Here is a 46,996-nt window from a genome sequence, read left to right on the forward strand (position 1 = left end):
TCGGAAGTGAAACGCAGCTGCGCCGATGGTAGTGTGGCCTAAGCCATGCGAGAGTAGGTCATCGCCAGGGTTTACACCCCAAAAACCCCGCTGCTCACGCAGTGGGGTTTTTTCTTTGTGCGTTACCTGCGGCGGTGATGCATCGCTCCCCTATGGTGGACATGACCGTACGCCGCTGATCCACATTCGAACGCGGCACCCCCGGATCGCGGCCCAGGTGCTGCACGCGGTGATGGACGGTGCAACCTGTGGTCGGCACCTGCCGTACGCCGGTCCACATCGGGATGCAGTACCGGATCCCAGCCCATGCGCTCAGATCCCAGGTCGACACCGGCCGCTGGTGGGGCGACGGCGCGCAGCGGCGGGCGCAACGTGCGGTGGTGCACGGTGCGACCCGTGGTCGGCACCTACCGGACGCCGGTCCACATCGGGACGCAGTACCCCCGATCGCGGCCCATGCGCTCAGATCCCAGGTCGCCACCGGCCGCTGGTGGGGCGACGGCGTGCAGCGGCGGGCGCTGCGTGCGGTGACGGACCGTGCCCACCGGCGGTCGGCACCTGCTGGACATCAAGGGGGCGCTCAACGCTCGCCCTCGCCCCAAAAAAAACGGCGCCCGTGGCGCCGTTTCCTTGTCTCATCGCAGTGCGCGGTTCACGCCGCGCTGCGCATTCCCTGCGGTGCGGTGTCGGTCTGCGCCTGGTGGCGGAACACGGCAACCGCGTCGGTCAGTTCCCGGGCCTGGCTCTCCAGCAGACGCGCTGCAGCGCTGGCTTCTTCGACGAGCGCGGCGTTCTGCTGGGTGGCGTCGTCCATCTGGGCGACGGTCTGGTTGACCTGGTCGATGCCGGCGGCCTGTTCCTGCGATGCCGAGGAGATTTCGACCATGATGCCGCTCACTCCGCCCACGCTGCTGACGATTTCCTGCATGGTCCGGCCGGCGTCCTGCACGAGGCGGGCGCCGTCGGCAACATGGGTGGCGGCGTCCTCGATCAGGTGCTTGATCTCCTTGGCCGCATCGGCCGAGCGTTGCGCGAGGATGCGCACTTCGCTGGCCACCACCGCGAAGCCGCGGCCCTGCTCGCCGGCGCGGGCGGCTTCAACGCCGGCATTGAGGGCGAGGATGTTGGTCTGGAAGGCGATCCCGTCGATCACGCGGGTGATGTCGGCGATGCGGGTGGACGCGCCCTGGATGGTGTCCATCGTGGTGACCACGCGGCCGACCACGTCGCTGCCACGGCTGGCGACGTCGTGTGCCCCCTGTGCCAACGCGCTGGCCTGGCGGGCGTGCTCGGCATTCTGGCGCACGGTCGAGGTCAGCTCCTCCATCGACGCGGCGGTCTCCTCCAGATGCGCGGCCTGTCGCTCGGTACGCTCGGAGAGATCGCTGTTGCCGCTGGCGATCTCGCTGGCGGCCATCGAGATTGACGCAGTGCACTGCTTGATCCGCTCGACCATTGCGGTGAGCTGGGCGGCGGTCGCGTTGGCATCGCGCTGCATGGCGGCGAACGAACCGTCGAACTCGCCCTGCATGCGCTGGTCCAGGTCGCCTTCGGCAAGCGCGGAGAGCACACGACGGATCTCGCCGACGGTGCCGCCCACGCTGTCGAGCAGGTGGTTGATGCCACCGGTCAGACTGTCGAGGAAGCTGACGCCGCTGTTGCTGGCGGGCAGGCGCTGATCGAGGTCGCCCCTGGTGGCGGCGGCCACGATGCCGGCCACGGCGTTCTCCAGCAGGAGCTCCTGGGTGCGGTCGTGCCATTCCACGGCAAAGCCGAGACGCTGGCCACGTGCGTCGAATACCGGGGTGACAACCTGGGCGAAGTGCACCGGTCCGATCCGCACACGCCCGTGATGGGCCTTGCTGAGGGTGTTGAGGATGCCGCGGATGCGATCGGGGTCAACGTGGAAGCGATGAATGCTGCTGCCGATCAGATGATCGGCGTCGAAATCGGGGAAGGCCTCGCGCAGGCTGCTCTGCTGGTTGCGCAGCAGGGTGACCACGGACTGGTTGACGTAGCGGATCACGTGGTCGTTGTCGGCGATCATCATCGCGGTACGTGACACATCCAGCGCCTGGCGGATCTGCGCGTTCTCGCGGTGTGCGGCATCGTCGCGTGCGCGGTGCCGGGCAAGGTCGTCAGCGGCCCCGGCGGCGCGCCGTGCATCCAGGGCAGCCGCACGGGTCTGTCGGCGCTGGCGCAGCGCCATCGCGCACACCAGGGCCGCGCCGACGGCCGCGGCCAGCGACGGCGCGGGCTGACGGTGCCAGAACGCCATCGCCAGGGCGGTTGCCAGCAGCGCGGCGGCGGCCAGCAGCGCCGCGGTGTCGATGGTGAGGGGAAGCCTGCGCGCACGATCCGGCGGGCGGGAAGGGGTGTTGGGAAGGGCAGACATGACGACTCCGGAATCAGCAGGAAGCAGGGGGCCGCGACGGCGCGTGCGGACAGGCAGACGCCGCGTCGCACACTGCAGGGGCAGGGGACACGGCAATGAAAGCGGGACGATGGGGGACGCAGGGCGCACTCGCGGCGGCGGCGGTGGCGATCACCCCCGTCATGGCCCGGTCCTGTGGGCGATGGCACGGCCAGTACGGCATGGCGATGAGGGTCCTGGAAACCGTGGGTGATGCGCGGCTTCGCGGTGGCGGAGCATGCGACGGCACAGGTGGACTCCTCCCACCTGCCCCTACGGTATCGGTCGATCGCCGGGAAAATTGAGTGCGACACGGTGTCGCAGTACGCCGCCGCATGTGCGCGGCAGCACGTGTCGGGGGTCAGGCGGCCAGGAAGCCGCGGACCACCTCACCGATCTGTCGCGGATGCTCCATGTGCAGGTGGTGGGTACCGGGGAATACCGCGAGGCGGCCATCGCGCAGCAGTGCAATGCGTTGGCTGCGCAGGGGCTCGGGGTAGTAGGACTGCGCCGGCGTGGCGTAGATCACCTGGGTGGGGCATTCAATGGCGGCCAACAGATCGTCGATCTGGGCTTCGCTCAGGCGCATCGCCGTGGGCAGCATCAGGCGGGGATCGCTGCACCAGCTGTAGCCGCCGTCCACGGCCTTGACGCCGCGTTCCACCAGCAGCCGCGCGCAGGGCTCGCTGAGCTGGTTGGTCATCATCCGGGCACGGATGGGCGTACTCAGGTCAGGGAACACGCGCAGGTTCCTGCCCGGCAGGGCGCGGGCGGCACGCACATGGTCGCGCAGGCGCTGCGCGGTCTCATTCTCCGGCCCACGCAGACCGCCGAGCGCTTCGATCGCGACCAGGCGTTCGATCCGCTCGGGCGCGGCGGCCGCGGTGAGGCTGGCGATGCCGGCACCCATCGAATGGCCGATCAGGGAGAAGCGGTCCCAGCCGAGCGCGTCGGCAACATCCAGCACATGGCAGATCGCGCCGGGCGTGTTGTATTGCGTGCCGGGAGGCTGGTGCGCGCTGTGGCCGTGTCCGGGCAGATCGATCGCCACCAGGTCCAGGCCGGGCAGCTCGGCGGCCAGCGGGACGAAGCTGGCCGCGTTGTCGAGCCAGCCATGCAGCGCCAGCACGCGGGCGCCGTGCGGCGCGGACGCGCGCAGGCCCGCCACCGCGCTGCCGGCGACGTCGATCGAGAACGGCTGCAGGCTCATGCCAGTGCGGCGATGCTCAGCCGCGACAACGCCAGGGCGTGCTCGGGCGCATCGTTGAGGCAGGGGATGTAGCGCATGGTGGCGCCGCGCGCCGCAACGGTTTCGGTGAACCCCAGGGCCACTTCCTCCAGTGTTTCCAGGCAATCGGTCGCAAAGCCGGGGCACACCACGTCGATGCGGCGCGTGCCCCGTTCAGCCATCGCCCACAGCGTGGGTTCGGCGTACGGCTGCAGCCACTTCTCGCGGCCGAAGCGCGACTGGTAGGTCAATTGCCAGTCATCGGCACCCAGCTCCAGCGCCTGCGCGATCGCCTGCGCACTGGCTTCGCAGCGCTGCGGGTACGGATCGCCCGCGTCGGCCAGACGCTGCGGGATGCCGTGGAAGGAGAACACCAGCTTCTCGCCGCGGCCGTGCTGCGCCCACCACTGGCGGATGCTGGCGGCGACGGCGGCGACCCAGTCCGGATCGACGGCGTAGTCGCGCACCAGGGTGACGGTCACGCCCGGGTGCCGCGGCTGCCAGTCGCGCACCTGGTCCTCGATCGAGGCGGTGGTGGTGGTCGAATATTGCGGATACAGCGGCAGCACCACGATCCGACGCATGCCCTCGGCGGCCAGCCGGTCCAGCTCGGCCGTCAGCGCCGGTGCGCCATAACGCATCGCGTAGCGCACCCGCAGGTTGGGCATCAATGCCTGCATGGCCTCGGCCAGGCGCCGGGTATGGACCATCAGCGGCGAGCCGTCAGGCAACCAGACCTGGGCGTACTTGGCCGCCGAGCGGCCGCTGCGCAACGGCAGGATGAGCCCGTACAGCAAGGGCTTCCACAGCAACGGCGGGATCGCGACCACGCGCGGATCGCTGAGGAATTCGGCCAGGTAACGACGGACCGCCGGAGCGGTGGGCGTTTCGGGGGTGCCTAGGTTGACCGCCAGCACGGCGGTGTCGGGTGCGTCGAGCATGGGGGCTATTCTCGCAGGTCTACGCGATTGTCGGGGTCGATAGACACTATTGTGCCCATCGAGGGCGTGTATTCTCGACCGGGACGCTCATTGCTGATTCATGGCAAACCTTCTACTTTCAGTTACTTGCTCTATCTTCCTCTGTCCCGACTTCTGGAGCCCACCATGCGCCGCCTGAGCCTAGTACTGCTGATCTCCGCCAGCCTGTTGTCGACCCAGGCACTGGCCGGTCCACAGGAGGACCAGCGTGCGCGCAACGCGGTGCGCGTCCTCAACGAAATCCAGGACATTCCCGAGCAGGGTATTCCCGACAAGCTGCTGGATGAAGGCCGCGCGGTCGTGGTCATTCCCGACACGATCAAGGCCGGTCTGGTCATCGGTGGTCGCCGTGGCCACGGTCTGATGTCGGTGAAGATGCCCGATGGCAGCTGGTCCAACCCGGTGTTCGTCAAGCTCACCGGCGGCAGCATCGGCTTCCAGGCCGGCGTGCAGTCCTCGGACGTGGTGCTGGTGTTCCGCAACGACCGCAGCCTGGACAATCTCGTCAACGGCAAGTTCACCCTGGGCGCCGATGCCGGTGTCGCGGCCGGTCCGGTCGGGCGCAACGCGGCCGCCGCCACCGATGGCCAGCTGAAGGCCGAGATCTGGTCCTGGTCGCGTGCGCGTGGCCTGTTCGCCGGCGTGGCGCTGGATGGCGCCGTGCTGCAGATCGACGATGCCGCCAACCTGGACGCCTACGGCAGCAACACCACCCCGCGCATGGTCTTTGAAGGCCGCGTGGGTGAGCCGCCGTCGATCGACGTGGTGGCCTTCCGTGACCGTCTGGAAGAAGCCACCTATTCAGCCCGCGAGAAGCGCGGCACGGCCGGTGCCGCGCCTGCCCCGGCGCCGCGTTCCGCTGCCCCGGCCGTGGCTGAACGGGCCGCGCCCGCGCCTGCTGCCGGTGCCACCACGGCGCCGCTGCAGGCCGTGCCGGCGCAACCCGCGCCCCAGCAGGGCTTCCAGCCGATCGGCGAAGGCGAAGTCCGGACTGAATCGCTGGACGGCAACTGACTTTCGTCACGCGCGCCGGCTTACCACCGGTGCGCTATGCTCAACCGTCTGATCACTACGTAACGCGAGCAGCTCATGGGCAGTTTCAGCATCTGGCATTGGTTGGTCGTGCTGGTCATCGTTCTGCTGGTGTTCGGCACCAAGAAACTGACCAGCGGCGCCAAGGACCTTGGCAGCGCCGTCAAGGAATTCAAGAAGGGCATGCACGACGACGACAAGCCGGCCGCGCAGCTCGGCGATGCGTCGCGCTCGCAGCAGGACGCGGCCAAGTCGTCGCAGGCCGAGCACGACCGCGACCCGCGCTGATCCCGGGCGGTCGGTGTGTTCGATATCGGTTTCAGTGAACTGCTGGTCATCGCGGTAGTGGCCCTGGTCGTGCTCGGTCCCGAACGCCTGCCCAAGGCCGCGCGCTTTGCCGGGCTGTGGGTGCGGCGTGCGCGCAACCAGTGGGACTCGGTCAAGCAGGAGCTGGAGCGCGAACTGCACGCCGAAGAGATCAAGCGGCAGTTCCACGATGTGCAGGCCTCGGTGCAGGACACCGAAGCGCAACTGCGCGCCAGCGGCGAGGCGGTCCGGCGCGAAGCCGAGCAGCTGCGTGGCCATGCCCGGCAGCAGGGGCAGGCCGTTGCCGATGAGGCCGCCGCACCGTTGATGACCGGGCCGGTACCGGGTTCGCCGGCCAGCATGGCCCAGCACGCGACAGGGCAGGACGTGGACGCCGTTGATCCGGCCGTGGTGACGCACGCGACCCACGATGCGGCCTCGCCCCCGGGCATTGATGGCAGCGCGCCGCGCGCGGACGCGCCTTCGCCGCCGGAGGCACCGCGATGAGCGAGACGAGCTCTCCTGAAAGTTCGCTGGTCGACCACCTGATCGAACTGCGCGCGCGCTTGGTCCGTGCCCTGCTCGGGCTGGGCGTGGTGCTGCTGGGGCTGATGCCCTTCAGCCAGAAGATCTACACGTGGCTGGCCGAACCGCTGATCTCCAAGTTGCCGCTCGGGCAATCGATGATCGCGACCAACCCGGCCGGCGCGTTTTTCGCGCCGCTGAAGCTGACCTTCTTCGTGGCGGTGTTCGTGGCGGTGCCGTGGCTGCTGTACCAGTTGTGGGCCTTCGTGGCGCCGGGCCTGTATGCGCGCGAGAAGCGGCTGGCCGTGCCGTTGCTGGTGTCGTCGGTGCTGCTGTTCTATCTCGGCTGTGCGTTCGCCTATTTCCTGGTGTTGCCGGCGGTCTTCCACTTCCTGACCACCTTCCGGCCGGAGGTCATCGCGATTACCCCGGACGCCAATGCGTACCTGGACTTCGTGCTGGCGATCTTCTTTGCGTTCGGCAGCAGTTTCGAACTGCCGGTGGCGATGGTGATCCTGACGCTGCTGGGCTGGATCAGCCCGCAGCAGTTCAAGGAAGGCCGCGGGTACGCGGTGGTGGGTATCTTCGTGCTGGCCGCGGTGCTGACGCCCCCGGACGTGGTGTCGCAGTTGATGCTGGCCATCCCGATGTGCCTGCTCTATGAGCTGGGCATCCATGCCGCGCGCTGGCTGGTGCCGCGCCCGGCGCCGGGCGCATCGCCGCAGTAGCGACGGCAAGGTTCCTCCCCCACTGCGTGGTGCGCACGCCAGCGCGGCGGTGCCGGGTGACAGGCCCGACAAAAAAACCCCGGCGCAGGCCGGGGTTTTCTGTATCAGGCGGCGAACATGTTGTTCGGGCCCGGCATCGGCGGCGGCTCCGTGCCCTGGCCGAACATCTGCTTCCACGCGGTGTAGATGGCCCCGGCGAACACCGGCATGACCACGCCCATCAGCAGCAGCTGGGCCACGAACAGCGCCAGGAAGGTGCCGCCGATGAGCTGGGCGATCAGCGCCACCAGCATCACCGCGAAGTAGATGGCGAACACGGCCACGAACGAGAGCAGGAAGAACACCAGCATCGCCGGCACGTTGTGCAGGCAGGCGCGCAGGCTCAAGCGCAGCGCCTGCAGGCCGTTGCGGTGTTCGAACATGACCTGCGGCGGCAGCGTGAACAGGGCCAGTGCCATCGCCAGGAAGGTGGCGACCACCAGGGCCAGCCACAACAGGATGCGGCCGGCCGGCAGGCTGGCGGCCAGCGCCTCGATCTGGGCGGGGTCCGGCTGCGCGCCGGACTGGCTGATCGTGTTGAGCTGCTCCATCACCTCGCTGAGGTGCTGCAGGCCGCTGCTGCCGATCAGCATCAGCAGCAATGCGCCGAGGAACAGGCCGGCCACCAGCTGCGGCAGCAGCGAGGCCAGCAGGTTCAGCGCACGGCCTTCGTACAGGCCCTGCAGCAGGTGCGCCGGCTGCGCGCTGCGGCCAAGGTCGACCTCGCGAACGGCCCACACCAGGCCGCCGAAGAACAGCGGGCCGGCCAGCGCCATGAGCAGCTGTGCCAGCGTGCTCAGCGCCGGGCTGACCACCGCCAGCGACATCACCAGCAGGGCGACCACCGCCCAGATCACGCCGAGCAGGCCAAGGGCCAGCGGCGCTCTGCGCAGCAGGGAGAAACCGGACAGCAGCCATTCCGCGCCGGCAGAGGCCGGCAGCTTGCGAATCTCGCTCATACCATTCCGAAAACTGGGGGGAGGGGCGCGGGCGCCCGGTGAATCCCGATTATCCCTGTTTTCCGCGCGCGTGACCTGAAGCCCGCGCAGGCATGATGCCGGGACGCGAGCAGCTCAGGCCAGGCGTGCCTGGCGGACGAAGCGGCGCAGCAGCTGGCGGGCCAGCGGCGCGGCGCTGACCGCGCGGGCGACGCTGCGCGCGCAGCCGCCGTGCTGGCGGATGCACTCGGCACGGGCGCGCACGTAGCCGCGCATGTGGTGGGTGGCGAACTCCGGATGGAACTGCACGCCCCACGCCTGCCGGCCCCAGCGGAAGGCATGGCAGTTGTCCTGCGCCGACCGGGCCAGCACCGCTGCGCCGTCGGGAACGCGCAGTACCGTCTGCAGATGGGTGGCGTGGGCCGGGAAGCGGGTGGGCAGGCCGGCGAACAGCGGATCGCTGTCGGCGGTGGGGTCCAGCGCCAGCTCGATCGTGCCCGACTCGCGCCCGGCCGGGTTGTAGGCCACCTCGCCGCCCAGCGCATGGGCCAGCAGCTGGTGGCCGTAGCAGATGCCGAACACCGGGCGCCCGGCGTGGACGGCGGTGCGCAGCCAGTCGGCGCTGCGTTCGCTCCAGTCGGCATGGTCGGTGACGTACGCGGCCGACCCGGTGACGATCACCCCGGCGAACTGCTGGTGCGCCGGCAGCGCCTCGCCATGCTCGACGTCCACGACCACGGTCTCGTCGGCGTCCAGCCCGGCGGCGACGCGGATCCAGTGCGGAAAGCGCCCGTAGCGTCGCAGCGAGGCGACGGGCTGGCCGGTTTCAATGATCAGGAAGGGGGCTGGATTCATCCGGGGGTGGCAGTACGGACAGGACTTCCTCGATTGTAGTCAGCCCTGCCGCCACCTTTTCAAGCCCCGCGCGGCGCAGGGTTCGCACGCCTTCAGCACGCGCGGCGCGGTTGAAAGCGGCCATATCCATGTCCGCGCGGATCATCCTGCGCAGCCGCGAACCCAATGGCAGCAGCTCATACAGGCCGACGCGGCCGAGGTAACCGGTGCGGCGGCACTCGATGCAACCTACCGGTGCATATGGCGTGGGGGTCTGAGGTAATGCTTCATCGGCATCAGCCAGCACGGCCCATTGCTCGGCGCCGAGGACGTGCGGCACCTTGCAGCTGGGGCACAGCGTGCGCACCAGGCGCTGGGCGAGGATGCCGTTGACGGTGGAGGCCAGCAGGTAGTGCGGCACGCCCAGATCGAGCAGGCGCGTGATGGCCGAGGCGGCGTCGTTGGTGTGCAGCGTGGACAGCACCAGGTGGCCGGTGAGCGAGGCCTGGACGGCCATCTGCGCGGTCTCCAGATCGCGGATCTCGCCGATCATGATGATGTCCGGGTCCTGCCGCAGCAGGGTGCGCACGCCGCTGGCGAAGTCCAGGTCGATGTTGGTCTGCACCTGCATCTGGTTGAACTCGGGAGCGATCATCTCGATCGGGTCTTCCACCGTGCAGACGTTGACGTCCGGCGTGGCCAGCCGCTTGAGCGTGGAGTACAGGGTGGTGGTCTTGCCCGAGCCGGTGGGGCCGGTGACCAGCACGATCCCGTGCGGGCGCTCGACCAGGGCGGTCCAGCCGGCGGCCTCCTGCGGGCTGAAGCCGAGCTGGTCGATGCTCTTGAAGGCCGCATCGGGATCGAAGATGCGCATCACACACTTCTCGCCGAACGCGGTGGGCATGGTCGACAGGCGCATTTCCACTTCGCGTCCGCCTGGCGACCGCGTCTTGATGCGCCCGTCCTGGGGGCGGCGGCGCTCGGCCAGGTCCATGCGACCGAGGACCTTGATACGGCTGACCACGGCGGTCATCACCGCCGGCGGCACCTCGAACACCTTGTGCAGCACGCCATCGATGCGGAAGCGCATGCGCCCCATGTCGCGGCGCGGTTCCAGGTGGATGTCCGAGGCGCGCTGTTCGTAGGCGTACTGCAGCAGCCAGTCGACGATGTGCACGATGTGCTGGTCGTCGGCATTGACGTCGCCGGCACGGCCCAGCTCCACCAACTGCTCGAAGCTGGGCAGGGTGCCGCTGGACTCGCCGCGGACATCGCCGCGCGCGCCGCGCACCGAGCGGGTCACGCCGTAGAACTCCATCGTGTAGCGGTGCAGGTCCAGCGGGTTGACCATCGCCAGCTCGATCCGGCGCCGGGTGAGGTGCTGGAGGTCGCGCAGCCATTCCTGCGCCAGTGGCTCACTGGTGGCCACCAGCACCCGTTCGGTGTCCACCGCCAGCGGCAGGAAGCGGTGCCGGCGTGCGTAGGCATGGGAGACCAGGGCGGTCACCGAGGACACATCGACCCGGGTCGGATCGACCCGCAGGTAGCGCGTGCCGGTGCGCGTGGCCAGCCATTCGGTGAGGCGCTCCAGGCCCAGCTCGCCGCCGCCGGCCGCGGCCAGCTTGAGATTGGCCAGCAGCACCAGCGGATGGACTTCACTGGCATTGCGTGCCCCCTGGGCGGAGAAGCGGATGCGCTCCAGATCGCTGTCGGCCACCAGGCCGTCGGCGACCAGTGCCGCGGCAACCTGGTCGAAGCCAAGCCGGCCCGGCAGCAGCGGGGCGGTGGCGTCCGGGCCGGGGACGAATGAAACCGGTGGGCGCTGATCCACTGCCGAGGTCCTTATGGCGTGCGGTGCACGCGGTGATGGGGTGGCCGGTATCCCCCGGACCGGTCCATGAACGCGCCAACGCGGTCTGTGCCGCCGGCCGGACGTGCCGGCCGGTCCGGCCCGATGGCGTGCCGGGGCGGTGTCCGCGTGGTCGTCGCTATACTAGCGCACCCCTCCTGCAGGCAAGAATCCGCCGCATGTCCGCGACTTCCAACGTTCCGATCACTTTCCAGGGCCTGATCCAGACCCTCAACCAGTATTGGGCGCAGCAGGGCTGCGTGCTGATCCAGCCGCTGGACCTGGAGGTCGGTGCCGGCACCTTCCACCCGGCCACGTTCCTGCGCTCGATCGGTCCGGAAAGCTGGAATGCCGCGTACGTGCAGCCTTCGCGCCGTCCCACCGACGGCCGCTACGGCGAGAACCCCAACCGCCTGCAGCGCTACTACCAGTACCAGGTGGCGATGAAGCCGAGCCCGGACAACATCCAGCAGCTGTACCTTGATTCGCTCAAGGCGCTGGGCATCGATCCGCTGGTGCACGACCTGCGGTTTGTCGAGGACAACTGGGAATCGCCGACCCTCGGTGCCTGGGGCCTGGGCTGGGAAGTCTGGCTCAACGGCATGGAAGTCACCCAGTTCACCTACTTCCAGCAGGCCGGTGGCCTGGAGTGCAAGCCGGTGCTCGGCGAGATCACCTACGGCCTCGAGCGCCTGTGCATGTACCTGCAGAACTGCGACAACGTCTACGACCTGGTGTGGACCTACGGCCCGGATGGCACGCCGGTGACCTACGGTGATGTGTACCTGCAGAACGAGATCGAGCAGAGCACCTACAACTTCGAGTACGCCGACGTGGAGGAGATGTTCCATCGCTTCGACGCCTGCGAGAAGGAAGCGCAGACGCTGGTCGAGGTTGGCCTGCCGCTGCCGGCCTATGAGCAGGTGTGCAAGGCCAGCCATGCCTTCAACCTGCTGGATGCACGCCGTGCGATCAGCGTGACCGAGCGCCAGCGCTACATCCTGCGCGTGCGCGCGCTGGCCCAGGCCGTGGCCAGGCTGTACGAGGCCAAGCGCCTCGAAGCCGTGGCTGCCAAGGAGGTGCAGGCATGAGCACGATGCTGCCGCTGCTGATCGAACTGGGTACCGAAGAGCTGCCGGTCAAGGCGCTGCCGGGTCTGGCCCAGGCTTTCTTCGAGGGTGTTGTGGACGGCCTGACCAGGCGCGGCGTCGCCGTCGAGCGTGGCGATGCCAAGCCGCTGTCGACCCCGCGCCGCCTGGCGGTGCTGCTGCCCGGCGTGGCCGTGGAGCAGCCCGAACAGCACAGTGAAGTGCTTGGCCCGTATCTGAACATCGCGCTGGATGCCGACGGCCAGCCGACCAAGGCACTGCAGGGCTTCGCCGCCAAGGCCGGGATCGACTGGACCGCGCTGGAGCGCACCAGCGATGCCAAGGGCGAGCGCTTCGTGCACCGCTCCACCACCCCGGGCGCGCGCACCGCCACGCTGTTGCCGGAGATTCTGCGCGAGGCGATCGCGGCGATGCCGATTCCCAAGCCGATGCGCTGGGGCAGCCACGCCTACGGCTTCGCCCGCCCGGTGCATTGGCTGGTGCTGCTGCACGGCGGCGACATCGTCGAGGCCGAGGTGCTCGGCCTGAAGGCCGACCGCATGAGCCGCGGCCACCGTTTCATGCACGACAAGACCGTGTGGCTGACGTCGCCGGACGACTACGTCGGCTCGCTGCAGGCGGCCTTCGTGCTGGTCGACCCCGACGCGCGCCGTACCCGCATCGTCGAGGCGGTCAATGCCGCCGCGACGCAGGCCGGTGGCCAGGCGCGGATCACAGACGACAACCTGGAGCAGGTGGTCAACCTGGTCGAATGGCCGGCGGCGGTGCTGTGCAGTTTCGAGCGCGAATTCCTGGCGGTGCCGCAGGAAGCGCTGATCGAAACGATGGAGATCAATCAGAAGTTCTTCCCGGTGCTCGATGCCGGCGGCAGGCTGACCGAGAAATTCATCGGCATCGCCAATATCGAGTCCAGGGACGTGGCCGAAGTGGCCAAGGGCTACGAGCGGGTGATCCGCCCGCGCTTCTCCGATGCCAAGTTCTTCTTCGATGAAGACCTCAAGCAGGGCCTGACGTCGATGGGCGAGGGCCTGAAGACGGTGACCTACCAGGCCAGGCTGGGCTCGGTGGCCGACAAGGTGCTGCGCGTGGTCGCGCTGGCCGAGGCGATCGCGCCGCAGGTGGGCGTGGATCCGGTGCTGGCCAAACGCGCTGCGGTGCTGGCCAAGAACGACCTGCAGTCGCGCATGGTCAACGAATTCCCCGAGCTGCAGGGCATCGCCGGCCGCCACTATGCGCTGGCCGGCGGTGAGTCGCCGGAGGTGGCGCTGGCCATCGACGAGGCCTACCAGCCGCGCTTCGGTGGCGACGATATCGCGCTGTCGCCGCTGGGCAAGGTGCTGGCGATTGCCGAGCGTGCCGACACCCTGGCGGGTGGTTTCGCCGCCGGCCTGAAGCCGACCGGCAACAAGGATCCGTTCGCCCTGCGCCGCAACGCGCTGGGGCTGGCGCGGACGGTGATCGAGAGCGGGTTCGACCTGGATCTGAACGCTTTGCTGCAGCGTGCACTGGACGGTGTCAATCACTCGATCAGCGTCGGCACCGCGCTCAGGACGGCGCGTGCAAACCAGACGGCCGAGCAGGAAGGCATCCGCACCGTGGGCGCCAGCAAGCCGTCTGAAGAGGTTGACGCGCGGCAGTTGGTGTCGGACCTGCACCTGTTCATCCTCGACCGCCTGAAGGGCTACTACGCCGACAAGGGCGTGCCGGCCACGCACTTCAACGCGGTGGCCGACCTGAAGCCGGCCTCGCTGTACGACTTCGACCGCCGCATCGATGCCATCGGCACGTTCGCCGCGCTGCCGGAAGCCGAGGCGCTGGCCGCCGCCAACAAGCGCATCCGCAACATCCTGCGCAAGGCCGAGGGCGACATCCCGGGCATGGTCGACCGCGCGCTGCTGGCCGAACCGGCCGAGAGCGCACTGGCCGAAGCGGTGGAAGCGGCCATCGAGGAAACCAACGCCAGCCTGCACCAGAAGGACTATGTCAGCGTGCTCAACCGCCTGGCCCGCCTGCGTCCGCAGGTGGATGCGTTCTTCGATGCGGTGATGGTCAACGCCGAGGACCCCGCGCTGCGTGCCAACCGCCTGGCCCTGCTCAAGCGTCTGGGCGATCGCCTGGGCAGCGTGGCGGCGATCGAGCACCTGTCCAGCTGAGGCCACGGGGCATTGCGCCCCGCAGCCATCCCGAAGGCGCGACGGCTCCTGCTGTTCGCGCCTTCGTCGTGTGTGGCGGACGGGCGCGTGCGGTCGCGGACGCTTCTGTCCGAGGACGTGCAGGTATCGATCCTGCGGTGCATGACAAAGGCGACTTTCTGCGTGACTTTAACGGGTCCTTCACCGTCGTTCTGAAACACCCCCGCCGATTTCGCATGCCCGCGATGGCCCGTTATGCTGTCCGCATGCAGCCAACGAAAATCGCTCTGCCACTGATGTTCCTGACGCTGGCCACCGCCTCGGTGGCACACGCGCGCGGGACCATCCAGAAAGTGGACATCAAGGGACTGGACAAGGGCGACGACGCCGAGATGATCGAGAACATCGAGGTCTCGCTGTCCCTGTACGACACCATCGGCAAGGTCCAGGGCGAGTCGCGCCTGGAGTACCTGCTGTCCCAGGCCGAGCGCCAGACCCGCGAAGCGCTGGAGCCGTTCGGCTACTACAACCCGGTGATCAAGGTCGATAGCCCGCGCGAGGGCGAAACCCTGCGGGTGGTGATCCACGTGGACAAGGGGCCGCCGACCCTGGTGCGGCGCGAGCACATCGACATCACCGGACCGGCGCAGTACGACCAGTACCTGCAGGAAGACCTGGAGAAGTTCAAGCCACGCAAGGGCCAGCGTTTCGAGCACACCACCTACGAGGCCAGCAAGATCGTCGTGACCCGCCGCCTGGCCGAGCGCGGCTACTTCGATGCGGACTACACCCAGCGCCAGGTGCAGATCACCCGCGCCGAGAACGCGGCCGACATCGACCTGACCTGGGACAGCGGCCGCCGCTACAACATGGGCGACATCCGGTTCCACCAGGACTACTTCGTCGACAAGCTGTTCGATCCGCTGGTGTACTGGGACAAGGGCAGCTACTTCCATGAAGGCAAACTGGACCGGCTGCGCGAGTCGCTGACCAAGCTGGACTACTTCAGCGTGATCGACATCCAGCCGCGCCCGGACCAGGCCGACGGGAACGGGGATGTGCCGGTGGACGTCAACCTGACCCGGGCCAAGCGCACCATCTACACCGCCGGCCTGAGCTACGGCAGTGAGAGCGGTGCCGGTGTGCGCGGTGGCGTCGAGCGGCGTTTCCTCAACAACCGCGGCCACAAGATGAACACCCAGCTGGACTATGCGCAGAAGCGCAAGAGCCTGCTGACCAGCTACCGCATTCCCGCGTTCAACTGGCTTGACGGCTGGTATGCCTTCACCGCCAGCGCCTACGACGAGCAGACCGATTACATCGACCTGCGCAACTTCAAGCTGAGCGCCGGACGCAGCGGTGAAATCAACGAACACTGGACTGCGATCGCCTCGGTCAACGCGCTGCGCGAGCGCTGGCGGTACGCGTCGGGTACCGAGTTCACCGATGCGGTCTACAACACCTCCACCCTGGTGTATCCGCAGCTGGTGGCCGACTACGTCAATGTGGACGATGAACTGTTCCCGCGCCGGGGCATCAGCGGCAGCGCGACCCTGCGCGGCGGCATCGAGGGCGCCGGCTCGGACACCAGTTTCGTGCAGGCCAATGTCCGGCTGCGCTGGTACGTGCCGCTCGGTGACAGCGACCGCCTGATCCTGCGCGGCGAAGGTGGCACCACCTGGACCAGTGACCTGGTGGCCATGCCGCCGAGCCTGCGCTTCTTTGCCGGTGGCGACCGCAGCATCCGCGGCTACGCCTTCCGTGAAGTGGGCCCGCGCACGCCGGCCCCGGACAAGTACGCGCTGGGCGCGAAGAACCTGGTGATCGGCTCGGCCGAGTACGAGCATTACTTCAAAGGTGGGCCGTGGGGGGCGGCCGTGTTCGTCGACACCGGCAGCGCGTTCGACAACACCATCGATCTGCATACCGGCGTGGGCTTCGGCGTGCGCTGGAAATCACCGGTGGGGCCGGTGCGCGTGGACATCGCGCACGGCCTGAACAACCCCGATTCGCAGTTCCAGCTGTATCTGAACATCGGAGCGGACCTGTGAGCACGCCGACGCCTTCCGCGCCCACCACGCCACCGCCGCGGGTGCGTTTCTACCGCAAGCGCCGGTTCTGGGCCTGGTCCGGGTTCACCGTACTGGGTCTGGTGCTGCTGGCCCTGCTGCTGCTGTATTGGCTGCTGCAGACCGTGGCCGGCCGCGACGTGCTGCTGGCCCAGGTGAAGGCGCGGCTGCCGGTGGGGGCCTCGCTGACCTGGAGCAGGGTCGAAGGCCCGGTCGCCGGACCGCTGGTGCTGCACGATCTGGTGTTCCGCTACGACGACATCCATTTCACCGCCGAGCGCGCCTACCTGGACCCGGACATCCGGCCGCTGCTGGGGCGCAAACTCCAGCTGGACGCGCTGCAGATCAAGAACGCCACGCTGAACCTGGCCAAGAGCGACGAGCCGTTCGAGCTGCCGTCGTGGCCGGGCTCGCTGCCGCAGATCGAGATGCCGCTGGCGATGCAGGCCGACACGATCATCATCGACGGGTTCCGCATCACCCAGGCGCAGCAGCCGCTGATCGATATCGCCAAGGTGCGCGGCGGAATCGAAATCGCCAACGGTGAGTTCCGCGCCACCCAACTGAAGGTGGACAGCGACATGGGCGATTTCCGTGTCGATGGCCATTACCTGCCGCGCAGCGACTACGACACCGACATCACCATCGGCGCGCTGATGCCGGCGCCGCGCGGGCGTACGCCGGCGCGTCTGGGGCTGGTGGCGCGGGGCGACCTGGGGCATATGGAAGTGGCCATCGCCGGCAACGCGCCGGCACCGCTGCAGGCCAGCCTGGTGTTCGATGGCCGCACCGACCCGGTGTGGAAGGCCAGCGCACGCAGCCGCGAGCTGGACCTGGCGCTGCTGGTGCCGGGCATGGACGCCAGCGCCAGCACACCGATGGCGCTGGACGTGCAGGCCGACGGCAAGGGCGGCCAGGCCAATCTGCGCGGCACCTTCAAGCAGGGCGACATCGCGCTGGAACTGGCCCCGTCCAAGGTCGGCCTGGCCGATCAGGTGCTGACCGTGGCACCGCTGCAGCTCAAGGGCTTCGGCGGCCAGGCACGGCTGGAAGGCACCGCCGATTTCACCGACAGGGAGAACGCCAGCCTGCGCTTCTCGATCGTCGCCAATGACCTGACCTTCGTACCGGCCGCGGACCCGTCCGCACCGGATGCGGCAGCCCCGGTACCGGTGACGCTGACCGAGGCGCGGATGGGCCTTGCCGGCACGCTGAAGGCATGGGCGGCGGTAGGCAAGGCCTCGGTGGAACGCGAGAAGCAGAACGCCGACCTGCAGTTCGACATACGCGGCAACGACCAGGCCGCGCTGATCAAACAGCTGCAGGCCAGCACCCCGGGCGGCGCGCTGGATGTCACCGGCCGCGTGGCCTGGGCACCGCAGCTGGACTGGGATGCCGCTGTGAAGCTCGCCGATTTCGACCCGGGGTACTTCGTGCCCGGTTGGGACGGTCGCCTGTCCGGTGCGCTGGCGTCCAAGGGGCGCCAGGTGCCGCCGCCGGCCAACAGCCCCGCCGGTACCCCCGGCAGCTACGAAGCCACCGTGGACGTGCCGGGCATCAAGGGCACGCTGCGCAAGCGCGCGCTGGATGCCAAAGGGCAGTTCGCGCTGCGCGGTACACAGGGCGAAGGCAACGTGGCGCTGGCGCTGGGCAACAGCCGCCTCACCGCCAAGGGCTCGGTCGGCGATCGTCTGGATATCGACGCGCGGCTGGAACCGGTACAGCTTGACGACCTGCTGCCGGGCAGCAGCGGCAGCCTGCGTGGCCATGTGCTGGTGAAGGGGCCGCGCACCGCGCCGGACATCAGCGCCGACCTGGTCGGCAGCGGGCTGCGCTGGGACGACTGGAGCGCCGAGGCGATCAGCATCAAGGGACGCCTGCCGTGGCAGGGCGACAGCGGCACGTTGGCGGTGCAGGGCAGCAAGGTGCAGGTGGGCATGCTGCTGGACACGCTGAACGTGGATGCGCGCGGCAGTCTCTCCAACCTGCGTGTGGACGCGCAGACCCGCAATGAACTGGGCGCGGTGGCGCTGCAGGGCGGGGTACGCCAGCAGGGCCAGACCTGGCGCGGCGATCTGTCCTCGCTGCGCATCGCGCCGGTCAAGGGCGATGCCTGGACTCTGCGCGGTCCGTCCACCTTCAGCGTGCAGGGCAGTGCGTTCACCCTCAGCGACACCTGCCTGGGCGCGGCCACCGGCGGCGCCTTGTGCGCCAGCGCCAACTGGCCACGCGACGGCCTGCAGGTGCGCGGCGATGCGCTGCCGCTGGCCCTGGTGCAGCCGTGGCTGCCGCCGCAGTCGGGGCGCCGCATCTACCTGCGCGGCGAACTGACCCTGGATGCCAGCATCCGGCCACGTGGCAACGCCTGGGAAGGTGCGGTCAAGGTCGCGTCGCTGGAAGGCGGCATCCGTCTGGGCGACAACGCCCGTGGCGAACTGGTGCGTTACGACCAGTTCTCGGTCAACGTGGACATGACGCCCGCGCAGATCAACGCCAAGCTGGGTGTGGGCTTCCAGGGCAACGGCTTCGTGGATGCCAAGGTGCAGACCGGCTGGGATGCCGGTGCGCCGCTCAACGGCGAGCTGTACCTCAACATGTCGCGTCTGTACTGGCTGGAGCTGTTCTCGCCGGACATCGTGCGCCCCACCGGGCTGATCGAAGGCCACGTCAGCCTGCGCGGGACGCGCGGCACGCCGTCGCTGGGGGGCGAGGCTACGCTGAGCAACTTCAATGGCGAGTTCCCTGCGCTCGGCCTGACGTTCGCCGAGGGCAAGGGCAGCTTCACCGCCCAGCCGGACGGCTCGGCCAAGATCACCGCGCAGGCCAATTCGGGCAAGGGCACCCTGTACGTGGACGGTGGGCTGTCGTGGTTCGGCGATGCCCAGCCACTGCAGCTGCACATTCACGGCGAGAACGTGCTGCTGGCCAATACCCCCGAGCTGCGCGTGGTGGCCAACCCGGACCTCGACTTCACCCTGGCCGGTACCGCCATGCAGCTGCGCGGCAGCGTGCATGTGCCCGAGGCCGACCTGGATCTGGAACGCCTGGATCGCGGCACCTCGGTGTCGGAGGACGTGGTGGTGCTGGATCCGGTCGATCCGGAGGAAACGCCGACCTCGCCGCTGGATATGGACCTGACCGTCAGCCTGGGCGACAAGGTCAAGATGAGCGGGTTCGGGCTGAAGGGCGCGCTCGGCGGCAAGATGCAGGTGTGGTCGCGTCCCGGCCGCGAGATGACGGCCAACGGTGGGCTGGAAGTGAGTGGCCGGTACAAGGCCTACGGCCAGGACCTGACCATCACCCGCGGCAATCTGAACTGGAACTACAACGCGGTCTCCGACCCGCGCATCAACATCCGCGCCGAGCGCCGGGTGGGCGATGTCACCGCCGGCATCGACGTCACCGGCCGCGCGCAGTCGCCGCGCGTGGATGTGTGGTCGGAACCGGCGATGTCGCAGTCCGAAGCGCTGGCCTACCTGGTGCTGGGTCGCAGCCTCACCGGTGCCAGCAGCGACCAGGCCCAGCAGGTCAACGCGGCCTCGGCGGCGTTGTCGGCCGGCAGCGGCCTGCTGGCCGCGCAGCTGGGCGCCAAGCTCGGCCTGGACGATGCCGGGGTGAGCCAGTCGCGCGCGCTGGGCGGTTCAGTGATCGGCGTGGGCAAGTACATCTCGCCCAAGCTGTACATCGGCTACGGCGTGTCGCTGGTGGGCAGCGGTTCGGTGCTGACGCTGAAGTACCTGCTGCGTCGCGGCTTCGATCTGGAACTGGAATCGAGCACCGTGGAAAACCGCGGCTCGCTGAACTGGCGCCGGGAAAAATAGGGGTCGTGCCGCGCGCTGCGCGGCGCGACCCAACCATCGGCCGTTGCCCCGGCCCGGCGCAGCGGCTATGGTCCCGGGCTGTTCTGACGTACCGGATGTGTCCATGTCGCCACGCAAGCCTCTTACCGCCGCCCTGGCCCTCGGCCTGACCCTCGCCGCCGGCGCCCATGCCGATGAAGGCATGTGGATGCCGACCCAGCTGCCGGATCTGGCCAAACCGCTGAAGGCGGCCGGCTTCAAGGGCAATCCGGCCGACCTGGCCAACGTCACCGCGCCGCCGTTGAGTGCGGTGGTGCGTGCCGGCGGGGGTACCGGTTCGTTCGTGTCCGGCGACGGTCTGCTGCTCACCAATCACCATGTCGCGATGGGCGTGATCCAGTACAACAGCTCCCCCGAGCACAACCTGATCAACGACGGCTTCATCGCCAAGGGGCGCAGCGACGAGCGTCCGGCCAACCCGGACTTCCGGGTGCTGGTCACCACCGGCTTCGACAAGGTCACCGACGAGGTGCTGCGCGAGGCGCGCGGCAAGACCGGCCGGGCCTACTTCGATGCCGTGGACCGCGCCACCAAGCGCCTGGTGGCCGAGTGCGAGCAGGCCGGCAACGTGCGCTGCAGCGTGGCCGACATGTACTACGGCACCGACTTCTACCGCATCCGCCAGCTCGAACTGAGCGACGTGCGCCTGGTCTACGCGCCGCCGCGCGCGATCGGCAACTACGGCGATGAGATCGACAACTTCATGTGGCCGCGCCACACCGGCGACTTCACCCTGCTGCGCGCGTACGTGGGCAAGGACGGCAAGCCGGCGCCGTACAGCGTGGACAACGTGCCGTACCAGCCGCCGGCGCACCTGAAAATGGCGATCGACGGCCCGAAGACCGGTGACTACGCAATGCTGGCCGGCTATCCGGGCATTACCTACCGCCACCGCACGGCGGCCGAGTTCGCCAGCCAGATCGACGCGGTGCTGCCGCGCCGCGTGGCGGTGTACCAGCAGATGATCGACACCATCGAGGCGGCCAGCGCGCAGAATGCGCAGGCGCGTACCCGCTATGCCTCGCAGCTGCAGTCGTTGAAGAACAACCGCAAGCGCGCCGCCGGTGAGCTGGAAGGCCTGCTGCGCAGCGATGCCAAGGCGCAGCGTGCCGCCGACGAGACGGCGATGCTGGCCGCCACCGATGCAACCTACCGCGGCGACATCGATGCGCTGCTGGGCTCGCTGTCGCAGGGCGCCTCGTTCGGCGAGCGCGATCTGCTGCTGGACCTGGTGGCCAGCCAGAGCCAGCTGCTGCGTTCGGCACTGATGCTCGAACGCCTGCGGGTCGAATCGGCCAAGCCCGATGCCGAGCGCGAGAGCGGCTACCAGCAGCGCGACCTGGCGATGATTGAAGGCGTGCTCAAGCAGGTTCAGCGGCGCTACGATCCGGCCGTCGAGAAGGCGCTGCTGACCGCGCTGCTGAGCCGCTACCAGCAGTTGCCGGATGCGCAGCGCGTACCGGAATTCGACGCCGCCTTCGGACGCACCCCGGCGGCGCTGGCCAAGGCGCTGGACGGCCTGTATGCCGGCACCCGGCTCGGTGACGAAGCCGAGCGACTGTCGCGCCTGGCAGCAGCCAAGGACGGCAAAGCGCTGGCACGTGACCCGCTGATCGACCTGGCCGGCCCGCTGGTGGCGGCCCAGCTGCGCCTGGACGACCAGAGCAAGACCCGTGCGGGCGAGCAGCTGCGCCTGCGCCCGGCCTACATGCAGGCGTTGTTCGCGTGGCGTGCCAAGCAGGGCCGCGCGGTGTATCCGGACGCCAACCGCACCCTGCGCATCAGCTACGGCAAGGTCGAGGCGCTGTCGCCGCGTGATGCGGTGCATTTCGATCCGGTGACCACCGTTGCCGGCATCGTGGAGAAGAACACCAACGCCTACCCGTTCGATGCGCCCAAGCCGCTGCTGGCCGCGATCGCCAAGGGCGATTTCGGCAGCACGGCCGATCCGGTGCTGAAAACCCAGACGGTCAACTTCCTGACCAATCTGGATACCACGGGCGGCAATTCGGGCTCGCCGGTGCTCAACGCCCGGGGCGAACTGATCGGCCTGAACTTCGACAGCAATTGGGAGTCGGTCAGCGCCAGCTGGTGGTTCGATCCGCGCTACAAGCGCGCTGTGCACGTGGACATGCGCTACCTGCGCTGGCTGCTGGCCAAGGTCTATCCGGCACCCGAGCTGCTGAAGGAAATGGACGTGCCGGCGGAATGAGGCACCTCGCCGGTCACGATCCCGCGTCGTGACCGGCGACATGTCGGCCGCTACTTTTGTCGCATTTGGCGCGTTTCCAGACGGCAGCTAGACTGCAGGCCGGTGAAGGCAAGGCAAGCGGCCACGTGACGGCAGACCAGGACAACCGCGGCGGCGCACCGCTGCCGGCGGCGCAGAAGGAACTGGACGGGTTGACTGTCTGGGTGGTCGAGGACGACCCGGAACTGCTCGACCTGATGCTCGACGACCTGCAGTGGCGCGGTGCACAGGCCCGTGGACTTGGCAGTGCCGAGGCGCTCTACCGCGCGCTGCTGCACGATCGCTGCGACATCGTCGTGCTCGATGTCGGCCTGCCCGGCGAAGACGGCTATGCGGTGGCCAGCCATCTGCGCCAGGCCGGCGATATCGGCATTGTCATGCTGACCGGTCGCGGCAGTGCGCACGACATGGCGCATGGACTGACCCAGGGAGCCGACGTCTACCTGGTCAAGCCGCTGGATCTGGATGTACTGGCTGCCGGGCTGCTCAGTCTGCGCCGCCGCCTGTCCGCGCCCCGCCCTGTCATGCCGCCGATCATGGACGCGCAGCAGGCCTGGCAACTGTCGTCCGATGGCTGGACGCTGCAGTCGCCGGCCCGGCAGACCCTCGCGTTGACCGCGATGGAGCGGGGCGTGCTGCAGTTGCTGTTCGAGGCGTCCGGTGAGCCGGTTACCCGTGATCGCCTGATCGAGCGCATCACCGACACGCCCTGGGATTTCGATCCGCACCGGCTCGATGTGCTCGTACACCGGCTGCGTGCCCGCGTGCGCAGCGCCACCGGGCTGGAACTGCCCATCCGCGCCCTGCGTGGACAAGGCTATCTGCTGACCGCCTGAGATCGGGCACCCCCGCGTGTGAGGCAGTGTGAGCCAGCGTGAGCGGACGGCACTGACTTGCCGATGGTGCAACAGCACAATGCGCCCCGCTTGAGCGTGCCCATGACGACAGTCGCGCGCGCCCAGGTCGCCGTACGTCACGGGAGCATCGTGCCAGCCTGCGGTCATCGCCGCTTCCGGCCGGGTTCCCTCTGAAAGCAGCAGAGACCGGAACAGGGGAACAACGCATGTCCAGCCATAGCGATCGCGCAGCCATCTGCGCGGCGGTGACGCCGTTCGAGCGCGCAGCCACATCAGCCCGCATGGGCCGCTGGCGCGCCGTCCTGGCGACCCTGATGCTGGCCCTGCCATTGTCTGCGTGGGCGATCGATCTGCAGGTCACCGATTTCTCCGATACCGGCTACGACCCGGTACCGGCTGGCACCACCGTGATCTACAACGTCAAAGTCGAGAACGGCGCCAATGACACCGCTGCCGGCAGCGTGACGCTGATCGACCTCCCGGTCGGCACGGCGCTGGGCAGCCCCGCGCCGGCCGGCTGCAGCGCATCGCCCGGCAGCGCCGGCACCACCCGCGTGGTGTGTACCAACCCGACCCTGAGCGCTTCCGGTGCGCCGTACCAGTTCAAGCTGCCGGTCACCACCGTGCAGACCCAGCCGGCGACGATCACCCTGCATGCGGCCATCGGCTTCGCCGCCGCGTTGCCGCCGGCCACCACGCCGATCGTGGCGCTGCAGGCCAACGATCCGTTCTTCGCCGGTGACACCAACGTCGGCAACAACCGTTCCAACCAGACCACGACCATCCAGGCCGCGGCCGACCTGGAACTGAGCAAGACCGCCAGCCCTGATCCGGTGATCGGCGGCGGCGAGGTGACCTATACCCTCACCGTCAGGAACAACGGCCCCAGCGTCACCACCGGTTTCCGGGTGGTGGACACGCTGCCGCCGAACGTGACGCTGGTCGGCACTCCCAACGGCGCGGACTGGAGCTTCAGCGCGCAGAACGGCACCTACAACGGCACCCTGGCCGTGGGTGCGAGCGCCAGCTACCAGTTCCGCGGCAAGGTCAATGTCGGCACCGGCAACATCGTCAACGCCGCGGTGGTCAACGCCGGGTCCGTGCCCGATGCGGTGCCGGACAACAATGCCGCGCGCGTCACCACGGCGGTCACCGCCGGTGCGGATCTGGCGATGTCCAAGTCGGTATCGCCGGCGCCGGCGGCGGCCGGTTCGGTGGTGACGTACACCCTGACCGCGCGCAATGACGGCCCCAGCGCCGCCACCGGCGTGGTCGTGACCGACGCGATGCCGGAAGGTTTCGTGATCACCGGTGGCGTGGCACCGGCCGGCTGGACCTGCACCAGCAATGCCGGGGCGAGCGTCCGTACCTGCAGCCTGGCCGGCAGCTTCGCGCCGGGTGCGCAGGCGATCATCACCATCACCGCACAGGTGCCTTCGACCGGCACCAACAGCAGTGGGGTGGTCAGCAACACCGCGAACATCAGCGCAACCACGCCGGACCCCGTGCCGGCCAACAACAGTGGCACCGTCGGCCTGACCATCATTCCCGATGGCGCCGACCTGCGCATGAGCAAGTCCCGCTCGCCCTTGCTGGTCCCGGTGTGGAACGGCACCGGTGTGCGCAGCGACAGCATGATGACGTCCACGCTTGGCGTGCAGAACCTGGGGCCACGGGCGGTCACCGGCGACCTGCAGGTGGTGGATACGCTCGCGGCCGGCGAGCAGTGGGTCGATGCCAGCGGGCAGCCGATCCTCCCCGGTACTTCGGTGGTGATCGGGCGCTGGAGCTGCAGCGTCAATCGTGCGTGGGCCGTCGGCCAGGCGCAGACGGTGGCCTGCACCCTGGTCACCGGTTATCCGGTGGCCGTCAATGCCAGCGCGCCCGCTCTGGCGCTGCAGACGCTGGCGCGCACCGCCGGTGCGCTGCGCAATGACGCCTGCACCGGCGGCAGCGGCGGCTCGCTCGAGCCGGTGACCGCCGGCGGCATCAACCGCGATCCGAACGACACCAACGACTGTGCCGGCGGCGAGAGCCGCGCCACCGACGACCGTGCCGATCTGTCGATCACCAAGCAGACCAACGGGCCGGGCGACGCCGACAACATCATCCGCAACAGCGATGATTCGGTGACCTACACGCTGCTGATCCACAATGACGGCGAAGCCACCCCCGGCGTGGTGGTGAACGACCCGATTCCGGGCTTCGTCACCGGCGTGACCACGTTGACCGGCAACGCCAGCCCGGCGGGCTGGAACTGCCGCCTGAGCGGCAGCGCGTGGGTGTGCGATGCCGGAACCAGCGTACTGGGCCGCAACGAGACCGCGACCGTGCGTTTCACCGTCAATCGCGGGCTGTTCGACAGCCAGGGCCAGCCGGCCGGCGTCTGCGGCGGGCAGCCGCTGCTGCCGGGCCGTTTCTGCAACACGGCCGGTGTGCGCATCAATCCGGCCATTCCCGGCGCGCTGGGCGAGATCGACCAGAGCAACAACACCGCCTCGGACTGGGTCCAGATCGATGCGGTGGCCAATGTCGCCACCACCCGCAAGGACATCACCTCGGGCACGCCGGGGCGTGCCGGCGTCAACACCTCGTACCGCATCACCTACCAGAACCGGGGTCCGTCGACGGCGCGTGGCGTGGTCTTCAGCGATCTGTTCACGCTGCCTGCCAACGATGCCGGTTTCGTACTGCTCTCCGCGCTGCGTACCGGTTCGGACGCGGCGAGCAAGGCCTGCACGGTGACCACACATGACCCGTCGATCAGCTCCGCACCGGCGCCCGGTGGCACCTCCTGGTTCAACACCGGCAGTGCGCCGGCCACGTTGCGCCTGACCTGCACGCCGAAGGACATGGCCAACAACTCCACCGAAACGATGACGGTGGAGATCCGCCCGAACGTCAACAGTGGCAACACCGGCCGCCAGTTCACCAATACCGGCAGTTTCCACTTCGACCTCGATGGTGACGGTACGCCGGACCCGTCCAGCGGCACCGACGCCAACGGCCGGACCTACGATTACAACAACCGCACCGACGACGACAGCAAGGACGCGACCTTGCCGTTCGATGCCGGTCGCGTCGATCTGATCGTCAACAAGATCGACCAGAACTTCATCGGCGCGGTGGACCCGCTGGGCTTCGACTCGCGCGCCGGGATGGAGGTCAACAACTACATCTACTACCAGATCAGCGTGCGCAATGCGGGCCCGTCATTGGCCACGCGCGCCATGATCGACGACACCATCACCCCGCCGCCGGGCGCCAGCGTGAGCCTGGTCGGCAGCCGCACCGGCACCGCCGCCGGCCCGCAGGGTGCATTGGAACCGGTCGGCACCCGCTGCTCGGTGGCCGCTGGCAGCACCAATCCCAGCACCGGGCCGCAGACCATTTCCTGCACCCTGCCCAGCGCCGGTGTCACCACCACCGACGAAGGCGTCATCACCAACAACCAGACCAGCTACCTGTACCTGATCTATCAGTACATGACCGCCCCGCCGGCCACCGGCGAAACGCTGAAGAATTCGGTCACCGCGCGCTCGGCCGAAGCCGAGAGCGATACCAGCAACAACACCGCCACCCAGGAAACCAGCATCCGCACGCGCTCGGACCTGTCCATCCGCAAGTCCAGCGTAGTGCTCGCCCCGAGTGCCGATCCCAGCCAGCCCCTGCCGGCGGCGGCGGGCACGGTCAGCCTGCACCAGCCGTTCTGGTTCGTGCTGGACGTGGTCAATTACGGCCCCGGCCACAGTCTGTCGCGCGACCGCACCGGGACCAACCCGCTCAACGGCGACGGCGTGGTTGTCACCGATACCCTGCCGGATGGGCTTGAGGTGCTCGGCGGCGCGGCGGCCATCACCTGGCAGAAGCGCGGTGCCACCGCGGACCCGGGCGTGCAGACCACCGGCCTGGGCAACTGCCTGCTGGTGGGCCGCACCGTCACCTGCCGGATGGGCGATCTGGCGCTGGACGGGCAGGTGCGCGTGCTGATTCCCGCGCGCTGGACCACGCTTCCGGCCAACGGCACCGGCATCAACAGTGCCAAGGCCACCAGCGACCAGCTCGATCCGGACCCGGGCAACAACGACGACACCACCACCCACACCGTGCTCCGTTCCTCGCTGGCCGGCGTGGTGTTCCAGGACCGCGACCGCGCCGGTGCCAACGGGGGCACCCTGCAAAGCGGCGAGCCGCTGATCTCCGGCGTGCGCGTCCACCTCAGCGGTGAGGATGCCTACGGCAATGCCGTTGCACTCGATGCCACCACCGATGCGCAGGGCGCCTATCGCTTCGAGAACCTGGCCCCGGCAGGCGCCCAGGGGTATACCCTGACCCAGACCCAGCCGCCGACCTACGCCAACGGCCCGGTCGCCCCGCCGTCCAGCGGTCCGCTGGCGCCGTCGGCCGGGGGTGTGTTCGCGGCGGTGACGCCGCCCGGCAGCGCCGACTCGGTCTACACCACCATCGCTCTGGGCGCGGGGGTGGATGCGGTGCGCTACGACTTCCCGGAAGTGCGGCGTCCCTCGCTGTCCGGCTTCGTCTATGTGGACGGCAACTACAGCAACGTGCGCGACGCCGGCGACGCCCCGATCGCCAATGCCACCCTCGAACTGCTCGATGCCACCGGCACTGTCGTGGCCACCCGTACCACCGGCAACGATGGCAGCTACAGCTTCCTGGGGCTGGACCCGCAGATCTACACGCTGCGCGAAGTGCTGCCGGACGGCAGCTACCGCAACCGTCCGAGTGCGATCAATCCTGGCCTGATCGGCGGCGTGGCATGCGCCAGCTGCAGCGTGGCGACCGGTGCCGGCGGCGATGCCGCCAGCACCGATCGCATCGCCGGCATCGATCTGTCCAACGGCGACGATGGCACCGTGTTCAACTTCGGCGAAGACGCGGTCACCGCCATCTCCGGCCATGTCTATCTGGACCGTAATGGCAATGGCGACTTCGACGCCGGCGATGCCGGCGACCGCGGCTCGCAGCCCAACGGCGGCCTGCAGGACGTGACCATCACCCTGACCGGCGCCGGCCCGGACGGCGTCTACGGCACCGCCGACGATCTGCCGCCGGTCAGCGTGCAGACCGACGCGCAGGGCCGTTACACCTTCGACACTCTGGTTGTCGGCCAGCACTACCGCATCACCGAAACGCAGCCGCAGGGGTATGCCAACGCGACGGAGAACCCGGGCAACCGGATCGACATCGCCACGCTGCCGTTGACCGGCTCCAGCGGCAACGATTTCGGCGAGAAGCTCGGTTCCTTGGCCGGCCTTGTCTACGAGGATTTCTCCAACGTGGCCGCCGGCAACAACAACGGCGTCCGCGACAGCGGCGAGAACCCGATCGCCAACGTGATCGTGACCCTCACCGGCACCGACGTGCTCGGCAATCCGGTCAGCCTGACCGCGACCACCGACGCCACGGGCGCCTACCGCTTCAACGATCTGCTGCCGGCACAGGCCGGCACCGGCTACACGCTGACCGAAACCCAGCCGGCCGCGTATCTGGACGGCAAGCACACCGCCGGCACGGCCACCACGCCGGGCAGCACCGCCGTGCCCAACGTGATCTCCGGCATCGGTATCGACGCCGGCCAGGACGCCACCGGTTACCTGTTCGGCGAGCTGGCCAACGCGCCCATCAGTGGCACGGTGTACCTGGACCGCAACGATGACGGCCAGAACAACGCCGGCGACGTCGGCATTCCCGGCGTGCAGGTGGTCATTGTGGGCGCAGGTCCGGACGGTGTGTTCGGCACCGGCGACGACACCAGCGAAACCCTGCTGACCAACGCCGATGGGCATTACAGCTATCCCGGCGCCGTGGCCGGGCAGGACTACCGCATCACCGAGACCCAGCCGACCGGGCTGGCCGAGGGTCGCCAGACCCCCGGCAACGTGATCAACATCGTCAACCTGCCGGTGGCCGGCTCGACCGGCAACGACTTCGGTGAGCGCGCCGGCAGTCTGTCCGGCACCGTGTACCTGGACCGCAACAACAATGGCGTGCAGGATGCCGGCGAACCGGGCCTGCCCAATGTGCAGGTACAGCTGCCGGCCGGCACGGTCGATGCGCTGGGCCAGCCGCTTGCCGCCATCACCACCGATGCCGACGGCCACTACCGCTTCGCCGATCTGCTGGCGGGCACCTATACGGTGACCCAGCAGGTGGCGCAGCCGGTGTTCAATGGCGCCGCCACGATCAACGGCATCACCCGCGCCGGCACCATCGATGGCACCCCGGCCGGTACCGCCACCCCCGTGGCAAGCGTGCCCAGTGCCATCAGCGCGATCATGCTGCCGGCCGGCAAGGCGTCGCTCGCCAACAACTTCGGTGAAGTGCTGGCCGTGTCCGTGTCCGGCACGGTGTTCTTCGACGCCGACAACAACGGCGCGCAGCAGGGTGCGGCCGAAACCGGCATCGAGGGCGTGACCATCGAGCTGACCGGTACCGACGATACCGGCGCCAGCGTGCAGCGCACCGTGCAGACCGATGCGGATGGCCGCTTCGCCTTTGCCGACCTGCGCCCGGGCATCTATACGCTGGTTGAACCGCAGCAGCCCACCGGCACCAGCAACGGCATCACCACTGCCGGCACCATCGATGGCGTCAGCAGCGGGACCGCCACGCCGGTGACCACGGTGCCCAGCCGGATCGGCACGATCGATCTGTCCACGCCGGGCAGCGCCTCGGTGGACAACCTGTTTGGCGAGATTCCGCTCAACAGCGGGATCAGCGGCAAGGTCTGGATCGACCGCAACAACGATGGCGTCGTCGATCCGGGTGAAACCGGCCTGGCCAACGTCGTCATCACCCTGACCGGCACCGACCTGGTCGGCAATACGATCAGCCGCGACACCGTGACCGATGCCGATGGCAACTACAGCTTCGGCGACCTGCCGCCGGGCACCTACACCGTGACCGAACCGGAGCAGCCGACAGGCACCCGCGATGGCCGTACCGTGGCCGGCAGCACCGGTGGCACGGCGACCGCGCCGGGCACGACGCCGTCGACCATCACCGGCCTGGTGCTGGGGGTCAACCAGCAGTCGGTCCAGAACAACTTTGGCGAGATTCCGACCGGCAGCATCGCCGGGCGCGTCTACAACGACAGCAACGACAACGGGCTGGTCGATCCGGGTGAGGGCGGCATCGCCAACGTCACCGTGGTGCTGACCGGCACCGACGATCTGGGCCAGCCGGTCTCGATCACGCTGACCACCGATGCCGACGGTCGCTACCGTTTCGACGGCCTGCGCCCGGGCACCTATACGGTGACCGAGCCGACCCAGCCGCCGCAGACCCTCAATGGCATCACCCGTGCCGGCACCGTGGGTGGCGTGGTCACCGGCGTGGCCAGCGGCCGCGAGACCGTACCGTCGACCATCGGCCAGATCGTGCTGCCGCTGGGCGGCGATTCGCTGGACAACAACTTCGGCGAGATTGGTGATTCACCGGACATGCTGGTCAGCAAGTCGGCCGCCAGCCCGCGCTTCACCGTCAACAACATCGCCGCGTACACCCTCCAGGTGCGCAATGGCGGACAGCAGCCGTCGCGCGGCGAATATGTCGTGCACGACCGCCTGCCTGCCGGCCTGACCCTCGCCGCTGCCCCGACCGGTACCGGTTGGGTCTGCACCGGCGCGGTGGGCGACACGCGCTTCACCTGCCGCAGCCAGCAGGTACTGGCCGCCGGTGCCACCTCGCCGGACACCATCGCGGTGCAGGCGCTGGTCGGTGCCGCCGCCGCCGAGGCCGGCACCGTGCACAACGCCGTGCTGGTTGAGGGCGGTGGCGAAAACGAGTTCCGCGCGCCGACCGCCGCCGAGCGCTCGGCGTTCGATGGCGACGTGACCCAGCTGCCCGCGTGCGTGGAGGCGATCCAGTTCAACGCCTGCCGCGTGCCGAATGCCGTGCAGCTGGCCGCGTCGGTCGGCGGGACCGTGTGGTACGACATCGGCAGCGATGACCAGCTGCTCGACGGGGGCGACCAGCGCCTGCCGTCGTGGGGCGTCGAACTGGTCGATCCGATCACCGGGCAGGTGGTGAAGACCACCACCACCGGTGCCGACGGCAGCTACCGCTTCGCCGATGTGGTGCCGGGCGTGACCTGGAACATCCGCTTCCGCGATCCGACCTCCAACATCCTGTGGCCCAATCCGGTCACCCGCGAGTCCCTGTCCGGGGTCCTGGAAGCCTGCGACGCGGCGACCGCCATCGCGCGCGCCGGGGTCAGTGCCTGCCGGGTCAACGACAATGGCATCAGCCAGCTGGAAGTCGTGCTCCGCCCCGGCCAGCATCTGCCGCAGCAGAGCCTGCCGGTGGACCCGTCGGGCGTGGTCTACGACGCCACCACCCGTGACCCGGTCCCGGGCTCGATCGTGACCCTGAGCCCGGTGGGCGTGTGCACCGGTTACGACCCGCGCACCGCGGTGCTCAATGCCGGCAGCGGTGGCTATCGCCTCGAGGGCAGTGCGATCTCGATGACGGTGGGCAGCGAGGGCTTCTACCAGTTCGCGTTCGGTCCGGCCGCGCCGGCCCGTTGCGAATTCAAGCTCACCGTCACGCCGCCGGGCAGCTACCAGTTCGTGTCCACGTTGATCCCGCCGCAGAGTGGCTCGCTGTCGCCGGCAGGCGGCGCGGGTGCCAACCATGAGGTGCAGCCGAACCGTCTCGCGCCGACCGGTGCGGTCGGCCTGCCGACCCAGTACTACCTGGGCCTGTTCGCCGGCTCGGATACCGCCGCGATCATCAACAACCACCTGCCGCTGGACACTGCGGTGGCAACGGGCCTGGCCATCAGCAAGAACGGCGACCGCCAGACCGCCGAGATCGGCGACACCGTGCAGTACACGATCACCATCCGCCAGACCGCGGGCAGCGCGCTGCGCACGGTCAACGTGATCGATCGTCTGCCGCGCGGCTTCACCTACATCGACGGCACCGCACGTGCCGATGGCCGCGCCGTGACCGATCCCTCCGGCAAGCCGGGCCCGCTGCTGGGCTTCGATGTCGGCCCGATCGCGGTCGGCGGGCAGATCGTCCTGACCTACCGCGTGCGGGTGGGCGTGGGTGCGCAGCAGGGCGACGGCATCAACCGTGCCCAGGCGTTCGGCTGTGCCTTCAGCGGCGGCTGCATCGATACCGGCAGCATCACCCCGCTGCCCGGTGCGCTCCCGTCCAACCGCGCCGAATACCGCGTGCGGGTCACCGGTGGCGTGTTCACCGACCAGGCCTGCGTGCTGGGCAAGGTGTTCATGGACTGCAACAACAACCATGTGCAGGACCGCGAAGAACTGGGCATCCCGGGCGTGCGGCTGTACTTCTCCGACGGCACCTGGGTGATCAGCGACTCCGAAGGCAAGTACAGCTACTGCGGCCTGCCGCCGCAGAGCCACACGCTGAAGGTGGATGCCAGCACGTTGCCGGTCGGCGCGCGCCTGACCACCAGCAGCAACCGCAACCTGGGCGATGCCGACAGCCTGTTCCTGGATCTCAAGAACGGCGAACTGCACCGCGCCGATTTCATCGAGGGCAGCTGTGCCAACCCGGTGCTGGAGCAGGTCAAGGCCCGCCGCACCCAGGGTGAGGTACGTGCGCCGGAGACCGAAACCGGGCAGGCGCCGCTGCGCTTTGACAGCAAACCCGCGCGGGCGCCGCAACAGGCGACCGACTCGGCCAACCAGAGACCGATCGTGCATCCCAGAGCCAACCCGCCCGCTGCCGGCGCTTCGACGGAGGTGCAGCCATGAGCCGCGCCCACCCGTTGTACCGCCTGCCGCGCCTGAGCCTGCTGGCCTGCGCCCTGGCCGCCGTACCTGCGATGGCGCAGAGCGTGGGCAGCGCTGGCCGCTTCACGCCGGTTCTCGGCGATGCCAGCACCCTGTACCCGCGCAGCCCTGCCAGCACCGATGCCGCGCCGCGCGCACTGGACAGCGCCGTGCCCGGTACGCTCGACCGCATCCTGGTCGAGCTGGACCGGGATGGCGTACCGGCCGATGGCCAGAGTGCGGTGCACGTGCGCGTGCAGCTGCTCGATGCCGCCGGCCGCGCGCTGGCCGGCACCACCTACGCCACGATCGAGACCAGCGGTGGCCGCATCCGCCTGCCGGGCTCGCGCACCGACGAACTCGGACCGGGCGCGCTCGACGCCGACAAGGTCACCCCCGGCATCCAGCTGCAGGTAGTGGACGGCGTGGCCGAGTTCGACCTGCTCGCGCCGCACGACCCGCAGGACGTGGTGCTGCGCATCACCGCTGGCGCCGAGACCGCACAGGGCACCATCGGCTTCCTGCCGGAAATGCGTGAGCTGCTGGCAACCGGCCTGATCGAGGGCGTGGTCAACTTCCGCCGGCGCAGCAATGCCGGTCTGATCTCCCCGGTGGAGCACCACGACGCGTTCGACCGCGACATCCGCCGCTGGGAGCGCCAGTTCAACAACGGCAAGGCCAATGCGGCCGCGCGTACCGCGTTCTTCGTCAAGGGGCGCATCAAGGGCGAGTACCTGCTGACCGCCGCCTACGATTCGGACAAGGACACCCGCGGCCGCCTGCTGCGCGATATCCAGCCTGAAGAGTTCTATCCGGTCTATGGCGATTCGTCGCTGCGTGGCTTCGATGCGCGCTCGGCCGAGCGCCTGTACGTGCGCATCGACAACCGGCGCAGCTACCTGCTGTACGGCGACTTCCAGACCGGCGACACCCTTGCCACGGCCACCGGTATCGGTGGCAGCGGCGCGATTCCGCAGCGCAGCCTGGGTACCTACAACCGGACCGCCACCGGCCTGGGCTGGCACTTCGAAAGCGAGCGCGTGCGCAGCAATGTGTTTGCGATGCAGGATTCGCTGCGCCAGGTGATCGAGGAGTTCCGCAGCCAGGGCAGTGGGCCCTACGCACTGCGCAACAACGCCGTGCTGGAAGGCAGCGAACGCGTGGAAGTGATCGTGCGCGACCGCAACCAGCCCACGCGCATCACCTCGGTGCGCTCGCTGGCGCGGCTGGTCGACTACAGCTTCGAGCCGTTCTCCGGCCGCATCCTGCTCAATCAGTTCCTGCCGGCCTTCGACAGCGACCTCAACCCGGTCTCGCTGCGCATCACCTATGAGCTGGACCAGGGCACCGAAAAGTTCTGGGTGGTCGGCGCCGATGCGCAGGTCAAACTGACCGACCAGCTCGAAGTCGGCGCGGCGGCGGTCGAGGACCGCAACCCGTATGCCGAGTTCAAGATGGGCAGCGCCAACGCGAGCTACCGGTTCGGGGCCAACACGCTGCTGGTGGCCGAGTTCGCGCGGACCCGCAGCGAGGTCAACACCAATTCGATCAACCAGATCACCTCGCAGGGCCTGAAGGACATCAGCGGCGAGGTTGAAGGCGATGCCTGGCGTGTGGAGTTCGCGCACCGTGCCGACAAGCTGGACGCGCGCCTGTTTGCCGCCCGCACCGATCCGGCGTTCAACAACCCGGCGGCCCCGCTGTATGGCGGCCGTGGCGAGTACAACGCGCGCGTTGCCTACCGGGTCGGCCCGCGGCTGGAACTGTATGTGGAAGGCCTGCGCAGCGAGGACCGCAATCCGGACGGCGGCAAGCGCGACGCGGGTGGCGCCGGCGTGCGCATCGGCGCCACCGAACGCCTGACCGTGGACCTGGGCGTGCGCAGCATCCGCGAGACCATCGGCGTGACCTCGCCGTGGTCGTCCGGTGTGCCGTTCGGCAATGCCGGCGGCCTGACCGGCGGGTTTGCGACCGGTTCCGGCGGTGGCGCGCTGGGGTACGGGCAGCAGGCGCTGGACCCGCTGACCGGCCTGATGGTCATCAACGGCAGCAGCACCGGCAGCCCGATCACCAGCGACCTGCCGGTGGGCACCGAGCTCGAATCGGACAGTGCGCGGTTTGGCCTGGGCTATCGCCTCAATGACCGCCTCAGCGCGGGCGCGGAAGTGGAGCACAGCGTCAGTGGCGAAGATCGCCGGCGTCTGGCCGCGGGCCTGGACTACCAGGTGTTCGAGCGCAGCCGGGTGTATGGCCGCTACGAGAAGCAGACCGGCCTGACCAGCGCGTACGGCATCACCACCACCGACCGCGAGGCCGACGCACTGGTGTTCGGTATCGACAGCAGCTATCTGCGCGATACCCAGACCTTCAGCGAGTACCGCCTGCGCGATTCGATCAGTGGCCGCGATGTACAGGCTGCCTCGGGCATCCGCAACACCTGGGACATCCGCGAAGGCCTGCGCCTGGCCAGTTCGGCCGAGCACGTCAAGGTGATCGACGGCAGCACCGGTGACAGCACCGGCCTGGCGCTGGCCCTGGACTACAGCGCCAATCCGCTGTGGCGCGGCGCGATCCGGGCCGAGCACCGCATCTCCGAGGACGTGCCCGACACGGCCACCAACGAGGCCTTCAACACCACGCTGCTGCAGTTCATGCTTGCCCGCAAGCTCAGCCGTGACTGGACCCTGCTGGCCCGCAACTACCTGCTCAGCACACGCTACGATGCCCGCGGCGATGTGCTGCAGGACCGCTTCCAGCTCGGCGTCGCCTACCGCGATACCGACCGCAACCGGATCAACGCGCTGGCGCGCTACGAATACAAGCTCGAACGCGATGAAAGCGGCCTGACCCTGTCCGACGGCAACACCGTTGATGGCACCAGCCAGGACGTGCGCACCCGCGCGCACATCGTCTCGGCCCATGCTGACTGGCACCCGTCGCGGCCGTGGTGGCTGACCGGCCGCGTGGCAGGCAAGTGGCAGCAGGACCAGTTCGCCTACACCGACAGTGCGCGCGTCAACAGCCGCTTCCGGGCCGTGTTGCTGTCCGGGCGGGTGGTGTACGACATCACCGAGAACTGGGACATCGGCGTGCTTGCCTCCACCTTCCGCGGGCAGGCCGGCGCCAACCAGTACGCCTACGGCATGGAGGTCGGCCGCCTGCTGCGGCAGAACCTGTGGCTGTCGGCCGGCTACAACTGGACCGGCTTCGACGGCGACCGCGACCTCAACGGGTACGAGTACACCCAGCAGGGCGTGTTCCTGCGCCTGCGCTTCAAGTTCGATGAAGACCTTTTCCGGCCGGACCCCGTCCGCTACCGCGACCCGGCACGCTGAGGATGCCCTGATGACCACTCTTTCCCCGATGAACCGTGCTGTCCCCTCGCTGCTCGCCGCCGCGCTGCTCGCCAGCGTTGTCGCGCCCGCCGGTGCACAGCAGACACAGCTGCTGCCGCAGCAGAAACGCATCACCGACGAGGCGATCCATGCCGACCACGGCGCCTACGAGGCGACCCAGGGCCGGATCCAGGCGCTCAACGATGGGGGCCGCCCGATCCGCGATTACCACCTGTCCAAGGCGCAGTGCTGGCTGGACGTGTCATTCCACGAGTACAGCCGCAACGACCGCAGCGCGTTCCCGCAGCAGGCGCTCACCGAGTCGGAGAAGCTGATCGGGGGCATGGAGCAGGGCGTCTCGCCGCTGCCCACCGACACCCCGCTGGTGAACAAGGCCAAGTACCTGCGCGATGACCTGTGGCAACGCCTGCGGGTGCTGCACGGTGCGCCGGGCTTCAGTTGCGCCCAGCAGCAGGTCGCCTGTGGCGAGGTCGAGCTGGTGCATGCCGGCAACGAGTTCAACCAGCAGCAGTGGCGGCACTCCAAGCCGTACATCCAGATTGCCGAGGAACTGGTCAACGAAGCAGAAGCGCTGGCCCGCCAGTGCGGCGCCGTGCCGGCCATCGCCGCCGCACCGGGGCCGCTGGTCGCCAATGTGCTGTTCGAGTTCGACCGCGATGCGTACCGTGACATCCGCACCTACTCCCTGGAAAGCGTGGACCGCGCGCTGGCCCGGATCGCCGACGAAGGCCTGCAATTGCAGGGCATCACCCTGGTTGGCCATGCCGATCGCATGCAGGGCCGCGGCTTCGACGCCAACCAGTCGCTCTCCGAACGGCGGGCACGCACGGTACGCGAACTGCTGGTCGGCCGCGGCATTGATCCGGCCCGCATCCGCTACGAGTACCGGGGCGATACCCAGCAGGTGCAGCAGTGCGATGGCGTGCGCCCACGCGCGGCGCTGCTGGAATGCCTGCTGCCGAACCGGCGGGTCGAGGTGCGGTTCGAGGTAACGCGCTGACCGGTCGGTCCGGACATCAAGTGCCGGTCTGTACGTCCTGATCCACGGGCGAACGGACCGGCTCCGGGCGCGGCGGAAGCCAGGCCATCGGCCGGCTTCCGGCCAGCGACAGCCAGCCGCAGGTCATGGCCCGTGCGGGGTCGTGCAGCAGGCTGTACAGATCGACGTCGCGGCCGGCGTCCTCGCCCCACAGCATGGCCCAGGCGTTGTGGCCGCTGCGGCGCGCGCTCTGCAGCGCCCGGTCGGCCGCGCGCAGGCTGTCGTCAAGCGCGTCCGGCGCACCGGCGAAGAGGGGCAGGGGTGCCATACCGATGCTGGCGGTCAGGGTCAGGTGCTGGCCGGGGCCCGTGTCCACCACCAGCCGCTCGATCGCCGCGCGCAGATGGCTGGCCAACGCCTGCGCAGCCGGCGCGGCGGTGTCATGCCGCGCAACCAGGAAAGTGGCGCCGCTCCATCGCGCGATCCGGTCATGGCTGTCGCAGTGCTGGCGCAGGCACCGGCCCACCGCGCGCAGCACGGCGTCGCCGGCGGCCTCGCCATGCCGTTCGTTGAGCGCCTTGAACGCATCCAGTTCCACCAGCATCACCACGCTGCGCTGCTCGGTACCGCTCCTGGCCCGGTCCGCGGCGAGCAGGCGCTCGGCTTCCCGGCGGTTGACCAGCCCGGTCACCCTGTCGGTGCTGCTCAGCAGCGTGAGGCGGCGCCGCTGCCGGCGCATGCGCAGCACGATGACGGTGGCGACGGCCACCACCACCAGCAGCGCCACCAGCGCGCTGTTGCGCAGCACGCGCACGCGGCCCAGGTCCTGCATTGCATTGACCTCGGCCGGGTCGATGCTGCGCTCCGCGGTGGCCTGCAGCCGGGCGAGCTGGTTGAGGGTGTCGCCCTTGCTGCGCGCGCGGTCGATGTCGCGGGCCTCGCGCGCGTACCGCAAGGCCAGGGCGCGTTCGCCCCGCAGGGTGTGGATGTCGCCGAGCAGATCCAGGCCGGCGCGGACCTCGTCGGTGAAGCGACCCCGCTCCGCCGCGACCTGGGCCTGCTCCGCCAGCGGCAACGCGGCCTCGGCCCCTGCCCGGTCGAGGGTCAGCCGCGCCAGCCGCTGCAACGTGACGATGTGGCCCTGCGGGTCCTGCACGGCCTGCCAGTCCAGCACGCTGCGGAACTTCGCCTCGGCCTCGGGCAACTGCCCGGCCAGTCGCTGGATCTCGGCACGATGGCTGACGATGCGGTGCAGAAAGAGCTCCTGGCCGCCCAGGCGCGTGCCGATGGCTTCGGCACGGGTGAACGCGGTGGAGGCCTCTTCATGCCGATGCATCTGCAGCAGCGCAAAGCCGTAGTTGTAGTACAGGATCAGATCGCCCGGGTTGGGCGGCCGTCGCATGTGCTGGTTCAGGGCGGTGGCTTTCTGCAGATAGGTCAGTGCGCCCTGCGGGTCGCCCATCGCATCACCGCGGATCATGGCAATCTGCATCAGCGCACCGATCTGCCCCTGCACGTCCCGTTGGCGGACGGCTTCTTCCAGGAACAGATTGGTCAGCTCCAGTGCCTGCGCATGATCGCCGCGCCACAACAGCAGGTGCGCGGCCATCGACTGGGCGCGGAGCCGGTCTTCGGGATTCGCATCGGGGCGGGCAGCCGCGGCCTGCAGCCGCGCCGGCAGGTCTGCGGCCTGGTCGAGCTGGCCCTGCGAGCGCAATGCCACGCCCAGACACGCCAGGGCACCGATCTCGATCGAGGTCGGCAGCGACGGCGATGCGAGCAGCGCACGCGCCATCTGCAGCGATGTCCGTGGCGCGCTGGTCAGCAGGGCATGGCATTGCTGGACCTGGGCGACCAGCGGTGCGCTGTTGATCGGATGCTGCGCCAGTGCGCAGGGCGCAGCGACCGACAACAGGCAGACGAGCGCGGACACGCCGCGACGGACACGTGACAACTTGGGCATAGGAGCGACGACTTCCCGGTCGAGTGCAGGCCGGCGGCGATGCGGAGCGCCCGCGACGGTACTGCCAGCTTGTGCGTGGCTACTATACCCTCCTTGCCGCCGGTCGCCGTCGCACCGGCCTGGAGCCTGCCGCGCATGTCCACTACCGCATCGACCGCCCGGACCGGTCCGCGCCCTGCCACCGCGCCACAGTCGCTTGGGCGGCGTACCGAGACCATGCTGCGGGGCCTGCTGTGCCTGGTGGGCCTGTTCCATCTGCTGATGGCCGGCTGGACCGCCCTGCGGATGGGAGTGGGTCTGGACCCGATGGTCCCGGTCATCGCCACGCTGCACGCGCTGCTGTGCGGGCTGTGCCTGTGGGAGCAGCGGGCCGGGCGGTCGCTGCGTGCGGCTGCCGTGTTTGTCTGTGGCCAGCTGCTCCTGCTGACGGCGGCCTATGTCTATTGGGGCCTGGCCGCACAGTTGCGGCTGCAACTGGTGCTGCTGATGCCGGTCATGCTGGTCTCGGCCGTGCTCGGGCGGCGCCCGCTGGCGGGGGTGGCCGCCTGGATCAGCCTGTTGATCGTGGTGGGTGCGTGGGTGGACGCGTCCAGCGTGATGTTCCACCCCGATCGGCTGCTGGCGGCCGTGAACGACCTGGCGGTCTGCGTCTTCGGCACGCTGCTGGCCGCCTGGTTGCTGCACCACAGCGTCACCGGCCTGCGCGAAAGCCTGCAGGTGGCACGCGACCACGGCCGCGATCTGGCCCGCAAGCGCGATCAGCTGCAGCTGGAGATGCAGGAGAAGGAGCGCTCGCGCGGCCAGCTGGTGCATGCGATGAAGATGGAGAACGTCGGCCGCCTCGCCAGTGGCATCGCGCATGATTTCAATCACCTGCTGGCATTGATCCAGAGCTACATCGCCAAAGCGCGGCGCAGTCAGGGCAGTGAGCTGCAGGCCGCCCTGCAGGGCGGTGATTCCGCGGTGCGGCGGGCGACTGCGGTCAGCAGGCGGCTGCTGGATTTCAGCCGGCTCGAAGACAGCCGGCCTTGCCTGCTGGATGTGGCGACGGCGGTTTCGGACATGGCACCGATGCTGCAGCAGGTCTTCCACCCCGGCGTGCGGTGCGAGGTGGACAGCGGCCAGGTGCAGTGCCTCATCCACTTCGATCCGGCCCAGCTGGAGTCGATCCTGATCAGCCTGGCGGTCAATGCCAACCAGGCCATGCCGGAGGGTGGGCACTTCAGCCTGACCGTGACGCAGCCGTCGCGCGTGGACGAGGTGGTCCTGCGGGCCAGCGACAGCGGCCACGGCATGAGCGAGGAGGTGCGCGCCCGGTGCCTGGAGCCGTTCTTCACCACCAAACCGATGGGCCAGGGCACCGGACTCGGTCTGGCGGTGACGGCGAGCCTGGTGCAGGCAGCGGGTGGGCACATCGACGTGGAGAGCGCCAGGGGACGCGGCACGCAGGTGTGCATCCGGCTGCCGACGCGCCCACGGGCGGCGGCACAGGGCTGATCCGGGGCGCGTCCGGAGCCGTGCAGCCGCTACACTGCGGGCTGCTCCCGCGGAAACAATCCTGTGGTCTCCAGCTGGATCCTGCTGCTGGTCTCGGTGGCCTACGCCGCGCTGCTGTTCGGCGTGGCATGGTGGGGCGACCGTCGCCCGATGTATCCGGACCGTCCCTGGCTGCGGCCGGTGGTCTACAGCCTGGCACTGGCGGTGTACTGCTCGTCGTGGACCTTCTACGGCGCGGTGGGCACGGCGGTACGCAATGGCATCGGCTACCTGCCGATCTACCTGGGCCCGCTGCTGCTGTGGGTATTCGGCTGGCGCATCATCGAGCGCCTGGCGCTGATCGCGCGCAGCCAGAACGTGGTCTCCATCGCCGACTTCATCTCGTCACGGTTCGGCCGCTCGCGGCGCCTGGCCGCACTGGTGGCGGTGATCGCACTGATCGGCATCGTGCCGTACCTCGCGCTTCAGTACAAAGCGGTCGCGATGAGCCTGCAGGTGCTCACCGGCAACGTCGGCCCCACCGGTTTCTTCACTGATCCGGCGTTGTACGTGGCGCTGCTGATGGCGCTGTTCGCCACGCTGTTCGGCACCCGCCAGGTGGACGCCACCGAGCACCACCACGGGATGATGCTGGCGATCGCGCTGGAGTCGATGATCAAGCTGATCGCGATGGTCGCGCTGGGTCTGTTCGCCTACCTGTGGCTCAACGACCGCACCGACGCGGTGATCGAGTCTGCGCATACCCTGTTCAGCGGCCTGCCGCCGGTCGGCTTCATCTCGCAGACGCTGCTGAGCTTCCTGGCGATCATCTGCCTGCCGCGACAGTTCCACGTGGCGGTGGTCGAGTGCGGTGACGTGCGCGACATCCGCCGCGCGCGCTGGATGTTCGGCGCCTACCTGGTGGTGATCTCGGCGATGGTGATCCCGATCGCCACCGCCGGGGTGACCCTGTTCGGCACCGGCGGCAGCGTGGCCGATGACAGCATGGTACTGGCCCTGCCGCTGGCCGAAGGGCGCAAGTTCCTGGCGCTGGTGGCCTACGTGGGCGGCTTCTCCGCCGCCACCGGCATGGTCATCGTGGCGTCGATCGCACTGGCCACGATGGTCAGCAACGATCTGGTGATGCCGGTGCTGCTGCGCCGCAGCGGCGATCACCAGGAAGCGGCCGATGTGGCTTCGCGGGTGCTGTGGATCCGGCGTACCGCGATCCTGCTGCTGGCGCTGGCGGCCTACAGCTATTACCGCGGCAGCAGCAATGACAGCACCCTTGCCTCGTACGGGCTGATGGCATTCGCCGCAGTGGCGCAGTTCGCTCCGGGGCTGATCGGCGGGCTGTACTGGCGCGGTGCCAGCCGCAAGGGCGTGGAGATCGGCATGCTGCTGGGCTTCGGCACCTGGGCGTACACGCTGCTGCTGCCGGCGCTGACCCACGCCGGCTGGATGGAGGCGACGTGGCTGGTGCAGGGCCCGTTCGGGATCGGCTGGCTGCAGCCGCAGCATCTGTTTGGCATGAGTGGCTGGGACCCGCTCACGCACGGCACGTTCTGGTCGTTGCTGGTCAACGTGGCGGCGATGGTGCTGGTATCAGTGCGCTGGCGCCCCGGTGTGGACGAGCGCCTGCGTGCCGCGCCGTTCCTGGACCCCTATGCGCAGCGGCCCTCGGTGGCCGGTGCGTGGCCAGGCAACGTGCACGTCGGCGATCTGCTGGCGCTGGCCTCGCGGGTGGTCGGCGACCGCCATGCGCGTCGCTCGTTCTTTGAGCAGGCACAGTCAATGGGCCGCGAGCTGCAGGCCTCCGCGCCAGCCGACCGCGCGTGGGTGCAGTTCACCGAGCGGTTGCTGGCTGCCTCGATCGGTGCGGCCTCGGCACGCCTGCTGCTGACCAGCCTGCTGCGGGGTTCGGGCATGGACCTGGGCGAAGTGGTGGCGGTGCTCGATGAAGCCGGGCAGGAGCTGCGCTTCAACCGCGAGATCCTCTCCACGACCCTGGAGAACATCAGTGCCGGGGTCAGCGTGGTCGATCCGGACATGCGGCTGACCGCGTGGAACCGGCGCTACCAGCAGATGTTCGGCTACCCCGACGGCATGCTGTACGTGGGCCGCCCGGTTGCCGACCTGATCCGCTACAACGCCGAGCGCGGCGAGCTGGGCGAGGGCGACATCGACGTGCAGATCAACCGCCGCATCGGCTACATGCGCGCCGGCTCACCGCATGTGTTCGAGCGGACCCGCAGCGATGGCAAGGTGATCGAAATGCGCGGCCAGGCGCTGCCCGGCGGCGGCTATGTCACCAGCTACAACGACATCACCGATTACAAGCACGCCGAAAAAGCCCTGCTGGAAGCCAATGAAACGCTGGAACAGCGCGTGGCCGAGCGCTCGCACGAGGCCGAGGTGGCGCAGCAGTCCAAGACCCGCTTCCTGGCCGCGATCAGCCATGACGTGCTGCAGCCGCTCAATGCCGCGCGGCTGTTCGCCTCGGCGCTGCGCGACAGCCACCAGAACAACGAGGAGCAGCGCCATCTGGCCGAACGCGTCGATGCCTCGCTGCGCGCGGCCGAAGAGCTGCTGGATGGCCTGCTGGACGTATCGCGGCTGGATGCCGGTGGCCTGCACCCGCTGATCGGTGATTTCGATGTCAGCCTGTTGATGCGCGAGCTGGCCGCCCAGTACTCGCCGGTGGCCGCCGGCCGCGGCCTGCGTCTGGATCTGTTCGCGCGCCCGGCCTGGGTGCGCAGCGACCGCCGGCTGCTGCGCCGGGTGCTGCAGAACTTCCTGGCCAATGCGCTGCGCTATACCCGGCAGGGGCGGATCGTGCTGGCGGTGCGTCAGCGCGGGCAGGAAGTGGAGCTGCAGGTGTGGGATACCGGTCCGGGCATTCCCGAGCATCACATGCAGCAGATTTTCGACGAGTTCCACCGCTACCAGCAGCCGTTCGACTGGGGCGAGCAGGGGTTGGGGCTGGGCCTGTCGATCTGCCAGCGCATCTCCCGCCTGCTCGACCACCGCCTCAACGCGCGCAGCCGGGTCGGCAGCGGCAGCATGTTCTCCATCCTGTTGCCGCGGGTGGATGCGCCGGACCTGCCCACCTCGGCGGTGGCCCTGCCGGTTGCCAGCCCGTCTACCCGGACCGACTCGCTGGCGGGCATGCGCGTGCTGTGCGTGGACAACGACCAGGAGATCCTGGACGGCATGCGCGCGCTGCTGGGGCGCTGGCAGGTCGAGGTGATCACCGCCAGCACCGTGGATCAGGCGCTGGAGAAGGTGGCCGAGCGCCCGGACGTGATGCTGGTGGATTACCACCTGCACGACCGTCTGGATGGACTGGACACTCTGGTGGCGATGCGCGACAAGGCCGGCCGGGCGATTCCCGGCGCGTTGCTGACCGCCGACGGACGCGACGAGCTCAAGCGCATGGCCCGCGAACGGGGTTACCGGTTGCTGACCAAGCCGATCAAGCCGGCGTCGCTGCGTGCCTTCCTGGCGGCGTTCCACGACACCCGCGGCGACATGTAGCCGCGGGTGAGCGGCGCCGGGTCAGGCCATCGCGCCGCTGAGGTGTTCGTACAGGATGGTGGCGCCGATGATGATCAGGATCAGGCCGCCGATGATCTCCGCGCGCTTGCCGACCATGTTGCCCAGCACGCGGCCGAGCATGATGCCGGCGGTGACCATGCTGAAGGTACACAGGCCGATCACCAGCGCCATCACGCCGATGTTCACGTCCAGGAAGGCCAGGCCGATGCCGACCGCCATCGCATCGATGCTCGTGGCCAGGCCGGTCAGGGCCAGCCGCCAGAAGCCGTGGTGCCTGTCCGGATCGTCCTGTCCGTCGTCGCTGTCCGGGCGGATGCCGTTGATGATCATGTGCACGCCCAGCGCACCGAGCAGGCCGAACGCGATCCAGTGGTCGAACGCCTCCACGTACTGGAGCGCCGCGCGGCCGAGCAGCCAGCCGATCACCGGGGTGATCGCTTCGATGACACCGAAGATGAGGCCGGCGCGCAGGGCATCGGGGAGGCGCGGCTTGCGCATGGCGGCGCCCTTGCCGATCGCCGCGGCGAAGGCATCGGTGGACATGGCAAAGCCGATCAGCAGGATCGAAAGGGGTGACATGGGGACGTACACGGCAGGTCGGGCGATTGCGAGCAACGGACCGCGTTCGCGCCCAACCTGTCGTTGCGCACGCGGACCGCTGGTCTCGCCAACCAAGATGGCTGCCCGCACCACGGCGCACTGGCCGAGTATGTTGATACGGGCGTTTCCTATCGCAGGAAACAGGCTACTCCCCAAGGGGACGCGAAGCTTAGCACCGGCATCGGCGCGTGGCGCATCCACGGCCAATTGCGCAGGCAGCGCTGGGTTTTATAGCTCTGGCTATAACGCGAGGCGTCAGGGGCAGAGCGGGGTGCGCCGACTGTCGGTCAGCTGCTCCTGCTCCCCGCGATTCAATCCTCTTCCGGCGGCAATACGATCGGCTCTTCGTCGATGGCCAGCTTGCCGGCCATCAACACCGCCTGCGTGCGGTTGGTCACGCCCAGCTTGCGCAGGATCGCGGTGACATGCGCCTTGATCGTTGCTTCGGATACGTTGAGGTCGTAGGCGATCTGCTTGTTGAGCCGGCCCACGCCGAGCATCTGCAGCACACGGAACTGCTGCGGGGTGAGTTCGCGCAGGCGCTGGCCGATCTCGCGTTCCTCGCGCTCGGTGGGCGGCACGTTGTGCGCCTCCGGCGGCGCCCAGGTCTCACCATCGAGAATGGTGCCCAGGGCGTGGCCGATGGTGTCCGAGTCGGCGGACTTGGGAATGAACCCGAACGCGCCGTGGTCGAGCGCGCGACGCATCACCGTGGGTTCCTCGCGTGCGGACACCACCACCACCGGGAGCTGCGGGTGCAGGGCGCGCATGTGCACGAGCGCGTTGAAGCCCTGTGCACCCGGCATGTTGAGATCCATCAGGACCAGGTCGGCATCGGTGTGCTGGTCGGCGAGCAGGTACAGCGCTTCCACGCTGTCCGCTTCGTACAGCTGCACGCCGGGAATCACGCGTTGCACGGCCCCGCGAAGGGCTTCGCGGAACAACGGGTGGTCATCGGCAATCAGGAGGGTGGTCATGGTGGGGGCCATGTGGCGGAGGAGTAACGCGAGGGAACGGAATGCGTGTAGCGGGCTGGCAGCCCCCGGAACCGGGGGCTGCCACGGTCTGCCTGCGGCCCTTATTTCACTTTGCGTTCTTCCACCAGCGACGCCACCACCGACGGATCGGCCAGGGTCGAGGTATCGCCGAGCTGGTCGGGCGCGTTCTCGGCGATCTTGCGCAGGATGCGGCGCATGATCTTGCCCGAGCGTGTCTTCGGCAGACCTGGTGCCCATTGCAGGTGATCAGGCGCGGCGATCGGCCCGATCTCCTTGCGCACCCAGGCGACCAGCTCCTTGTGCAGTTCATCGCTGGGCGTCTCGTCGGCGATCAGGGTCACATAGGCATAGATGCCCTGGCCCTTGATATCGTGCGGGAAGCCCACCACGGCCGCTTCGGCCACCTTCGGGTGCGAGACCAGCGCGCTCTCCACTTCGGCCGTGCCGATGCGGTGGCCGGATACATTGATCACATCGTCCACGCGGCCGGTGATCCAGTAGTAGCCATCTTCGTCGCGGCGGCAGCCGTCGCCGGTGAAGTAGCTGCCCGGGTAGGTGCGGAAGTAGGTGTCGATGAAGCGCTGGTGGTCGCCATAGACGCTGCGCATCTGCCCCGGCCAGGAATCACGGATGATCAGGTTGCCTTCGGCGGCACCTTCCTGGATCTCGCCTTCTGCGTTGACCAGGGCCGGCTGCACACCGAAGAAGGGCAGGGTGGCCGAACCGGGCTTGAGATCGATCGCGCCGGCCAGCGGCGAAATCAGGATGCCGCCGGTTTCGGTCTGCCACCAGGTGTCCACGATCGGGCAGCGGCTGTCGCCGACCACCTCGTAGTACCAGCGCCAGGCTTCCGGATTGATCGGCTCGCCGACGCTGCCGAGCAGGCGCAGCGAGGCGCGCGAGGTGCGCTTGACCGGTGCCTCGCCTTCGCGCATCAACGCGCGGATCGCGGTCGGTGCGGTGTAGAAGAGGGTGACCTGGTGCTTGTCGATCACTTCCCAGAAGCGCGAGGTGGTGGGGTAGTTCGGCACGCCTTCGAACATCAGCGAGGTCGCGCCGTTGGCCAGCGGTCCGTACACGATGTAGCTGTGGCCGGTGACCCAGCCGACGTCGGCGGTGCACCAGTAGATGTCGTCCTCG

Annotated in this window: 25 protein-coding genes; 15 read left to right on the plus strand and 10 right to left on the minus strand. The window is 68.8% G+C overall.

The features are described from left to right. Positions 1-652: 652 nt before the first annotated feature. From ACPEH1_RS16060 to hemH, 3 genes are all read right to left on the minus strand, one after another. Positions 653-2,395, minus strand: coding sequence for a methyl-accepting chemotaxis protein (locus tag ACPEH1_RS16060; protein ID WP_423716051.1), 1,743 nt, complete (start codon positions 2,393-2,395; stop codon positions 653-655). A 379-nt stretch (positions 2,396-2,774) separates the two neighbouring features. Then, entirely contained in the window at positions 2,775-3,623 is an 849-nt protein-coding gene (locus ACPEH1_RS16065) for an alpha/beta fold hydrolase (RefSeq protein WP_423716052.1), read from the minus strand. Next, positions 3,620-4,582, minus strand: a complete 963-nt coding sequence (hemH, locus tag ACPEH1_RS16070; RefSeq protein WP_017357584.1) for a ferrochelatase — start codon at positions 4,580-4,582, stop codon at positions 3,620-3,622. Before hemH ends, ACPEH1_RS16065 begins: the two co-directional genes overlap by 4 nt. A 165-nt stretch (positions 4,583-4,747) precedes the next feature. On the opposite strand from hemH, the gene ACPEH1_RS16075 reads away from it, so the two are divergent. The 4 genes from ACPEH1_RS16075 to tatC all read left to right on the plus strand — a co-directional run bounded on the left by ACPEH1_RS16075 (position 4,748) and on the right by tatC (position 7,212). Beyond that, positions 4,748-5,635: a lipid-binding SYLF domain-containing protein gene (locus ACPEH1_RS16075; RefSeq protein ID WP_136006492.1), complete on the plus strand. Its 888-nt coding sequence runs from the start codon at positions 4,748-4,750 to the stop codon at positions 5,633-5,635. Between the two features lie 75 nt (positions 5,636-5,710). Next, on the plus strand, positions 5,711-5,941 hold the full coding sequence (gene tatA, locus ACPEH1_RS16080; protein ID WP_136006490.1) for a Sec-independent protein translocase subunit TatA: 231 nt from the start codon (positions 5,711-5,713) through the stop codon (positions 5,939-5,941). Between the two features lie 15 nt (positions 5,942-5,956). Next, positions 5,957-6,466, plus strand: a complete 510-nt coding sequence (gene tatB / locus ACPEH1_RS16085) for a Sec-independent protein translocase protein TatB (protein WP_136006488.1) — start codon at positions 5,957-5,959, stop codon at positions 6,464-6,466. Further along, a complete protein-coding gene (gene tatC, locus ACPEH1_RS16090) occupies positions 6,463-7,212 on the plus strand; it encodes a twin-arginine translocase subunit TatC (RefSeq protein ID WP_136006487.1) in 750 nt (249 codons plus the stop codon). The genes tatB and tatC overlap by 4 nt, the downstream gene beginning before the upstream one ends. Before the next feature lie 104 nt (positions 7,213-7,316). Here the strand turns inward: tatC and ACPEH1_RS16095 are convergent, their stop codons facing one another. The 3 genes from ACPEH1_RS16095 to ACPEH1_RS16105 form a co-directional block, all read right to left on the minus strand. After that, positions 7,317-8,210, minus strand: a complete 894-nt coding sequence (locus ACPEH1_RS16095; protein WP_136006485.1) for a BPSS1780 family membrane protein — start codon at positions 8,208-8,210, stop codon at positions 7,317-7,319. Positions 8,211-8,324: 114 nt separating this feature from the next. Then, complete coding sequence (locus ACPEH1_RS16100) at positions 8,325-9,044, minus strand: glutamine amidotransferase (RefSeq protein WP_153165134.1); 720 nt, start codon at positions 9,042-9,044, stop codon at positions 8,325-8,327. Next, on the minus strand, positions 9,016-10,854 hold the full coding sequence (locus ACPEH1_RS16105; RefSeq protein WP_423667551.1) for a GspE/PulE family protein: 1,839 nt from the start codon (positions 10,852-10,854) through the stop codon (positions 9,016-9,018). The genes ACPEH1_RS16100 and ACPEH1_RS16105 overlap by 29 nt, the downstream gene beginning before the upstream one ends. A 197-nt stretch (positions 10,855-11,051) precedes the next feature. On the opposite strand from ACPEH1_RS16105, the gene glyQ reads away from it, so the two are divergent. The 9 genes from glyQ (at position 11,052) to ACPEH1_RS16150 (ending at position 37,282) form a co-directional block, all read left to right on the plus strand. Then, on the plus strand, positions 11,052-11,963 hold the full coding sequence (glyQ, locus tag ACPEH1_RS16110) for a glycine--tRNA ligase subunit alpha (RefSeq protein WP_017356533.1): 912 nt from the start codon (positions 11,052-11,054) through the stop codon (positions 11,961-11,963). Next, on the plus strand, positions 11,960-14,134 hold the full coding sequence (glyS, locus tag ACPEH1_RS16115; protein ID WP_423716053.1) for a glycine--tRNA ligase subunit beta: 2,175 nt from the start codon (positions 11,960-11,962) through the stop codon (positions 14,132-14,134). Before glyQ ends, glyS begins: the two co-directional genes overlap by 4 nt. A gap of 245 nt (positions 14,135-14,379) precedes the next feature. After that, positions 14,380-16,164 (plus strand): autotransporter assembly complex protein TamA, encoded by a 1,785-nt coding sequence (locus ACPEH1_RS16120; RefSeq protein ID WP_229296526.1) that lies wholly within the window; start codon positions 14,380-14,382, stop codon positions 16,162-16,164. Further along, on the plus strand, positions 16,161-20,003 hold the full coding sequence (locus ACPEH1_RS16125) for a translocation/assembly module TamB domain-containing protein (protein ID WP_166473601.1): 3,843 nt from the start codon (positions 16,161-16,163) through the stop codon (positions 20,001-20,003). The genes ACPEH1_RS16120 and ACPEH1_RS16125 overlap by 4 nt, the downstream gene beginning before the upstream one ends. Before the next feature lie 103 nt (positions 20,004-20,106). Further along, positions 20,107-22,254: a S46 family peptidase gene (locus ACPEH1_RS16130; RefSeq protein WP_136006479.1), complete on the plus strand. Its 2,148-nt coding sequence runs from the start codon at positions 20,107-20,109 to the stop codon at positions 22,252-22,254. Positions 22,255-22,379: 125 nt separating this feature from the next. After that, the gene (locus ACPEH1_RS16135) at positions 22,380-23,129 is read left to right on the plus strand and encodes a response regulator transcription factor (protein WP_136006477.1); all 750 of its coding nucleotides are present in this window, start codon (positions 22,380-22,382) and stop codon (positions 23,127-23,129) included. 227 nt (positions 23,130-23,356) lie between these two features. Further along, positions 23,357-32,908 (plus strand): SdrD B-like domain-containing protein, encoded by a 9,552-nt coding sequence (locus ACPEH1_RS16140; RefSeq protein WP_423716054.1) that lies wholly within the window; start codon positions 23,357-23,359, stop codon positions 32,906-32,908. Then, entirely contained in the window at positions 32,905-36,261 is a 3,357-nt protein-coding gene (locus ACPEH1_RS16145; protein WP_017356875.1) for an Ig-like domain-containing protein, read from the plus strand. Before ACPEH1_RS16140 ends, ACPEH1_RS16145 begins: the two co-directional genes overlap by 4 nt. A gap of 10 nt (positions 36,262-36,271) precedes the next feature. Beyond that, entirely contained in the window at positions 36,272-37,282 is a 1,011-nt protein-coding gene (locus tag ACPEH1_RS16150; RefSeq protein ID WP_423716055.1) for an OmpA family protein, read from the plus strand. Between the two features lie 16 nt (positions 37,283-37,298). Here the strand turns inward: ACPEH1_RS16150 and ACPEH1_RS16155 are convergent, their stop codons facing one another. Continuing rightward, positions 37,299-39,224, minus strand: coding sequence for a diguanylate cyclase domain-containing protein (locus ACPEH1_RS16155; protein ID WP_423716056.1), 1,926 nt, complete (start codon positions 39,222-39,224; stop codon positions 37,299-37,301). Between the two features lie 135 nt (positions 39,225-39,359). Here ACPEH1_RS16155 and ACPEH1_RS16160 point away from each other — a divergent pair, with 135 nt between their 5' ends. Both ACPEH1_RS16160 and ACPEH1_RS16165 read left to right on the plus strand, forming a co-directional pair. After that, complete coding sequence (locus tag ACPEH1_RS16160; protein WP_313161235.1) at positions 39,360-40,721, plus strand: sensor histidine kinase; 1,362 nt, start codon at positions 39,360-39,362, stop codon at positions 40,719-40,721. A 63-nt stretch (positions 40,722-40,784) separates the two neighbouring features. Further along, positions 40,785-44,237 carry a hybrid sensor histidine kinase/response regulator gene (locus ACPEH1_RS16165; RefSeq protein ID WP_017356022.1) on the plus strand — a complete coding sequence of 1,151 codons (3,453 nt, stop codon included), beginning with the start codon at positions 40,785-40,787 and terminating at the stop codon, positions 44,235-44,237. 21 nt (positions 44,238-44,258) lie between these two features. On the opposite strand, the gene mntP is transcribed toward ACPEH1_RS16165, so the two are convergent. The 3 genes from mntP to ACPEH1_RS16180 form a co-directional block, all read right to left on the minus strand. Continuing rightward, the gene (mntP, locus tag ACPEH1_RS16170; RefSeq protein WP_017356021.1) at positions 44,259-44,837 is read right to left on the minus strand and encodes a manganese efflux pump MntP; all 579 of its coding nucleotides are present in this window, start codon (positions 44,835-44,837) and stop codon (positions 44,259-44,261) included. 332 nt (positions 44,838-45,169) lie between these two features. Beyond that, the gene (locus tag ACPEH1_RS16175; RefSeq protein WP_153165127.1) at positions 45,170-45,835 is read right to left on the minus strand and encodes a response regulator transcription factor; all 666 of its coding nucleotides are present in this window, start codon (positions 45,833-45,835) and stop codon (positions 45,170-45,172) included. Positions 45,836-45,936: 101 nt separating this feature from the next. Further along, positions 45,937-46,996 (minus strand): AMP-binding protein (locus tag ACPEH1_RS16180; protein ID WP_423716057.1); only part of this gene is annotated, 1,060 nt, incomplete at its 5' end.

Source organism: Stenotrophomonas sp. NPDC077421, assembly GCF_049545505.1.
GTDB classification, from domain to species: Bacteria; Pseudomonadota; Gammaproteobacteria; order Xanthomonadales; family Xanthomonadaceae; genus Stenotrophomonas; species Stenotrophomonas nematodicola.

Excerpts from the sequence above, each read along its gene's own strand:
- ACPEH1_RS16060 (WP_423716051.1), bottom strand. The coding sequence starts at position 2,395 with ATGTCTGCCCTTCCCAACACCCCTTCCCGCCCGCCGGATCGTGCGCGC.
- ACPEH1_RS16065 (WP_423716052.1), bottom strand. The coding sequence starts at position 3,623 with ATGAGCCTGCAGCCGTTCTCGATCGACGTCGCCGGCAGCGCGGTGGCG.
- hemH (WP_017357584.1), bottom strand. The coding sequence starts at position 4,582 with ATGCTCGACGCACCCGACACCGCCGTGCTGGCGGTCAACCTAGGCACC.
- ACPEH1_RS16075 (WP_136006492.1), top strand. The coding sequence starts at position 4,748 with ATGCGCCGCCTGAGCCTAGTACTGCTGATCTCCGCCAGCCTGTTGTCG.
- tatA (WP_136006490.1), top strand. The coding sequence starts at position 5,711 with ATGGGCAGTTTCAGCATCTGGCATTGGTTGGTCGTGCTGGTCATCGTT.
- tatC (WP_136006487.1), top strand. The coding sequence starts at position 6,463 with ATGAGCGAGACGAGCTCTCCTGAAAGTTCGCTGGTCGACCACCTGATC.
- ACPEH1_RS16095 (WP_136006485.1), bottom strand. The coding sequence starts at position 8,210 with ATGAGCGAGATTCGCAAGCTGCCGGCCTCTGCCGGCGCGGAATGGCTG.
- ACPEH1_RS16100 (WP_153165134.1), bottom strand. The coding sequence starts at position 9,044 with ATGAATCCAGCCCCCTTCCTGATCATTGAAACCGGCCAGCCCGTCGCC.
- glyQ (WP_017356533.1), top strand. The coding sequence starts at position 11,052 with ATGTCCGCGACTTCCAACGTTCCGATCACTTTCCAGGGCCTGATCCAG.
- glyS (WP_423716053.1), top strand. The coding sequence starts at position 11,960 with ATGAGCACGATGCTGCCGCTGCTGATCGAACTGGGTACCGAAGAGCTG.
- ACPEH1_RS16120 (WP_229296526.1), top strand. The coding sequence starts at position 14,380 with ATGCAGCCAACGAAAATCGCTCTGCCACTGATGTTCCTGACGCTGGCC.
- ACPEH1_RS16130 (WP_136006479.1), top strand. The coding sequence starts at position 20,107 with ATGTCGCCACGCAAGCCTCTTACCGCCGCCCTGGCCCTCGGCCTGACC.
- ACPEH1_RS16140 (WP_423716054.1), top strand. The coding sequence starts at position 23,357 with ATGTCCAGCCATAGCGATCGCGCAGCCATCTGCGCGGCGGTGACGCCG.
- ACPEH1_RS16145 (WP_017356875.1), top strand. The coding sequence starts at position 32,905 with ATGAGCCGCGCCCACCCGTTGTACCGCCTGCCGCGCCTGAGCCTGCTG.
- ACPEH1_RS16150 (WP_423716055.1), top strand. The coding sequence starts at position 36,272 with ATGACCACTCTTTCCCCGATGAACCGTGCTGTCCCCTCGCTGCTCGCC.
- ACPEH1_RS16155 (WP_423716056.1), bottom strand. The coding sequence starts at position 39,224 with ATGCCCAAGTTGTCACGTGTCCGTCGCGGCGTGTCCGCGCTCGTCTGC.
- ACPEH1_RS16160 (WP_313161235.1), top strand. The coding sequence starts at position 39,360 with ATGTCCACTACCGCATCGACCGCCCGGACCGGTCCGCGCCCTGCCACC.
- mntP (WP_017356021.1), bottom strand. The coding sequence starts at position 44,837 with ATGTCACCCCTTTCGATCCTGCTGATCGGCTTTGCCATGTCCACCGAT.
- ACPEH1_RS16175 (WP_153165127.1), bottom strand. The coding sequence starts at position 45,835 with ATGACCACCCTCCTGATTGCCGATGACCACCCGTTGTTCCGCGAAGCC.